Consider the following 57,671-nt stretch of genomic DNA (forward strand, 5'->3'; position numbering starts at 1 on the left):
CGACCAGCGGCGCGACCTGCATCGCCAGGCGCGCATCGGCCAGGAGGTGTCCGGCGTCGTTGCTGCCGCCCCCGCTGGTGCCGAGCCCGACGACGACGCCGGCTGCACGCAGTGCCGCGACCGGCGCGATCCCCCAGCCCATCGGCAGGTCGCAGCCGGGTGCGTGCGTGGCGGTGACCCCCGCGGATGCCAGCCGGGCGATCTCGGAGTCGGTGACGCCGCACAGGTGCGCCAGGGTGACGTCGGGTGCCAGCCAGCCCCACTCCTCCAGCAGCTCGAGGGGGCGGCGCCCGTAGCGCTCCGCGGCCACCGCGACGTCGACCTGCTCGTTGGCCTGGGTACGCCGCCGCAGCCCCCGTCGAGCGGCCACCTCGCCCAGCAGCCGGAACGTCTCCTCGGGGTCGGAGTGAACCCCGGCCGGGCCGACCGCGACCTGGATCATCCCGTCGGCGGACACCCCCCGAGGGGAGCGGCCCACCAGCGCCTCGGCGACCAGGTCGGCGCTGAGAGCCGCCGTCTCGGGATCGTCGCGGGCCGCGCCGCGGACGAACACCAGCCGCCCACCGAGGCCCCGGGCAGCGTCCGCCGCCGCGGCCGCGAGGTGCACGGAGTCCTCCGGAGAACAGCCGGCTGGCCAGGTGAGGTGGTGGTCGGCGACCGTGGTCACCCCGCACAGCAGTCCCTCCGCCACCCCCACCCGTGCCGCGACCGCGACGAGCTCGGGATCGACCACGGCCTGCTCGTACGCCGCCGCCATCGTCACCAGCCACGAGGCCATCGGCACGCCGCGGGTGCCCGGCAGGGTCCGGAACGCCGACTGGAGCAGGTGGTGGTGGGCGTTGACCAGGCCGGGAGTGACGACGCAGCCCGAGGCGTCCAGCACCTCGGCGCCTTCCGGAGCGGACCCCCCGGCGACCACACCGTCGGAGACGAGGACGTCGCCGGTGCGCTCGGTGCGGGCGTCCTCGACCACCGCGGTGGCGCCCCGCACCAGCAGGTGCGCCGGCCGCTGGGAACGGCTCACGCGCCCGTGCGCGGGACGCTGAACCGGGCCGCCTCCTCGATCACCTCGACGAGGGTCTCCACGGCGGCCTCGAAGCGCACCTTGCCCACTTCCGCGTTCGCGTCGGTCGCGTCGCCGATGTAGCCGTCGGGACCGAAGTCGTCGGAGAGCCAGCCGAACGAGACCGGCCGGCCGAACCCGATGTGGCGGTACTCCGCGAGCTCCTCGGGGACCCGCCTCCCCGCGTGCTCCATGTGCACCAGCTCGGGACGAAGGTGCAGCATCAGCGAGGTCTCGCCGTGACCGCCGTGGATGCCCATGCCGAGCTCGCCCTCACGCGACGCACCGCCCTGGTCCACCGGCAGCGAGAGGTGCGCGAAGAACGTCTGCAGCCCGAACTGCCGTCGCAGCTCCCGGTTGGCCACCTGCCCGAGCGCGGAGTTTCCCCCGTGTCCGTTGACGAAGAGCAGCCGGGTGATCCCCGAGGTCTGCAGTGACCGACCGATGTCGACCAGCACTCGCATCAGGGTGTCCCAGGACAGCCAGATCGTCCCCGGGGACCAGGAGTGCTCGTCGGACTTGGTGTAGGCCAGGCCCTCCAGCAGCACCACCGAGGCGTTCCCGGCCTGTGCCGCCGCGGCGACGGCCGCCTCCGCGGCCTCGGTGGCGATCACGTAGTCGGTGGAGACCGGCAGGTGCGGGCCGTGCTGCTCGACGGCCCCGAGCGGGAGCACCGCGACCGTGTCCGCAGGCAGTGCGGCGATCTCGGGGGCGGTGAGGTCGATGAACCGGGGCGCGTGCCCATCGCCCGTCAGAGCGGGGACCCGCATCAGCGCACCCCCACGTTCACCCGAGTCGGTACGACGTGGTCGGGCACCAGCTTGCCGGGGTTGAGCAACCCCTTCGGGTCGGTCCCCCGCGCCGTCTCCACGGCGAGCTCGACGTTGCGGTCGACGTACCACTGGTGCGGGGAGTGCACCGTCATCCCGAGAGCCTCCATGGCCTCCATGCCGGCCAGGACGCCCTGCTCGTCGTGGTAGTCGGCGACCACCATCGCCAGCGGGCCGTGCCCCATCAGCTCGAGGTGGAGGTAGACCTCGCCGGGATAGACGGCGCGGACGGCGTCCGGGTCGGACCAGTAGATCTGACCGCCGGTCTCCATGTGGAACCACGTCCGCTCGGGGTTGGCGCGCTGCAGGAACAGCACGGGGTGGTTGTAGGACATGCCCGAGAGCCGGTCGCACGCGGCGTAGTCGGCGGACACGTTGACCACGTCTCCCCCGGCCGCCAGCACCCGTCGCTCGATCTCGGCCACCGTCGATGCCTCCGCGATCACCCGCAGGCTGAACCGGTCGGGGTCGAGCTCCAGGCCGGCCGGCAGGCTCGGCACCAGCATCGGCTCGTCGCCCGAGGCCAGCCGGGGCAGCACCGGCAGGTCGAGCAGGCTGCGGTGCACGGTGACCATGTCGGCCCAGGAGTCGAAGGCGGCGTGGATCGCGCTCCACCCCCGGGCCGGGTCGGTGGCGATCTCGACCTCGACCAGGATCCCGGTGACGCCGTACGCGTGGATGTACGGCGTCGCCTCCTCCCCCCGGGCGTGGATGAGCTCGCCGCTGCCGTCCATCGGCGCGACCGTGACCGCGCGGACGAACCCGTCCGAGGTGGTCCCGTGCTCGATCGTCCCGGTGCCGGCGCTGCCGCCCGCGACGAAGCCGCCGACCGAGGAGGCCTTGGTGGACGGGAAGATCCAGATGTCCCGCCCGGCCGCGCGCGCCACCCGGTCGATTTTGGAGAGCAGCGCACCGGCACCCGCGCGGATGCTGCCGTCCTCCAGCAGGGTGATCTCGCTGAGCTTCCGCAGGTCCAGCACGATCCCGCCGTCGAACGGAGTCGCCTGGCCGTAGTTGCCGGTGCCGGCGCCGCGAGGGGTGACCGGCACATCCTCGGCATGCGCGAGGGCCAGCATCCCGGCCACCTCCTCCGGAGTCCGCGGGCGTACGACGACATCGGCGACGTACTTGCCGCGCGGGACCTTCTCCTCCAGCACCGGTGACATCCGCGACCAGTCCGAGGAGTTCTTGATCAACGTGTCGGGGTCGGTGGAGACCCGGTCGGCTCCCCACCGCTCCGCCACCTGGGCAGCGACGTCGAGGCTGCGTTCACGGATGGACACCGGCTGACTGGTCACGGGCTCACTTCCCCATGGAGATGGAGGTGTCGATGAACTCGTTGGTGTACAGCGACTTCGGGTCGATGTCGGCGCTCTTGATCGTTCCGGACTTCAGCAGGATCGGCCCGAAGGTGTCCACGATGCCCTGCATCCGCTCGGGGTCGAGCTGACCGAAGACTCCGGAGGCGGGGTCGTCGGTGACGATGTCCAGCGCCCCCATCTGCTCCACGGCGAAGTCGGCGACCTCGGCGGAGTAGGTCCAGCCGGTCTGGTACTTCTCGACGATGTCGACGATCACGCTGTTCGCGTGGTCGGGCTCCTCGAGGTAGTCGATCTGGGCCTGCTGCATGATCGGCACCAGCTTGGCCAGGCATTCGGCCTCACCCTTGACGTCTGCCTCGCGGACCGCGAGCGGCTCGGGGTAGATGCTGTAGCCGACCTCGGAGAGCAGCTGGTAGCCGATCTCCTTGCCCCACTGGGGAATCTCCTTCTCGTAGATGTACGGCTCGGCGGTGGCGAACCCCTGCTGGAGGATGGCGGGGTCGGAGACGAAGCGCTGCGGCGTACCTTCGTAGGACTGGTCGGACTGCTTCTCCTTGATGATCCCCTGCGAGGAGAGCAGGCCCGGGATCAGCTCACCGGCGGTGACCACGGGGTCCCCGTCCGCCGCCGCCTCCTTGATCGTCTTCGCGCCCTTCTGTGTCTTGGGGTCCCACATCAGGATCTGGGGGCTGTTGGTCATCTGCGAGGTGACCGCGACGGTCGGCTGCCCGGGGGCGGCGATCGCGGCGTCGCTGTTCACCGCTCCGATCAGGATGTCCTTGTCGAGGTACATCAGTGCCGGCACCGGCTGGAAGTTCACCGCCGGGCCGCCGGAGCGGATCTCGATGTCCACGCCGGTCTCCACGCCGCCGGCGACCAGCGGACCGCTCACCGTCTTCTTCTCGGTGTCCACGGTGTAGTCCTTGCCGACCAGGTGGTACATCGCACCGTGCTCGGCCTCGGGCTGCCAGTCCTGCTGCATCACGACCTTCGCGGGGCACACGTCGGCGAGGTCGAGCTTGCTCCCCTTGTCGGCGGACCCTTCGGCGGTGGCGCCGCCGTCGGTGGAGCCGGACTCCTCGCTGCCGCAGGCGGTCAGGCCGAGGGAGAGGACGGCCAGCGTGGCCAGGGCGGAACGGGACAGGCGGTTCATGGTGACTCCCAGTTGTTCGGCGGTGGGCAGGTGTGCGGCGGTGGTGCAGTGCAGGGGTACGGCGGGGGCGGCGTCACTGGCGCCCGGTGCCGTACCAACGGCCGATGACGGCCCGATCGAGGGCGGCGAAGACCGAGAACACGGCCACGCCGAACAGCGCGGTGAGGATGATCGCCATGAACAGCGGGTCCATGTTCAGCCGCAGCGTGTAGATGCGGAGCAGGCTCCCGATGCCGGGGCTGCCCTGCTGGAAGAAGAAGTCACCGACGATGGTGCCGATCACCGAGAGACCGGCGGCGTTGCGCAGCCCGGTGAAGATCGCCGGCACCGCTGCGGGGAACTGCAGCTTGAGCAGCCGCTGCATCCGCGTCGCCTTGTTGAGGGTGAACAGGTCATGCGCGTCCGGGGTCGCGCTCTGCAGCCCGAAGAGCGTGTTGGAGATCATCGGGAAGACCGCGATGATCACGCAGACCACGATCCGGGCGTTGAACCCGTAGCCCATCCAGATCCCGATCAGCGGCGTCAGCGCCAGGATCGGCACGGTCTGCAGGATGACGGCGTACGGGTAGAGGATCTTCTCCACGAAGGTCCACTGCGACATCAGCACGGCCCAGCCCATCCCGATGACGACCGCGAGCACCAGGCCCAGCAGTGCCACCGCGACGCTCTGCCCCAACGCGTCGAACATCGGGTTCATCACGTTCGGGTTGGTCACGGTGTTGCCGACCACGTCGTGCAGCGGTGGGAGCAGGAACCGGCGGTCGGGCTCGAGGATGACGTAGGTGACGAAGTACCAGATGGCGACCAGTCCGGCGAGGGCAGCGAGGACCGGCAGCACCTTGTTCCACAGCACCCCGGCCACGGCACGCAGCCGTGGGGTGGGGGTCTCGGGCGCGGCCGCTTCGACGCTGCTCAGCTTGGGGCCGCGGGTCTCTGCGCCGGGGGTCTGGGTCAGCTCGGTGTGCGAGTGGAGCTCGGCGCTGCTCATGAGTGCTCCCCCAGTGCGGCGGAGACGCGGCCGGTGAGGGCGGCGAACTCGGGGGCGTAGCGCAGCTCCGGTGGTCTCGGATAGGCCCAGGGCACTGGGACCTCCGCGACGATCCGTCCCGGGCGCCCACTCATCACGATCACGCGGGTGGAGAGGTAGACCGCCTCGGAGACCGAGTGGGTGATGAACAGCCCGGCGAACCGCTTGAGCTCGAAGATCCGCTGCAGCTCGGTCTGCATCCGCAGCCGGGTGATCTCGTCGAGCGCGCCGAACGGCTCGTCGAACAGGGCGAGGTCCGGCAGGGCGACCAGCGCGCGGGCGATCGAGACGCGCATCCGCATGCCGCCGGAGAGCTGGCGGGGATGCTGCTTCTCGAAGCCGGTGAGCCCGACCAGCTCCAGAGCCTCCAGCGCGGCTGCCCGGCGCTCGGCGCGCGGGGCGCCGCGGAGCTCGTTGACGAGCTCGACGTTCTTCAGCGCGCTGCGCCACTCCAGCAGCGTGGGGTCCTGGAAGACATAGCTGGTGGTGGTCGCGGCGACGTCGATCTCGCCGCCGGTGACGGTGTCGAGCCCGGAGGCGAGCCGCAGCAGGGTGGACTTGCCGCAGCCCGAGGGGCCCACCACGGAGACGAACTCCCCCGGGCCCACGTCGAGGTCGACGCCGGTCAGGGCGGTGGTGCCGGTCGGGAACCGCTTGGTGACGTTGCGCAGGGACAGCGTCGTGGTGGTGTCCGCTCCTTGCGAGGAGCCTGGGCGGTGCTGGGTGCTGGTCATGGTTCTCACCTCGAAGTGGCGGCGGGGGTCAGTGACCGGGTCCCGGTGGACCAGGCGGTGAGGTCGAGCGAGCGGCTGACGCGGGTGTCTGCCACGACCCGGCCGGCATGTACGACGACCCGCGCACCCTCGGCGCCGGCGAGCACATCGGCGATCGGGACGTCGGGGACGAGCATGAAGTCGGCGGCGTTGCCGGACTGGGCGCCGATCTGGGCGCCGATCTGGGGCAGGCCCAGCACCGATCGCGGTCCGGTGGTGACGGCGGCCAGGGCCTCGGTCACGGTGAGGTGACCGGCGGTTACCAGCAGCGAGGTGGTCTCGAAGGGGTCGGCGCGGCCGACCGGGTTGAACGGGTCGCGCAGGTTGTCGGCGCCGGCCGCGAGCGGGATGCCGGCGTCGAGGACGGCGCGCAGGTTGGGCAGGCCCCGGGGCACGACGCCGTCGACGCCCCAGCCCTGCAGGTAGAGGTTGGTGATCGGCAGCGTGACGATCCCGATCCCGGCCTCGGCGACCCGGGCCAGCACCGGGACCAGCCGGCCCGAGGCGAGCGAGCCGAGTCGCACGCAGTGGCTCGCGGTGACCAGCCCCTGCATCCCCCGAGCGAGCACCTGGTCGGCGAGGTCGAGCAGGTCGACGGTGTGCGGGTCGGTCTGCTCGTCGGTGTGCAGGTCGACCGGGAGGCCGTACTGCTCCGCGACGTCGAGTGCCCGTCGGGTCTGGTACGCCGGGTCGTCGGCCAGGTGCGGGCAGCCGCCGACCACGTCGATGCCGCGGGCCACGCCCTCGTGGATCACGTCAGTGGGAGTGTCGGGTCCGGCCAGCAGGCACACCTGGAGGTTGACCACGCCGGCCAGCTCCTCGCGCAGCTCGACGAGCGCGTCCACCCCACGAAGCGGGTCGCCCTCGAGGAGCGCGTCGACATGGGTCCTGATCGTGGTGATCCCGTTGGCGACGTACAGCTGGAGCGCGGAGCGCGCCCGGTCGAGCACGTCGGCGCGGTCGATGCCGGGCACCAGCGTACGCCACTGCGCGATCGCGCTGAGCAGGTCGTTGCCTGCGTCGGGATCGGTGCGCGACCAGGTCAGCGCCTTGTCCAGGTGGGCGTGCGGCTCACTGGCGGCGGGGACGTAGCGCCACCCCTCGGCCTCCAGGACGGCACCGCCCTCATCGGCGACGTCGTCCGCGACGTCGTCCTGCCTCGCGCCGGGCGCGCGCACGGCGCCGATCCGCGGACCGTCGAGCACCAGGTCGGCGAGGGTCCCGTCGAGCAGGCGCACGCCCCGCACCTCGGCCAGGCGCAGCCCGCCCAGCACCGCAGGATCTCCCGGTGCACCGACCGGCACTGTTCTGCCTGGAACGCTCGTCACACGCCACCCCTGGGTCTCGGGCTCCTCGCAAATGTTGATGTGAGGAACATTCGTGACCCTAGGCAGCGAATATTTCAGTCACGTATCCGTGCGGGTGCAGTCGCGTGACGTCGTTCGTTCCGCTCAGGCGGTGTCCCGATCGCCGCTGCGGACGACCGCCTCCTCCGGCACCCAGCGGAGCAGGTCGCCCGGCTGGCACTCGAGGACCTCGCACAGCGCCGCCAGCGTGCTGAACCGGACGGCCTTGGCGCGACCGTTCTTGAGCACGGCGAGGTTGGCCGGCGTGATCCCTACGGCCTCGGCGAGCGCACCCACGGACATCTTCCGCTGGGCCAGCACCACGTCCACGTCGACGACGATCGGCATCAGATCACCTCGTCGAGCTCGGAGCGCAGGTGCTTCGCCTCGGCGTCGCGGGCGACGGCCTGGGCCAGCAGGGTGCGCATCACCAGCACCACCAGCGCGATCCCGCCGACCACCACGGCAGCGCCACCGATCAGCAGTACGACGCCCGGCGCCACCGCCTCACCCGGCGCGAGCAGCACCCCGAGCCCGAACATCAGCAGCGACGCGACCGCGATCGCCCCGATGATGACGTCGACGTACCGGAACGAACCGTGAGAGAACACCGTCCCCCGCCGCACCATCGTCAGCAGCCGCCACACGCAGACCATCACTACCTGCGTGGTCACGATGCCCAGGAACACGATCGCGATCAGCGGCGCGCGCAGGTCCAGCACCTCCTGGTCGGCGCCGTCCAGGTCGTTGAAGGCCAGCGGCAGCATCACCACTTGCAGGAACACCGACCCCACCAGCGCACAGGCGAGGACGAAGCGGAGCGCGAGTGTCGCCCAGGTGGCCATCAGATCTCCTTCGATTGGATCTCGATAGGAATCTATCGAAAAACAATCGATCAGACCAGAGTCGCCTTGAGATTTCTCGGCTACCTACTGGCGGTCTCGCGGGTCCACTCGGCAGTCCTGACCATCCCCATGCCCACGGTGAAACGAACGCTGGTGATGCTCGTGGCGCGGGGAAGCTGCATCACCACGACGCCGCGACGTCGGACACCCGGCTGCAGGGACGAGATGTCGAGCAGCTTTCGTCCCCGCAGCTTCACCAGCCCGTCCGCCGGGCGATGGATCTCGCCTCGATCGTCGGTGGCCCTGACCTCGACGCCCATCGAGTCGGCGAACGGCTGGGTCCCGACGTTGCGCACCGTGAACGGGAGGCCGACGAACTTCGTCCCCCGGGCCGGCCGCACGCCACGCGTGGCGGAGCGGACCCGCACGGGCTCCGTGGCGACCAGCGACAGTGCCGGCCGCTCGGCCCGGCCGGCGAGTTCCACCGGAGCACCGAAGGCAACGGTGGTCGTGGGGGCCACCAGTCGGTCCAGGTTCCCTGACCCCAACTCGGCGATCCGCGCGGGCACCTCCAGGACGAAGACCGCGCAGCTGACGAGTGCCACCGCGGCCATCGCCACCAGCGCCCTGAACGGCGTGGTCCGCCCCCAGGCGTCTCGGCTGGAGTTCCCTGTCCTCACGCGGTCTTTATATAAGTAATTCTTCCTTTTGTTGGGATTAGCGATCAACCCCCCACCTGCGTGACGCCAGCCCGGATGCGTCGTTTTCCGACACATGGAAACCGCATCGATCGCCGCATGGACCCTGGTCAACGAGATCCCGATCCCCGAGGACGTCAAGCCCCTCCTCGTCCCGGGTGAGGAGGCGGTCGCAGCGTTCAAGACCTTCCGTGACAGCGCCGTGTTCACCACCAAGCGGCTGATCGTGCGGGATGCGCAAGGCATCACCGGGAAGAAGGTCGAGATCTACTCGCTCCCCTACAGCTCGATCAACATGTGGTCCTCGGAGAACGCAGGGAGGCTCGACTTCAACTCCGAGATGGAGCTCTGGACGCGAGCCGGTCACATCAAGATCAAGCTCGGCAAGGGCGCCGACGTACGCCGCCTGGACAGCCTGATCTCGTGGGCCGTCCTCAAGAGCCAGTAGCCACTTGGAAAGGTCTGCCCGCACCTTCGGGTCGAAGCCCTACGCGCCCTCACCCGCCCGGCCGCCACCGATCGCGGCCTCGATGGCCTGGTTGACGGTCTCGACGACTCGCAGCCGCGCGTAGCGCTTCGAGTCGCCCTCGATCAGGTGCCACGGCGCCTGGGTCGTGCTCGTCCGGTCGAGCATGTCCTCCACCGCCTCGGCGTAGGCCGCCCGCTTCTTGCGGTTGCGCAGGTCCTCCTCGGTGAGCTTCCACGACTTCAGCGGATCGCCCTTGCGGGCCTTGAACCGCCGCTCCTGCTCCTCCTCGGAGATGTGCATCCAGAACTTCACGAGGATCATCCCCTCCGCGACCAGCATCGACTCGAACTCGCGGATCTCGGCGTACGCCCGCTGCCACGCGTCGTCGTCGGCGTACCCCTCGACGCGCTCGACGAGCACCCGGCCGTACCAGGAGCGGTCGAAGACCGACATGCCTCCCCACCCGGGCAGCACCGGCCAGAACCGCCACAGCCAGTGGTGCCGCTTCTCGTCGTGGGTCGGGGCCGAGAACGCCCGCACCCGCACATGGCGCGGGTCGAGCCGCCTGACGAGCCGCTTGATCGCGCCACCCTTGCCGGACGCGTCCCAGCCCTCGAACACGATGCACACGGGCGGACCCAGCTCGCCGCTGCCGGTGAGTCCGGCCATCCGCAGCCGCAGAGAGAGCAGCTTGGTCTGCTCCTCGCGCAGCCGCTTCTTCGCCTCCTTCTTGGGCAGCGATGCCGAGAGGTCCAGCTCATCGAGTCGTCCCATCAGGGCTTCTCCTCCGCCGTAGGCACGCGTGCCGGAAGTCTAGGGAGATCGGCGTCGCTGCGGCTACGGCGTGACCACCGCAGCCGGGTCGCAGACGGTCGGCGGATGTGCGGGGCGAGCTCTGCGCCGAGTCCCTTCGGAGGGTTGGTTGCACAATGGACACGTGGGCCGGTGGTGGCAGGGCTTGGCGTCCCGCGAGGTTGCGCGCGTACGCCGCAACGGCCGCGCGGCGGTGCTGTGGTCCCTGCGGATCACGATCGCGGCCACGTCGGCGTACGTCGCCGCGTTGCTGCTCTTCCCGGGGACCGAGCCGCTGCTCGCGCCGCTGACCGCGATGCTGGTGGTGCAGGTGACACCGATGTCGCTGCTCGCCAGCGGGCTCGACCGCGTGATCGCCGTCGTGTCCGGCCTCGTGCTGGCAGTCGGGTTCGCTGCCGTCGTACCCCTCGAGTGGTGGAGCCTCGGCCTGCTGATCCTGATCTCCATCACCATCGGGCAATACCTGCGCCTGCGCGACAACCTCGTCGAGGTGGCGATCAGCGCCATGCTCGTCCTCGGCGTGGGCGCCGCCGGTGCGGAGGCAGCGGCGTGGCAGCGGCTCACCGAGACCCTCGTCGGCGCAGCCGTGGGCATCATCGCCACGCTGGTCTTCCCTCCGAAGGTCGCCACCTCCGATGCCGGTCAGGCCATCGACGGGCTCGCAGATGCGGTGACCGACCTCCTGCTGCGGGCAGCCGAGGAGCTCGACGCCATGGCGCCCGACGAGCGTGGGCTTCTGCCCCGCGCGGCTCGTGACTGGCTGGACCACGCCCGGCGCATCACGCACGAGATCCCGACCGTCGGCGCCGCGCTGCTGCGGGCGGAGGAGGGGCGGCGGCTCAACGTACGCGCGGTGCGCACGCCACGCGTCGAGCCCGGCCTGCGCCAGGGCCTGGAGGCGCTCGAGCACTCAGCGGTGGCGATCCGCGGCCTGATGCGCTCCCTGGTCGAGGCGGCCGATCGCGACTGGCTCGAGGAGGACTCCGCAGCGACGGTCCTCGGCGATCTCGCCGCGACCTTCCGTGAGGTGGCGGCGGGGACCGACGCCTTCGGCGAGCTCGTCCGTCACGAGGGCGACGTGGAGGTCGGCCTGAGCGCCACCGACATCGCGCGCCTTCAGGAGGCCCACGACGGCATGGTCCGCGCCCTGGCCCGCATCGACGCCGCGCTCGCGGCAGAGCAACCTCCCGACGTGGTCGAGCTCTACACCAACACCCGTGCGACGGTACGTCGGCTGCAGCACGAGCTGCACCTCGACGAGCGGGTACGCCGTCAGCTGCGCCTGGCTCCCCCACGACGTCGCCCGCTCCGCCCGGGCAGCGGCGCCCATCCACCCGCCGGCCCGGTGCCGCCGGTCGGGCCCGACGCCGACACGCAGGACCTGCCCGCGATCACCGACGAGCCACCGCAGTGATCGTCCGCCTCAGACCCGTGCAGTCGTCGCGGCGTACGTGAGGATCTCGGCCATCGCCGTCATGTCGTCCGGTCCGGTGAGCTCCACCTGGGCGAGCCAGACCACGACAGTGCCGGTGGACGGGATCACGTAGCCGGCGGTCCCGGTGCCGCCGATCCAGCCGTAGCGACCGAGCACGTTCCACGGGTCCTTGCGGCTCACGTCCACGCCGCCACCGAAGCCCCAGCCCTGGCCGTCAAGGAACGGGTTGTCCGGCTCGGCCTCGACGTGGCTGGTCATCATCAGCCGCACCGACTCGGGGCTCAGTACCGGCCCACCGCCCTCGAGCAGCATCCGCCCGAACGCGAGCCAGTCGTCCACCGAGGACACCAGCCCACCGGCACCGGACTCGAACGTCGGCGGTGACGCCCACTGACCCTCAGGCGGGTCGACCAGCGCGAACCCCTCCTCCGAGCGTTGGTAGAGCGAGGTCATCCGGTCCACGTCCTCGGTCCAGAACCTGGTGTCCGACATCCCGAGCGGCCCCAGGATCGTCTCCTGGAGGACCGCGCCCAGGCTCGTGCCCGACGCCCGCGCGAGCAGTACGCCGAGGACGTCGAGCCCGACGTTGTAGGTCCACCCCTCCCCCGGCTGGTGCGCCAACGGGATCTCGGCCAGCCGCACCATCCACTCGTCCGGTGCCGGCCACCCGTCCGGCCGCAGCGGTCCCTGGCCCAGGCGCTCGATGAGCTGCTGCGCCACCGGCGACCCGACGTCCGCAGTGAACCCGTGACCGCCGGTCAGGGTGAGCAGGTGCCGCACCGTGATCGCCCGGTCAGCGGGTACGACGTCGTCCAGCGCCCCGCCCGGCTCCCGCAGCACCACCGGCGCCGCAAGTTCGGGCAGCCACTCCCGGACAGGGGCGTCGAGGCCGAGCACCCCGCGCTCGACCAGCACCATCGTGGCCGCAGCGACGATCGGCTTGGTGATCGATGCGACCCGGAACAGCGAGTCGCGCGTCATCGCCGGACCACCCACGCTGCGCTCACCGACGCAGGCGACCTCCGCGTCGTCTCCGCGTGCGACCACGGCGACCGCCCCGGGCACCCGGCCCGCGGCGTACTGCTCGTCGCAGATGTCCTGCAGCTCGGTCATCGCCAGATGGTGGCACGCCCGTTCAGGAGACGGCTACGTCCCGAACGCGTGCGACTCAGGGACCGCCGCGCCAGTGGTCGATCCGGTGGTGGTTGGGGGCGAAGCCGTGGTCGATGCCCCACAGCACGGCCTGGGTGCGGCTGGACACCTCGATCTTGCGGTAGAGCGTGCGGATGTAGGACTTGACCGTGTTGGGGGTCAGGAAGGTCTGGGCGGCTACCTCGGCGTTGTCGAGACCCTGTGTGATCAGCGCGAGGATCTCGGCCTCGCGCTCGCTCAGGCCCTCGCTGCGGCCGGGCCAGTCGAGCCCGTTCACGCCGCCGGATCGACCGGGTGGATCACTGAACACCACCTCGCCCGCGTGCACGGCTTCGAGGGCGGCGATGAACTGACGGGCCGGCAGTGCCTTGGAGAGGTACCCGTGCACCCCTTGCCGGCGCGCGCTCTCGACGAGCTGCGGGTGGAAGTTCCACGTGTAGACGACCACGCGTCGCGCGTGCGGGTTCTCCAGCAGGACCGCGATGTTGTGGTGGTCGGACTCCGGTTGCGCGAAGCAGTCGTAGAGCGCGATGTCGACGACGTCCTCGACCGGCTTGTTGGTGTCCAGCTCGGCGACGATCACTCGGTCGCGGTAGCGGTCGATGATGTTGGCGACCCCCATGACGACCACGTCGTAGTCGTCCACGAGCGCGACCGTGATCGGTCGCGTACTCGTGTGGGTCTTAGCCGTACTCACGGCGCAACATTAACCTACCCAGGGGTGTATCGGACCCTCCTCAGGGGTCACAGGATGGAGGGACCAACCTCCACTGAAAGGAACCCACCATGCTGGGTCTCATCCTGACCATCCTGATCGTCGGGCTCATCGCCGGCGCCCTGGCCCGATTGCTCGTCCCGGGCAAGCAGGACCTGTCCATCGCGATGACCATCGTCCTGGGCATCGTCGGATCGTTCATCGGCGGCTTCCTGGGCTACCTGCTCTTCGGCAAGGACGCCTCCGACGGCCTCCTGCAGCCGGCCGGCATCATCGGCTCGGTCATCGGGGCAGTCATCGCGCTGCTCATCTGGACGCGTGTCGGCGCGCGCCGGTCGGTCCACAGCTGAGCCGGCCGATGACCGGCCCTTCGGTGCCCCGGTGTCGCGTCTGCGGCCAGGAGCTCGTCCTGCAGATGGACCCGGCGGCACCCCCGGACACCCAGTCCACCGTGCTGCTCGCCGACCCGCCCTTCCGCTACGTCTGCGCGTCCCCGGACTGCTCGGCCGGGGACGCGTGACCGCGAACGACCGGACGTAGTCAGGGACGCCAGGTCGTCGATCGGCGAGCCGACTCGAAGATGGACTCGAGCACGGGCTCGGCGAGAATCTCGCCGTGCCGGCCGAGCCAGTTGGCGACCCTCATCCTCGGTATGACGTGTACGCCGTTCGGCGCCTTCTTGACCACCACGTCAGATGCGTTGACCGTGACCACGATCCCCTCGACGTGCACCGGAAATCCGCACGCGGCAGTGAGTAGCTTCGCCGCACGGGCCGCCTCGTGTCGGCTGTTGCGGATGTAGGGCTGCTTGTGGCCGTCGACAAGGAAGGTGTCCCCGCCGACCCAGATCTTCGCCCCAGGGTGGTGCTTCGCGTTGACGGTGAAGACGCCGGCGGGACCGATGACCACATGGTCGATGTCGGCGCCCCGGGCGCCGACCGGGATCGCGTGCAGAATGCGCCAGCGCGGGTCCTTCTTCGCGAGCTTGGCCAGCCGGGCCGCCACCTTCTCCTCGCCGTCCGCTCCGATCCGCCAAGCGCGCTCGTCGGTGTGCACGCCGAGCGCACGCGCCAGCAGCGACCTCACCGGCGCAGCACCACGGGCAGCGATCGCCTGTTCCCGCGCTTCGGCTCCGGGCAGGTTCGTGGACAGGTCGAGCCAAGGGCGCGCGGGCGTAGCGTCGGCTGGAGTCACTGAGACGGGCTCCACGACGGGGGATGCCGCAGTAGCCGCCTTGGTCGCTGAAGGGGCAGCCCCGACCAGGTCGGCATTGCTGGCCTGCCATGCCGTCACGGCTTCGCGGAGTGCCGCTTCGTCCTCCGGGCTCTCGGGGCTCCCCTCGCCGGACTTCAGGTCCCACCAACCGACGCTCACCTCATGGCCCCGGGTGACGTACAGCCGGTCGTGCCCGAAACGGCGCCAGCGGGTCACGACCCCCTCTGGATTTCCCATGCCGTCGAGTATCAGGTTTGGGCCTGCCCGGAACGGGCGTTTTCTCGATTGGAGTCAGGAGACCGGAAGTGTCGTTTCGCCTATCCGCAGCTTTGCTGACGGTCGATGACCCAGGTAGTCGAGGCGGCTCACCCGCCCAGCGATCGGCGTGAAAGCCATGACCGGCTCAGTGGCAGAGGTCTGCAAGGCCCCCACCTCGACCTGCTTCTCCCGACTGCAGTCGGATGGTGGCCCGCAGGGCGGTCCCGCGGTGGTTGTCACCGACCTGCCCTTGCGAGGCAAGCCCAGATCGCCCGTCACGGTGCCGGGTTGGGAAGTCCAGGTCTTCTTTCCAGTGTTCTTGATACTCACCCGGACGGTTCGAGCGACTGCCATCCGCGAGGTACGGCGCGTGGTGCTGATCAGCGGCCGCGTGCCCGAGCACAGCGCACCAGCAACGCGAAGCGCGGGCGGGGCACGGCCGAGCCCCGCGAGCACCCGGTTAGTGGTTCACGAAGTTCGTGACGTCGGGGGTGCACAAGGAGAGTCGGTTGAGCCTGGTCATCTCCCGCGCGTAGACCGCACCGACCGGCGCGTTGCAAGACAGCATCCTGTGCCGCATATCATCTTCCGATGCGGAGAGAACCGGCACCATCTCCAAAAATGACGAGCGAGACTTGGGGGCAACTCCTCGGCCACGCCGTCAGCGAGGCCCTTGATCAGCAAGCGCTTGTTTTGACCTACGAATTTTGGTCCCGCAACCGCCAGAATAATCGCGCACTGCTCGACGCTTTGGACCTATCGGATCAACCATCCTCCGACGCCATGCGTTGGCTGGAGCGAATCAAAGACGTGAACCGGAGTGCTCACGATGGAATGCCGACGTCCGGCGCCCATGCGCGACGAGACTTGGTTGCGTCGGCGCAGGGGGGACCGTACTGCCGCACATGCGGAGACCGCTCAGACCCCCTTCACGTCGACCACATCACGCCCACCTCGTTGGGTGGCAGTCACGGTCTCAACAATCTTCAACTGCTTTGCGCTGCGTGCAACCTAGGCAAGGGCGCCACCACAAACGGGCGGATCGCTGCAGCCTTGAAACTGAGCACCAGTCAGACCATCTCTCCAGCACTACGCTTTCTTCGACTCTCAATGTCGAACCAGACCACAGATGGGCGACCATTGAGCATGTGTCCTTGCGGAAACTCAGCATCTGACTGTCGACTCTTTGTGCGCCCACGGGGAGTTCTAGCCGCCAACCTGACCAACCTCATTATCGAATGCGAGTCGTGCAAGTGAAGAAACCAAAGGTAACCCGGAAGTCACACGAATTCTACGGGTACGAACTGGTACAGAATCCAAGCAACTCGAAGTTGCATCTTTACGTCGCGGGGGTGGATGCACAGGTCCTGCGCGATTTAGTGTCTGTAGACAATGCCGTCGGGTGGGACCCCGCATCCGGCGTCTGGAGAGAAGGGGGCAGGAATCGAACAATCAACGACGCGCACTGGCAATCGATCCGGGATTTTCTAGCGTCTTCGAATCAAGAGAGAATACTTCCCTCTGCCATCGTAATATCAGTCGAGGAAGACGCGTTTGAGTTCGTACCACATACACAAATGCCGGCGATTGCCCGCGTCACACCAGGAACGGTTCGACTGACCGGCAAATACGAATGGGACGGCACTGAATTGAAGGCCGTTGCGGAAGTTGATCGAACGGCATGGGTACTGGACGGACAACATCGAATCAAGGCCTTCAGGGATTGGTCCGCACCCGATCCATACCCAGTCAACGTGATTATAATCAAGCGGTGGAAGGGCAACGACTACGAAGATGTGATGCGGCATCAGACTTATGAACTCAATATGGGAAGGCCGCTAAGTGAAGATTTTAAAGCAGCCATCAGGGAGCAGTACGACTCACAGGTGGGGCACCGAGCCTACAAGGCACAGATTGCCTTGAGTTGGATTCGAAATGACCTTGAGGGGAGGGGGGGCGTCTTTGCTCCGGACTCAATAGTCGGCGCCACCAATCTGCGGACTCCTTACGTAATCACCCTGAGTTTTCTCGAGTCACTGATCGCCCTTGCCTTTGAGCAAGACCCGTACTTGGCCAACAGGTTCACCCTCGAGAAGATGGACCCCAGTGAAGTCAAGGAGGTAGGGAAGTACCTCTTTGACTTTTACGAAGGCGTCCGTCTTTCACTGGGCCTAATCAACCCTAATGTGAAGGGGACCATCGGATCAGACCCACAAGTCAACGCAGCGACTGACTATTGGGACATTGCTGTCACAACCAACCACAAACAGAGAATACTTCACAACGTGGGCCTTAAAGCCATCACGCGTGGACTCTTGGCTCAGGTCATGGGGCCGAGCTCCCCCAGCAGTCCAGCAGAGGTTGCTAGCAACCTCGATCACATGCGGGGAATCCCCTGGCACGATTCTGGACTGCAGTCACTAAAGGACGACTGGGTTGGCCCTTTGGCCGAGGCACTCAAGACGATGTACGGGTCGAAAGGCACTAAGGGCGGCAAGAAGTACGTTTTGAACCTCATCAAGAGAGACAAGGCTGGCAACCAAATTGACAGCCGAACACTGGAGGCTCACGGCTGGATCAAATAGTCTGTGCGGCGACTCTCCCGATGTACGCGACACTGGCAACTGCGTCATGGCTGTGAATGCTCTCCAAGTTCCTTACCGAGACACGGTGCGTGATATTTAGTCCTCTCAGCATGCCGGACAGATCACGAGTCATGTCCTCAACGAAGACGGGGTGGTCGAAGGCAGCCATGGTGATTGCTCGCTCATCCGGGCGCTTCACCAGTGGATAGACAGCACACGAACCAACAGATCTGATTAGCTCAACGGCCCGACTGATAGTCAACGGATACGAGTCGTCGCCGTCGCCTTCCACCTTCAGAGTCACGTCACTTCGCTGGTTGTGAGCCCCGTAGTCACTGATGGCCTTGCTGCAAGGGCAGAGGCTGGTCACCTGACTCGTGACGGTCGTGCTCAGCCGGAAAGTTCCGTCGACCAGAGCGGCTTGAAACCGCACATCGCTGGCCTGCCAGGACTCTCGACGCGACTCTGGCGACGTCACCAAGGTGGCAATGGGCAAGGCGCAACGGATCTCGACCGAGTCGACGTCGAGCTTAGCGGCGGCGTGCTTCAGCACGAGAGGGAGTTCGCGAGGATCAAGCCTCACCAAATGGTCATGCACAATCTCAACCATGCGACTCATGTGCGTACCACGGCGATCAGCAGGCAGGCGGACAACAACGTCGAAGTTACCGATGCCCCCCTGTGTGATCTCACCATCGTCAAAAACCGTCGGATACCTCAACCCTGAGATTCCCACCTCGTCCAACTCGATGCCACGAGCGTCGAACTGATCCTGGATATCGGGCAGCATGGTGTTTTCACTCGCCCCGGTAGATGCAGCCGGATGTGCAGGTCTCGCGCACCTGGATGGCCGCCAAGTTCGGGAGGTCGTCGAGCAGGCGGTCCCAGATCCACTTCGCCAGCACCTCGCTGGTGGGGTTCTCGAGGCCGGGGAGCTCGTTCAGATAGTTATGGTCCAATTGCTCTTCGAGCGGCTTGAACGCCCTCTTAATGTCGCCGAAGTCCTGAACCCATCCAGTCTCGTCACCAACGGGCCCCGCGATGTGCACCTCCACCCGATAGGAGTGACCGTGCAGGCGCGCACATTTGTGCCCGTCGGGCACGTGGGGCAACCGGTGTGCGGACTCGAAGGTGAATTCGCGATAGATCTCTGCAGTGAAGGTCACGGGATTCCTAGGAACTTGTGGGTTTGGAGGCTCAGTTGCCAGTTGGGGTGGTCCATGCAGAACTTCACGGCTGCAGTCGTGTTCGCCACGACGTCCGGTCCGTCCATGGGCTGGACCCGGAAGTTCTCGAAGTGAAGGTGCTCGAACGAGGTTGGGTCGACACCGCCTTGCGGGTAGACGAACTTGAGTTCCTGTCCCCCACCGACGACCAAATCTGCACCGATCTTCGGGCTCACGCATAGCCAGTCGACCCCGGTTGGAGGAACCTGAGTGCCGTTGGTCTCGACGGCCACATAGAACCCGCGCGACTTCAGCGCTTGCACTGCTGCGTCGTCGAGCTGCAGCAAGGGTTCCCCACCAGTGCAGACAACCATCCGGTTCTCGAGCCAACCTGTCGGCCAGGCAGCCTCTACGGCATCTGCGAGCGCCTCGGCGGTGGCGAATCGTCCGCCGCCCTCGCCGTCGGTGCCTACGAAGTCAGTGTCGCAAAACTTGCAGATCGCTCGGGCCCGGTCCTTTTCCCGTCCCGTCCACAGGTTGCACAAACTGAATCGACAGAACACTGCTGGGCGCCCGGCATGAGCACCCTCTCCCTGGAGGGTGTAGAAGATCTCTTTGATCTTGTAGGTCACCGGGTTGCCTGGTAGGCCACGGGGTCTTCCATGCCGGCTTCTGCAAAGCCCTTCAGACGTAGCAAGCAGGAGTCACAGTGCCCACACGAGCGCCCCTCGGAATCTGGGTCGTAGCAGGACGAGGTAAGGGCGTAGTCGACACCGAGTGCGAGTCCCATCTCGACGATCTGGGCTTTGGTCTTGTCGATCAGCGGTGTGTGGATGCTCATCTGGCCACCCTCCACGCCGGCTCGCGTAGCAAGGTTTGCCATGGCCTCGTACGCCGCGATGTATTCCGGTCGGCAGTCGGGGTAGCCAGAGTAATCAAGGGCGTTGACTCCGATGAAGATGTCCGTGGCACCGATCACTTCGGCGTACGCAAGCGCGAATGACAGGAACACGGTGTTGCGTGCCGGCACGTAGGTGACCGGAATGTTCTCTTCCACCGTCTCGACGCTCTCGTGCTTCGGCACGTCAACATCGGCAGTAAGGGCCGACCCACCGAACACTCGAAGGTCGATGTCACACACAACGTGGCCGGCCACACCCTGAGCCTCAGCCACCCGCTTGGCCGCCTCGAGTTCGACCACGTGTCGTTGCCCATAGCGGAAGCTCAGCGCGAAGGGCTCGAACCCCTCGTTCTTCGCATGCGCCAGCACGGTTGTGGAGTCGAGACCACCACTGAGAAGAACTACTGCTTTGCGCACCTTGTCACCACCGAATCCGTCGTTGTCCACATGTCGCGTGTAGGCCTCTACGCTAGGCCGAAACTACAGGTTAGAGTAGCGACGACACACTGACAGTTACTGGGGAGGGCCGCGCAAGTGGGCCAAAAACTGACGATCGTCGTCACGTGCACTGACCGCAAGTCAGCACAACCTGAGCCAGGCCTGATGGTACGCAGCCTCCCCCCTGGGTCGATAGCTGAGCGAACTGACCTGTGGAAGACACGGATCGAGGGCGCGTCGCCTACAGCGCCACTTCGCCATCTCTACTGTGGCGAATCCTGGACGCAGGCGCTGAGGCTGGAGGCATCGGCACGCGGCGCAGGTTTCCGTCCGACACTGGTCGTTGCCTCGGCTGGCCTGGGGTTCGTGGAGGCCGACGTGCAGGCACCGTCGTACGCCGCGACCTTCAGCCCCGGCCAAGCCGACTCGGTGGGTGCGAGTCGAGTCGACGCCAGCGCCTGGTGGCAGTCCATGGCAACCAACTCTTCGCCAGCCAGGGCCCACCTAGACGCACCTACGCTGTTTGTGCTTTCCAAGAACTACGCCGATGCGATGGATCAAGACCTGAAGCAGTTGGCTGGTAGAGACGATGTTGTCGTCTTCGGGGGGTCCGACTCGGTACCGGCAGAACTTCGTGTGGCCGCAGACCGGGGGTTGCGAGCCGCATTGGGCGGCACCACCACCAGTCTGAATCTTCGCACCGCCATCGCTTGGCTAAGCCTGCTTCCCGAACCTACGATTTCGGGGAACCGGAACAACGCTGCCTGGAGCGCATGGGCTTCGACGGCATCCCAACCAGAGGTCTACGACCGCACCCCTTTGACCGACACACAGGTCCTCAACTTCGTGTTGCAGATGCGGCAAGCCGATCCCAACCTCTCGAAGACCAGGGCTCTCCGCATACTGCGAGACGCAGGTCACGCCTGTGAGCAACGCCGATTCGGCGAGATATTCCGATCCGCACTGGAGGCGGTATGACAGCCGAATGGTTAGAGCGCAAGGCTCTCAAGGTTCTCCAGAATGCCGACACACCCCTCTATCTCTTTACCTTGGCAGCCGAAGAGATCGACCAAATCGCTGACGTTGCCCGAATCGGGCGCAACGAGGCCGGCAAACTGATCGGTTACCAGCGACCCGAAAAGCGCAAACATGTAAAGCAGATCCAGGAGTACCTCGATAGCGCAGATGTGCTATTCCCCAACGGTCTCATCTTGGCTTTACCGACGGAAGTGCGCTTCAAATCCAGTCGCGGCCCCGGAGCCAGTGACGGCCTTGCCATCTCGGGCACTTTAGAGATCCCATTCGGGTCCGGCCCCGAAGACCCCCGCCCCGCATGGATCGTGGATGGCCAACAGCGGAGTCTCGCCTTGTCACGAACCAAGAATCGCCGCCTACCTGTTCCGATAGCCGCTTTTGTTACGGACGCATTGGAGTTACAGAGGGAGCAGTTTCTGCGCGTGAACACCGTGCAACCACTACCTGTCAACCTGGTCACGGAACTGCTGCCTGAGATCACTCGGGTCCCGTCCGGACGCATGTCAACTCGCAAACTGCCCTCCGCACTCGTGGACATGCTGAATCAAGATGCCCGATCACCCTTCAAGGGCCTGATCAAGCGCGCATCGGCCGACCCCGAGACGAAGCAGAAGGCGATAGTCACTGACACCGGCCTTGTCGAGGCCCTCAAGGAATCCCTCGAGTCGCCATCAGGAGTGCTTTTTCCTTATCGGAATATCGCGACCGGGACCACCGACACCGAGGGGATCCGACGAGTGCTCCTCACCTACTGGTCAGCGGTGAAGAACACGTTCCCAGATGCCTGGGGTGTGCCTCCGACGCAATCACGCCTGATGGGTGGAGTTGGCATTCGCGCGATGGGGCGATTAATGGAGCGCGTGATGGCGCACGTAGACGTCGATGACGCTCAAGCGGTTCAACTTGCTGAGCGGGAACTTGCTTTCATCGCGGCGGATTGCGCCTGGACGCAGGGAGTTTGGCCCGAGCTCGGATTGCCTTGGGACGAACTGCAGAACACTCCCCGTCACATCAGCGCACTCTCTAACCTGTTGGCGCGCAGTTATGTTGCGAATCGGGCTGGCAAGAGGTGAAGTTCTACTTCCCTGACAGCCAGGATCTGGTCAGTCCCACGTACGACTTTCTTCGTGACGAATATTCTGCGCTACGGGTACGGCAGCGCGACGACCGGTACGCGCACGAGATCCTCGAGGCCCCTCCCTATAGCGGCATGCTCGTGAGCAAGTCTATCGTTGACGGCTCGGTCAAGGGATCGGGCAAGTATACGGCCGCCCAACGGGCGCGGCTCTATCGATTGGGCGTGCGACGGTTTTTCCGACTACCGCATGAAGTAGAAACACTGGGCGACAACGGGGCCTTCAATTACGCCGACGAATTGATTCCTCCGGTCAGCGTCGAAGAGACCCTCGACTTTTACGAAGGATGCGGTTTCGACGCCGGGGTCAGTGTTGACCACATCATTTTCGGGTACAACCGAAATCTCTCGTTCGAGGACGTCGATCCAGCATGGGCGCAGCGACGACTCATCACACTCGAACTTGCCGAGAGTTTCATCGCACGAGTGAGAGATCAGCGACTACGAGTCCACCCGGTCGGAGCAGCCCAGGGCTGGAGTCCTGAGAGCTACGCCGACAGCGTGCGACAACTCCAGGACATGGGATATCGCCGGATCGCACTCGGCGGCATGGTGCCACTGAAGACGCGAGACATCCTTGAGTGCCTCGTCGCCATCGACCGCGTTCGTACACAGGACACAGAACTTCACCTGCTGGGCATTACTCGCTTCGACTCTATGGACACGTTCGCTGGCCATGGCGTGACGAGTTTCGACAGCACATCCGCTTTTCGCCAGGCGTTCATGGATGACCGCAAGAACTTCCACACCCCAACCGAAGCCTTCGTCGCTTTGCGCGTCCCACAGGTTGACGGAAACCCGACGCTGAAGCGGGCGATCCTGGCGGGACGCGTTTCGCAACGAGAGGCGCTTGAACACGAGCGAGCATGTCTCATGGAACTCCGTCACTTCGACGGCAGCACTGCCTCTCTCAAACGAACACTGCAAGCGCTGGGGGCTTATGAGGTCATCTGTCAGATCAAGAAGAGCTACCTCCCGGAGTACGAGCGCACTTTGTCGGCTGCTCCCTGGACGAAGTGCCCATGCACGCTTTGCCGCACGCTCGGCATCGAGATCGCGATCTTTCGCGGAACTGAACGGAACAAGCGACGCGGGTTCCACAACCTGTCAGTGCTGTCGAACAAGATGAAGCACCTCAAACCCCGCGTGACTGCGGAGACCAATGGGAGCAACCATGGCTGACCAATACGAGATCCGACTCCCCGCCATCAGGGTGCGCCAAGGAAGCCAATACATCTTCTGCTTCGGCGTCGACGGCAAGCGGATTCACGACTTCGCCACAGTCTCACGGGTGCATCGAGACGATGAGTCGCTGCAGGGCTACCAGCGGCCCGAGGTCCTCAGCCATATCCGAGCGATCCGGCGCTATCTTGAGTCCGACTCGCCCTTGCTCCCCAACGCCATCGTCCTGGCGTTCGATGCGCGCGTGCGCTTCGAGTCTACGAACTCAAGGGCGAACCTCGATTACTCCACACTCGGTGAACTCGTGATCCCGATCGACGAGTCGCAGCCCGATGACGAGAAGCCAGCATGGCTAGTCGACGGCCAACAGCGGAGCGCGGCAATCCGCGACGCTGACCTCGCCGAGTTCCCGGTGGCCGCTGTCGGATTCATCGCTCATGGAGAGGCCGAGCAACGCTCACAGTTCATCCTGGTCAACAACACCAAGCCTCTCCCCAAGGGACTCATCCACGAACTGCTTCCTGACACGGCCGGTCATCTGCCCCCCGCGTACGCCCGCAAGCAACTTCCGGCGCTGGTCATGACCCGCCTCAACGCCGGCGACCCATGCTCCGGTTTGCCATTCGCCGGAAAGATCGCGACCCCCACGACGCCGGATGGCTACATCAAGGACAACAGCGTCCTCAAGATGATCGAGAACAGCCTGTACGACGGCGCGCTCTACCAGTACCGCGACCCAATCGACGGCTCCGGTGATGTGGAAAAGATCCTGCTTCACCTCAACCAGTTCTGGGCGGTCGTGGCGTACACCTTCGCCGATGCCTGGGCACTCCCACCCATCAAGTCCCGGCTTACCCACGGCGTCGGGATCCAGTCCCTGGGATACGTCATGGATCATTTGACGGAGGGCGTCCCTGCCGCGGATCTCGGCGAACTCAATCTTGAGCGAGCCATCGCGACTCTTAAACCCAAGACGTCATGGACAACGGGCTCGTGGAGCTTCGGGCCTGACAACATCCGCCGTTGGAACGGCCTGCAAAACACTCCTTCTGACGTGCGCCTCTTGAGCAACCACCTGCTACGTGAACTGCGCTAGTTGTCTCTAGCGGATTCGCACCTCGGCGGAATCGACTGCGTGCCTGGAGTACGCCGACTGACGGGTGCTGCGCGCGTGGGAGCATGAGGATCCGGTCGCGGTAGCGGACTCGCTCGCAGCCGTCATACGCGCACAGCGACCGGGTTACCTCTCCAGGTGCGCTTCCAGTGCACGCAGGAATCCGGTCACCCCCCGCTGCTGCGGCAGCACCTGCTTGCCCTTGGGCCGAACGTGGTCGATCGCGTTGGTTGCCTGGTGGGCGGCGTGCCAGGTGTCGACGACGAGGTGGTCGGCTCGCGTGGCCAGACTGCTCAGCGCGTTGGTCGCGGTGGTGTCAGTGTTCCCGACGATCTCGCCCGGGCTGCATAATTCCTTCAGCCGTGAGGTGAAGCGCGGCACGGCGTGGGAGAGCAGGGAGTACAAGCCGACAACGCTGCCGTCCAGTCGTCTCCAGACCGACTCCTCTTCCTCATGGGCCGTCACCTCGACGGGAAGCCGGGGAAGCCCAAACTCCACAGCGAGCGCCTCGACCTCCACGCACTGCCGGAGACCGAGGTGCTCCAAGGAGCGCAGGTACTGGACTATGGGCATCCCGTATGCGGTGCGACTCCCGGCGTCCGGGGCGCTCGCGCCGGCGACGGCATCTAGCAGTTCCAGGGCCCAGTCGACGTGCTGCCGGGCCCGGACGAGATCCCAGAGCGCGGTGGTCCTGGTCAGCAGCTCAACATAGGCGCCCTTGGACGGCCCTGCGGCCAAGATGGCCTCAAGTAGACGCACGTAGGCATCCCGGACCTGGGCGCTGAGGTTTTCCTGGTCGGCCAGGACCTCCAAGACGGTCTCGAAGAACGGCGCGCAGGAAGGGTTCTCGACCACCTCGGCGGCCACCCGGCACAACACATCCAGACCGGCTCGCAGTTGATCGTCGTTAGTCGAGCCCACAGCGGCGAGAATCCCGTCGGCGACTCCGGAGACCTGGTTCGAGGGCAGAGCACCGAGCCGATCCCAGCTCTGATGCTGGTCGCGCAGCACCATCGATGCATCGGCCCAGCGGTCGTCGGAGCCGACGCGCTTGGCCCAGTCCGACCACCCGGCGCACGCTCCGGCCACCAAGGCATCGAGGTCCTCGAGGTCGCGACGCAGGCTCCTTGTGGGGTCGATCACGCCGCCGTCGATCCAGGTCTTAACCAACTCCAAGACGTCGCTAGCCTGGTCGTGTTGGTTGATCTCCAAGATCGCGTCGACCGCGACGGCGGCGAAGTCCGGTGCCGGGTCTTTCAGGAATAGGTCGATAGCAGCCTTGAATTTGCCTCGGCCGATAGCCACCAGCATCGGATCTTCTTGTGGCTCCGACTCAGGCTCCTGAAACGGTTCCGGCTCAGACTCCGGAACCGGCGCCGTCGCAACCGGCAACCCCCCAGTGCCCCGAGCGAGCGCGACGAGATTTGCGCGCTCTGCATCATCTGCCGACGCTTCGAGGATTGCGGCCTGGCGCTCGGCGTCGTGGTCCGCGGTCGCGGTAAGGAAGGCCAGCATCCTCGCCTGCGAAGAGTTCGGCACCTGGATCGTCCGGAGGATTCCGCCGTATCTCGTCAGCACCCCGGCGCTGGCGAACACCGATGAAATCGCGGCGGTGCCCAGATGGGGGACGATCTCGGTCCACCAGATCATGCGCAGGATCGACTCGCTGACCGCTTGGGGCCGGCGGGCCTGCATCAGTACGTTGATGTACGGCAGGTCAGCCATCTCCTGCCAGCGACCGAAGGCCGCAAACAGTTCGATGGTCAGGAACCGCAGGTTCTCCGCGCTTAGTTCCCCCGTCAGCACCAACTGATCGAGGAGTCGCTGAGCATTCACCGAGTCGTTGCCCAGCATTGCCAACCGCACGTCGCGGAGCAGATCGACGTGAGTCGCTTGAACCTCGTCGATAGCCGTCGGACGACCGGCCATGGTGGCAACCAGATCCTCGAGGCGGAGCAGCATCTCGACACGGTCGACGTCGGGACGGCGTTGCACGAACGCCGCCTTGACCATGCCAGTGGCCGCCCACACCGGATCCAGTGCCGATTCCACGAGGTCGTCGGGCATGCTCACCAGTCGCGCCACCGAGGGGCCGAGAAAGCCGTTCAACACCTCCCGGCCACGACGCTGTCCTTCACGGTCCTCAGAGAACAGGTAGAAACCAGAGGACGCGTTCGCCGGGCGCCACGGCAGCACCAGCCAGTTGCTGCGCCCAGCCACGAAAGACAACGTCTGGGTCTCGACAAGACCTTCAATTCGGTCGGCGTGCTCCCCGTAGATGGCGTAGTCGCCTATGAGTGCCCCGATGGCATCTACCACGCTCATAGCAGCACGCCCCCGAACCGGTCATAGGCGTCCATGCGCGCCTGCGCCACCATCTGCTGGTCGACGCAGAGGTCGATCAACTCTTCACGCACCTCGATGCCGTTGTACGTGATGTTCATGCTGCCGGAAAGCGCATAGTCGTCACCGGTGATCGCCTTGGTGTGCAGTTGCTCGGATGTGTCGACCTTGACGGTGATCCGTTCCTCGACCCGGAGGTCTGCGCCGAGGTGCTCGAGTCGTTGGACGAATCGAGTGTTGTGCGGGTCGCTGGTCGTGCCGATCACCACATGACTGCCTCGGTCGGCTAGTGAGACGAGCACTTCTGTCAGACGGACTCGACGCTTGCCGAACCGCGCCAAGGACTGGAACGAACCGGCGCAGTTGTCGATCAGCTCGACATCGGAGATCCACGGCGAGACCAACCAGATGCACGTGCTAGGCGCAGCGATCTCGGCTGCGAAGATGCCAGCGAGCAGGTCGGCCGCCTCGCTGGCACTGCTGCTCTGGGACTTGCGGATCACTCGGTTCACGACCAGGCCTCCCTCAACAGCACGCGCGCCTCGGCGTAAGCTCCGTGGTCGCGGACGGCAGTCACCTGCGGGTGGAACATCAGTGGGCCGACCTCGACGGGGGCCGTGGTCAGGTCGAGGATCGCAGCCCGCAGGGTGCGGCGCTCGAGGGCAGCCACCCGCATGATCACCTCGCGAGCTCGCACGAGTTCGTCATGCACCTGCTGGCGGGCCTGATCGGTCCAGGTCCCGATATCTATCACCTGGATTGGCGCGGCCCAGTTGTCTCGCACCACGTCGACCGTCGCCGACAGAATCGGCGCATACGGATTGTAAGAGGCCACCGATTGCGCGCTCTCCCCCCACGGCCAGAGGACGTTGCCGATGGCGCGAACCCGGTCCGCCGGACTCGGCTGATCGAGTTTGAGATACGGATCAACTTCGGCACGGTCGGCCAAGGTAAGGGCCAGCACCCTCGGATCTACGGCGAACCCCCCGTCCAGAACTGCCTTCTGCCGGGCAGTCATCCACACGGACACCTCATCGATCAGACCCGGGTGAGCGCCCGGACCGGCGAGTCGCGTCGACAGCGCAGTTCGGGCCGCATGACCCATCTCAATGCCGACCCCCTGCAACGCAGCGTCGAGATCCGAGGTCGCGGCTCGGACGGCAGCGTGCCCATTGCGCCACGCGCTCGCGAGGTTCTGGACGGCGATCGCGACCGTGTTGTCAGGCACCGCCAAGAACGAGCGCAACTCGACGTCCATCGATTCCATGTCCGACGGTCGCATTGCGTCCCTCAACGCCATGCCAACGTTGTCGGGATTCTGCGAGACGGATCTAGCCAGGGACTCGATCTGCCCAGTGCCGCCGGGCGACTGCTCGGAGATGACGAATCGGGTGTCGTCCTCGGGATGCAGGTCGACCGTCAACTCATCAGCATCCACGCCTGAGCCCCAACTGGTCAGCGAGACCAATAGCAGGTTCGCAGCGCTCAAGGTGTGCCGACGACGCACCCAGTGCATCCACTCGTTTGAGCGACCGACGGTGCGAGCCCCGAGGAGTGCTGCGAGTAGGACGTCGCGCACACTGGAGTTGGCGAGCCAATCGCGCAGACTGCTGTCGTTCTCGGTCTTCGTCAACCCCAGCAGGTCTGCGCACTTGCTCAACTCGACCCCGAACGCGACCTCGTCCGGATCCTGGTCTCGGGCACCGGGCCAGGTCGCGGCGACGGCCAGCACACTCTCACTCAGCGAGGATCGGTCGAACGAACTCATCTCGCCCGGCAGGTCTGTGGTCGTCAGCACCTGGTGCTGGAGCCAGGCCGATCGCTCGTCCGACTGTGGGGCGGAAGAGAAATCCGGGGTGGCAACCTGGCCGATCAGCGCGTCACAGTGGATTTCGATGCCCATCGCGGCCGGTGCCCAGTCCTCCCCATCTCGCACGCCGAACCGGATTCGCTCGGCCGAGGTCTTGCCGTTGATCCAGCGCACCCCGGCCCCACCGAGTGAGTAGCGCATCAGTCGCACTCCCCCGCCTTGGACGTGCAGGTGCGACGACAGGTGCGGGACCAGGGTTGTCACGGACGGCGACAGCGGCAGAGAGACGCCGTTGCCTAATGGGACGACGTTGAACTCCCAGTCGGCTCGCATTGATGATGCGTCCGAGGTCGTTTCCGGGACCGGCGTGAGTTCCACGGCCACCGGAGCAAACACCGGAGTCGTCTCGCCGTTCGCCGTGACGTCGTCGACCGGCGCCCCTGAGTAGGTAGCCACGTCAACCCAGCGGACGCCGTCATCATCGATCGCCTCCGGCAACGGGACCCAGTGCCGCTTGTTGGTTGCTCGAACGCCAAAGTGTCGGGACACGTTGCCGGGGAGAAACTCCCGGAGGGCCCGGAGCGCGGGCAACTGTTCGGAGCGCTTCTCATCCTTGCTCCACGGGACCAGGAAACTGACATCCGGAACCATCAACTCGTCGAAGAGGGTTCCCGGCACGAAGTCCCGCAGTGGGATCCGGTGTCTCAGCCCGCCGTCATCGGGCGCCGGTCGTTCGGCCGCCCATTGGTCAGCCAAACGACGGCGGAGGGTCGGGACGACACCGGCGAGGAGGGGCCGCGGCGCCTCCCAGAAGATCTGCTCAAGCACCCGGTCGGCATGAGATCCAGCGCCGAGAGCGAGGCTTTTGCGCAGGTGCCGACGCAGCGAGTCTCGCTCGGGACCTTCGCGCAGTAGTTGGGCGAGCAGACCGCTCAGCAGCTCCTGGTGCTCCTTCGTTTCGGCCTGCTTTTGGGGGGTCTTGCTGAGCAGGTCGGCTGGGCCGGTAGCGAGGCGCCACGAATTGACCCAGGGAATGTTCGCATGTTGCGCCAGCCAGTCCAGCAGGCTGTATACCGCTTGGATCCGCAGCACATACAGGTTCTCGATCGGCAGTGTGCGGGCCGGAACGATGGGGCTGAATAGCGCGTCATAGGCGTCCCAGGCGTCTCTGTCTCGCCCCCAATTGCTCAGCACCACGACCGTCCAGGGCCGGGTCGCGGCATTACGCCCGGCGCGGCCCTTGCGCTGCAGGAACTGCGCGATGTCGTGCGGCGCCTTGTGTTGAAGCACAGCGCCGACGCGGTCGTCATCGAAGCCGACCTCGAGACTGGCGGTAGCGATGACCACGTCCGCGTCGTTCGCTACTCCGCTGTCCTGGGAGCTCGTCCGGTCGACTCGCTTCTGCACGTCGCCGTCGATGTTGTGGCCCAGCGTCTGGGCCAGCCACCACAACTGGCCGTCCAGGTCGCGCTGGGCGGCGTCCTGGCGCTGACCCACCTTGAGTTGATCCTGGCACGGCGACCGAAGATGGGCCAAGGTGTGCGGGTTGTGCCTTGGGTTCGGTCGCTTGGGCCACGACCACCCCTCGGCGTCCAGGAAATCCCAATACAGCCGGTTCGTACTGTCCAACTTGTCGGTGAACGCGAACAGGCGACTGCCAACCATGCCCTCGGAGTCGACTGGCGGATTGAACGGGTTGTCATCGAGCACGTCGAGGCAACGAGACAGCGCCATCGCCGCCTGGATCGACACCGAGAGCGGCCCGGTGCTGCTGTGCGGATCGTGTCGAAGCGCGACCAGGTACTCGGCGCCAGACTCCTCGAGTTCCTCGTACGCCGGTTCAACGACGGTGACGTCACCGGGATTCAGATCGACCAGCCTGCCGAAGAAGTCGCCCGCGTCGGTCAGGGTCGCCGACAGACCTGCCCACACCAACGGCTTGCCCAGGGCCTTCTTCACCCGACGCAGCAGGATCGCGTTCTGCGCCCCCGTCGTCCCCTCGTAAGTGTGAATCTCGTCGAGCAGAACGGTCCTCAGACTCTGCGTCGAGATGCCAAAGGCCTTCAGGCTCGACGGCACCGAGAGTTGCCGGTTTAACGATTCGGTAGTGCTCAGCATGATGTCAGCCGGGTGCTGCCGCGCCGAGTCACGAGTAAGACGCAGGACCGACCCAGGGAGCGTGAACCCGCAGTTCACGTCCAGGCAGTCCAACCGCTCTTCCTTGTTGGCCACTGCTGTCTTCGGCCACACCAGTTCACCGTCGCAGACGGGGCAGCGTAGGTACGGACAGAGGTAGCCGGGGCCTTTGGGTTGCCATTGGTCGCCAATGAACCGGATCGACTGCGGCGTCAGGCTGAACCAGCTCGCCAGACTCAGCGGGGTCGAGCCGGGCCTCTTGGCTGCAAGGTCGAGCGACATCTCCACCAGGGTTTGCAGTTGATCTTTGAGCAACTCCTTGCGGGGATACAGCGCGAGCGCCGTCGTGCCCGCCTGAGGGGTGACGTGGTCCGACAGCCACGCCAGCAGTGGCAGATAGAACGCCAGCGTCTTTCCGCTACCGGTGCCAGCCGTCACCACGACTCCGGCGCGCGGATTTTCGGAGTTGAGCGCCGTCAAGATCGACTGAGCCGAACGCTCTTGGAAGGCTGAGATCTTTGGCGGGCTGAGCGTATGAGCGGTCGCCAACCCGTTGGCCCCGACTAGGTCGCCGAGCCTCAGGACGAAGTCTTTCCGCAGGATGTTGCGCTCGGGTCGACGCCGCGGCCGTTGCAGGAACCGAAAGTCCAGCACCAACGGCCGGCCGTTCAGGATGCGATCGCCCCGGAAGGCCTGTCGCAGAGTCGCCAGGAGTCGCATCGTCTCTGCGCTCCGGGTCCGGTACCCGCCGTCCGGAGTTTGAACCAGCAGACCGCGGCCCTCCAGGTCGGCGAAGAGGTCCTCGGCGTCGCCGTGCTCGGCCAGCACGGCGATCGCTTCGTCTCGCGACCATTGCGCCCCTACTGCGCCCCACGCCAGGAGTTCGGACTCCCGAAGTTCCAGGGCGGTCAAGGCCGCTTGAGGATCACTCATGCCGCATCAGGGTTCCCTGGCGTGATGCGGAAACTGTTCACGGCGTTGTTGGCTTCCAACCAGGCGCGCACCTCATCGGTGAGCATGGTTAGCGACGCGCCGCCGCGAGCGACCGCAGACAGGAAGGCCCGAACCGCCTCCGGTTGGAGCGCCGCTTCCAATGCCTTGAGCCGCTCCTCCGCCTCGTCGAGCAGGTCGAAGGCCGCCTGCGTCGGCAACTTGGCAGCCGCCGGCGCCAGTTGAAGCAACACCTGCTTCAGGGTGCTCGCCATCGAGGCGACGCTGTCGACTCCGGCGAGAGTCTCGGCGAGTTTGGCCAATTCGAACACGTTGCCGGTTCGGCCGGCTCCGTAGGCCTTCCAGTCTTCGAGCGCTTGCCCGCGTGCGGCCGGTACGAAGTTGCCCAAGGTACGGGTGAGCGCGCCTAGGGCCGACTGGGTCGGGTTCTTGGCAGCGTTCTTCAGGGCGTCGAACAGGTCAGGCGCTCCGGTGTATCCCTGGAACCATCCTCCCCCACCCAGGCTGGATGCGGAGGCCAAGGACTTCAGTAACTCCAAATGTGCGGCCAGATCGTTCTTGGCCAGCCCGAGGGTCTGGATCTCTCCTTGCAACTGGGCGGTGTCGGTTGCGGCCGTCACCACCTTGTCGGCCTCGGTCAGCCAGATCGGCATCGTCGTCATCCGCTCAGTCCTTCCTAGCCATGGCCTTGACCAAGCCATCGATCTCGGCGACTTGGCCCTGGACCTCCGCACGGAGTGCCTTCACGTCCCCGACGGCGTCACCGGACCGCTCGCACTCAACCTTGGTCTTACGTAGTGAGTCGATCACCACCCGCAGCGCGTCAGACAGCGACGAGACCGACCGGCCCAGGTTCTGGGCGCGGAGCACCGACGTGGCGTCGGGGTCAACGCTAAGAGGCGGCACTGCCGACGTGGCCATTTCCAAAACGCGGACGGCACGCTGGAATTCGCCCCACCCATTCAGGGGGCGGAATAACCCACGTGAGTTCGCGGCGGAGCCGATTTGCAGCGCCCGGTCCCCGACGATGGCTGGCGGCTGACCTGCGAGGTTCGCGGCGAGGTGAGCGGACGCGTCATTCAGAGCCTGCTGTTCTTCTGCCCGTACTTGGCGGATGGCCTCCAGCAACACCTTCGCGCGCAGGGCTAGATCTGGCTCTGCTTTCTGCCCTTGCAACCGTTCGAGCGATCCCTCGGGATCATCTAGCCACTCAGCCAGTCTTCGGTCGAGTTCGATGCAGTCGACCATCTGAGCTTCACCCCTCGCGCCCTGACGAACAGCGGCGAACTCCGCGACGTACTCCTCCGACTTGAGTTCCAGGGCTTGCCCGGCGGCCGCCTGCACCGGCGCCCAGGTATTGGTCACTTGCCCACGCGGCGCACTCGGCGAATTCAGGACAGCGACAGTCGATGACAACCCGGACCCGGGGTGTCCCGAGGCCAGCAACGCGACCGCCCGCAGTCCCACGGCGTCGGCGGCGATAGCCGGCCCGCCGGTTGCCTCAAGGAATCGCGAACGCACTTCGGTTGCCCAACGGTCTAGAGCGTCCTCAAGATCGAGCATCATGTCCACCGGGGCGAGGCCAGAAGGCCATGGCCACTTGCCGCGCTCGGGGTCGAAGTGCCCGTGATCACGGAACCAACGGGCGGCAGCCAAGAGTTGCACGCTCTCAGCTGTGGGTTTGATCTCAATGCGAACCGAGTCCTGACCCGCACCGGCACCACGCGCGCCTTCGAAGTAGAACGAGGTCTGGTTGAACATCCGCCCGAGCAGGGCCCTTCCCCGGCCACTGAAGACGTGCGTCAGGTGCTGGTCCAATTGCAACCGCGACTGGGTCAGCAGCAGCAGCGTTTGGCGGTAATAGTTGACCTCATTCTCGATCAGAGTATCCCCGTTCCGCCACTGGTACAGCGGTTCTAACGGGTCTGCGACCACGATGGTGGGCGTCGTCGGCGGTTGGGGTCCGGGCGTCGGCTCGACTTCCGGCGTCGGTTGCAAAGGCCCTTGTGCGCCCATCGGCAGCGAAAACGCCTCTACGATCCCGGGCTTCAGAGGTTTCTCGTCGCCCCAGATCAGTCTAGCCCGGTAAACCCTGTCCTTCTCCGCAAGCGGGACGTCTTGAACAACGACATCGCGGAGCCTCGTGGCATGGTCGTCAAACCGGTCTTGGACACGGCCGTGTGGGTACGTGCCGTCGGCAATCCGGGCGTCGGCCTCGGTCAGGTTCGTCGCCACGCACTCGTCGAGAACCAGGCGCGGCGTCCCGTCGTTGCCGAGGTGATCGATTGCGCGCCGCAGCGACGACGCGTTGTAGGGGTACAGCCCAACGGGGCCGAGCCCATCGATCTCCACCTTCCCAAACGAGGTGTGGCAGGTCTCGATGAACGGGCAGGGCAGGCCGTTTTCCAGGCTGGTGCAGGCGTTCTGCATCCACGGCGATGCGTCGCCGGAACCGACTGCCTCGCGCAATGCCCGGGTACGCCCGGCACCGATCCGCACCAGGTTGAGGTAGCGCCCGACGAACTTCTGCGGATCGGACATCGCCGAACCGCCCACCTGGAAGACGTGGGACATCCGCGTCGACACGGTCCTGTCCATGCGCGCGAAGGCACCGTCGGTCACCGCGAAAACCACGCGAAGCGGCGCGATGTCCGCCGACGGCGGGGTCACGAATTGGTCATAGAGTTCACCGTCGACAAGACCGAACTGGGTGAGATCCTCAAAGATCAGAACCAGTTCTCGGCCGTCCTGCTTGAGGATCTGCCGCGACTGGGTGAAAAGCCCATCCAGGGTCTCACCGCCGCCCTTCTCACTCAGGCCGATCGTCCCCGGAACGGCCTTGCGCAGGGCGTCCTCGAGCAGCGAGAGCGCGTCGGTGCTGTCGTGGGCCACCATCTCCCAAAGCTCAAGCAGATCGGGTCGACGCTTGAGAGCGCGGCGAACGCCCAACTCGCGAACAGGCAGATCGTCCTCGGAGAACGCTTCCTCGCTGTCATCGCGACGCGAGGTCTCGTCGTAGTAGGACGCTACTAGCCGGTCTAACCGGCCGCCCTTTCGCAGCAGGGCCTTGCTCACCAGCGGCTCTTCCAGCAGGTCGGCCAGCCCGTCCCGACGCCGGCCCTCTTCGTCAGCAAAGCCGAGCAGGTTGTTGCGGTCCTCACGGGCCTGCGCCTCGTCCGGTGTCTCGCCGTCCTCGGCCGGTAACGTCTGGATCGTCCAGTTGAGAGCGATCTTCATCTCGTTGACGACTTGGTCCTTCAGTTGGCCGGGGCTGGCCTTACCGATGGCGTCGTCGACCCGCTTCAGCAGTTCAGTCCCGTCGACCCCGGGCAGATCGGCGACGATCCTGTGTAGCAGCGACCGCAGCGTCTGGATCGCCCGCGGCACGTAGAGGACCCGATAGCGGTCATCGTCTCTGCTGACATGGGCGTTCACCCAGCGGACGACGTGGCTCTTGCCGCTGCCCGCCCCACCGGTGACCGCGATCAGGGTGTTGCGCTCGGTGTCCCCCAACGGGCCAAGCAGGGCGTTCAGCACCTGCTTCTCACCCGAGGCGTGCTGATCAACCTCAGTCCCTTTGGGATGCGCGAGTTCAACTGGTGTATGCGCGGCCAGGAAAATCGCGTCGGCATCGCCGGCGAGAGCACCGATGTCGGAGAACACCGTCTCGGACACCTTTTCTGCCGACCAGCAGCGGAACTTGGCCATTGTCTCCTGTGTCATGCCGCTGCCCCCGCCACGGTGATAATGCCGACTTGGCGGGTCTTGCCGCCTAGTCCGACGGCGACGATGCCGCGGCCGTCATCGGCTCCGGCCATCGTGATGGCGCCGGCTTTCTCTAGCTTGAGAAGACCCAAGGCCAAGGCCGGGGCAAGGTCCGCCCAACCGGCGCGCGGCTTCGGCAGCGTCCCCAGCACACTGGGCGCGCCCAGGATCGGAAGGCGGGTAATCAACTGGGCTAGCCAGTCTTCGGCGCGATCCGAGGCTGGCAGCACCGGGAACTGGTCCGCGATCGCCGTGGACGCATCCGCCACAACCACCTTGGCCCCGGGGGCGTCGACGTTCCGGGCCAGGCCCAACGCGATAGACCAGCGCAGGAATGACCGCCATTGCTCCGGCGTCTCGACTGCCTTCACCGCCTTGCCGTCGTCGTACTGCAGTTCCGCGATGGTTTTCTCTGCACCTTGACCGAACGCCGTACCCAACGGCGACAGCGCATCCTGCTGCAGGAACCAGGTAATCCCGAGCACCAGATCGGATGGCTTGTTGCCTTTGCCGATCGCGGCGACCGCGTCCCTATTGATCCGACTCAGCAAATCGCCGCGGAACCAAGCCCAACCGTCGACTGCTGCGGTCAACCCGGCGGCGATCGCCGGGTCGACGGACCATCCCACGCCCGCCTGCTCGGACAGCGCGCCGATCCCCTGCCCCACCTTGAGCGAGGTTGCCAACGCATCGGTGTTGCGATCACCGCCGCGGTCGCTGGCCTGCTGCTCTTGCAGGGGGCGCAAACTCGCCCGCAAATTCTCTGCCGACACGGCAATGCCGAGCGTTGTCAGATGGCGGCAAATCACGTAAAGCGCGCCGGCGCTCGCGGTCGCGTTGCCCTTCAAGAAGTCCACGGTCAAGCCTTTCTCAGCAGTTCGAGAGCGGTTACGGCGGGCAGGGCGGGAATGTCCCGCCCGACCTCCTTCCCGCCGATCCGGGCCCCTTGGGGCACCAGCAGGATGTCAACGACCTCATGGCCGCCTCGGTCGTAACGGGGCGCCATCCGTCGAGAAGCCCAACGCGGCGAGACCGGGTCCGCCGGACCGAACCGGGAGAAGGACGACACCGGAGTCAGATCCTTCGGCGCCATGGGGCGGTCGTCGCGGAACAGGGCGGCGCCGAGCGGCGGTCTGGGCAGCGCCCCAAACTCGCCCCCCACGTGCAGCACTCCCCGAGCGATCAGTGCTGCAGACACCGGGTCGCCGAGATCCTCGCCGGGACGTTCGACCAGCACAGCCATACCGTGCTGGCCGCGGACTCCGGCCACGAACGACCGCAAGCCCTCCGAGGCGCCCTCGGCAACTTCCCACGACTGACGTGGACGCGGCGGCGGGTCGGTGTTCGTCGGCACCGCCGTTGCCCGGCACCCCGGGCAGCGCCCGCAGGGGCCCAACGGCTCCATCCACTGCAACCGGTCGGACCAGTCGTTGCGCAACTTCTCATCGGGCGCGTAGGCCTGGATGATCCCCTGGCACGCCCGCAACCGACTGCGCGACACCTCGAGCATCGGGATCAGAGCAGCCCGGGAACGGGCCATCTCCTGGAGTCGCCAAGGTTCCCAGTGCTCAACCCAGAAACGCACAGCGTTCACTTCGGCGCCGATCTGGGTCACCGAGACCCAGTCGGTCGTGGTCTGGATGTTGTCGTCCAGCAGAGCATGGAGCTCTTCGATGTCCACGAGACGGCGTTCTAGTTGCCCCAACTCGACGAGACCCTGGACAAGTTGTGCGTTCCAGAGCCGGTTGTAGTCGCCCTTCCCAACGCCGGTGGAGCTCTCCAGGTCGATGTAGGAGCGCCCGTTCTCGCCGATAGAGCGGTTCTCCCAGAGGTGCTTCCAACGCTTGCGCGCGGTGCCGCCGGTCAGGACCGTCACGGCCAGGCTCTCGGCCTCATTCTTGTCTGCAGGCGCAGTAAGCAGGTACCCAGCGCAAGCCGCACCGTCACGGCCACCCCGGCCGGTCTCCTGGTACCAACGGTCCACAGTCTCTGGGAGGCAGGCGTGCACCACGGAACGGACGCCGGCGTAGTCGATGCCCAGCCCGAAGGCGGAGGTGGCGACTACCAGGTCGACTGCCTCGCCGTCCGCGCTCCCAGCACGGATCTGCGCGAGCACACGGGAACGTTCGGCGCCACTGGTGTCCCCGATAACGGTGGCGATCCGCCGGTAGCCCTCGGTCCGCAGCCGGTCGGACCACTCGATCGCGTTCTTGGGTGACGTCAGATAGAGGATCGCCGGGCGCGGGATGTGCGCGAGCGTCTCCAGCACCCGCTCGGCGCGCTGCCCCTCGGCGTCAGAGCGCGCGATCCAAATATCCGGCTCGCTGCGCACTGCGTTGGCGACGATCGGGGTGCAGGGACCGGGGTCGCCAAAGAGCGTGAGCAGGTCCTTCATCTCGGCCGACCCGAGGGTAGCGGAGAGCAACAGGGTCACGGCCCGGTCGCGGTCGTTCTCCTGGGCGCGGCGCAGCAGATCATTGCGGAAGTCCCCGAGGGTCCGGAACTCTGGACGGAACGACCGGCCCCATTGGGTCACAAGGTGCGCTTCGTCGATCACAAACCCGCGGAACCGGCCCATGGCTGCCGCATCCATCATCGTCTGGCGCAGGCTGCGGGTCATCGACTCCGGAGAGGTGACCACGATCGGTTGCTCGCCCTGCTGGATCCGGTTTCGCATCCCGTCCTTCGCTGCCTCCGTGGTGGTGGAGGTCCAGGCGAAAGCCAGTTTGGTGGGATCGATCTTCGGGTTCATGGCCGCGTACAGGTCCCGGAATCGTCGCTCGAAGTCCGCCGCCAGAGCCAGGGTCGGGACAATGATCACGGTGACGCCGGACTTCTTCCGTGCCGACAGCGACAGGGCGATTTCGGTCTTGCCGGATCCGGTCGGCAGCATGCAGACGATGGTGGCGCCTTCAGGAACCGAGATGGCAGCCCGACAGGCTGCTCGCTGACCGGCGGTTCGATACGTCTTGAAGGGGGTGATCTCGGTGAAAAACGGATCTGCCAGAAGCGGGTCCTCCTGGAACCGGCGGCCCAAGTCAGTGCCGGCCAGGGCGGCCGCGTCACACGGCCTGCCATCAGGGTCCAACCACGCCGGCGACCAGTCGGCAGCCGTCCAGCGGTTAGCGACGGTCTCAATGATGTCGACGCGGTTGGCGACCTGGCGGAGACGGGCGGATACGTCATCGGTGACGGCGATCTGAAACGCCCCGTTGCCGTGCAGCGAGCTTCGGCGGATGAACTGCCGGACCAGGACGCCGAGGTCCAGCGCGGAGGTGGCGGCATGGTTCAAGGCGCCCATCAGGCGACGGCTCAGGTCGTCCTCGAGATGGACCGGGTATGGCCCGCCGACAGCCAGCGCCTCGAGCGCGCGTGCGTCGTCCTCCATCAGAAATCTTCTTCTGGCCACAGCACACAGACGCCACACGACACCATCCGCACCGCGGGCTCGAAGATGCCTGCGACCAGTGCGTCGCCCGCAGCCTTCTCGAACTCGAACTCGATTTTCGCGGCTTCCCGCTCTCGCGGAGTCGGCAACCGCAGCGAGCGGGCGCGGAGAATCGAGTCGCGTTTAGCCGTCTCAGCGCGGGCCGCGGTCAGGGCGCTCTCAACGGCCGTGGTGAGTGTGCTCGACTTGCTGATCACCTGACGTGCCTGGTCTGCGCTCTGCCTGATCAACTCGGCCCAGGCCGGCAGAGCTTCGAGGACCGGCTTCCACGTCGAGCCGCGCAGGACCACCTCATCACGCTTGGCCTCCGAGGTGGCGCCGAGGTGCTTGGCGACGAGGTCCTCCGGTGCCTGGCCGTAGGGGTCTGTCCAGGTAGCAATCTTGGCGGGCGGGAACAGTGCGTCGCCGCGCCGCGCCAGACGCCGCCGGGCCGCGCCGTCCCATTTCAAGTGGCTCTCGTCGAACTCGACGATGAACTCGCTGTGCAGCCACAGGGTCGGCGTACTCAGCCCGGCCACGGGTCGGACCACGGCGTAAGCGCGGCCGCGTTCGTCCACCTCAAGGTAGTCGTCCAGCCAATCCACCAACGGATCGCCGATGCGGAAGGGCGCGACCCCGAAGCGGTCGGCGGCGACCCTGCGGGAGTAGGTCTTCGGCGACAACAGCAGGCGGTGCAGCACCGACACCTCGTCCTCGGGCAGACCGATCTGCTTGGCGCCACTGAAGCGCACCACTCCGTCGCGCGACTCCACTGGTTTCATCCCCAGCGAGCCAATTCCGCTCGTGAGGCGCCTCACCGCGCGACGCAGTGCCTCGTCGTCGCCGTCCTCGTATTCGGTCAACTCGGCGAAGGCCGCGTCTCCGAACACCGTGGCTGCGCTGACCGACTCCATCTCCTCGAGCAGGTCGATGTCCTCGCGCTCGGTGTCGAGGCGCTCTCGCAACTCCTCGACGTCGACCGCTAGGGCGCCGATGCCCTGGGCGATCAGTCCGTGGAGCACATCCTGAAGAACCTGGGAGAGCAGGCGTTGCACCGTGGAGACCGAGACGTCTAGGACGCCAGTGCCTTGGGCGAGCAGTCGGATCTGGGCGGTCACCCACTCGCTGGCCGGCTCGGAGAAAACGACGACCTCGGCGGGTTCGGGACGCACGGCATACCGGTCGAGCCTGCCGATCCGCTGGTCGAGGCGACTGGGGTCCAGGGGCAGGTCAAGGTTCACCAGGACCTCGGCCTCCTGAAGGTTGCGGCCCTCTTCCATGGAGTGATCGGCCACCAACACCGCACCGGAACCGCTGTGCAGAAAATCGGCAACTGCGTCGTCACGGAGGAGCGGCGTCATGTCCGCGAAGTGTTCAAACACGACGAACTCGCCGATCTCCTCCCGAGCGCGCTCGTGGAAGGTCCTCGCGAGTACCCGAAAGTTCGAGCACACGACGACCTTCGCACCACCGCTAACCCGGTCCTGGACCAGGCTAAGCGCGGCCTCGACGCGGGCATCCAGGCCCGCGAACTCCAGGCGTCCCGCGGTTGACTCGCAGATGCTGCGCGCACCGGCGGGTGGGGCCTTGGGGTCCGTCGGGGACAGACTGAGCCGTCCTCTAAGCCACCGGTGCAAGGCGAGCGGGCCGGCGAGAGCGTGCAGCACCGCTTGGGAGTAGATCAGGTCGTCGCGCCCGGGCTCGAGTTCGAACCGGAACAGCTCCAGGAACGTGTCGACATCGGCGCGGCCTGGGTCGTCGATCTGGATGTAGGTCGGGCGTCGCCCAGCGACGGCGTAGCCGTCGGTGAGCTCCCCGTCACGCCGGTGCCGGATCATTCGCCGGCTAAGGCGGTAGGTCTCCCGAACGTACTCGGCGAGGTCGAACCACTCCGGCCCGAGCGGGTTCTCCGACGCGGCGCATGCGGCGGCTAGGTCGGTGATGTTCTGGTCGCCCGCGTACATCGACTGCACCGAGTCGACGACCGCCGTTTTCTGCCGGACGCTGGCGCGCTTCGAGCTCAGCACCTGGAGATCACGGGCGCTTCGCTCGCGCTCGTGCAAGCGCTGACGGAACGACTCCTCGGTGGTGCCAGCGAACGCCACTGGGTCGACCAGCGCCAACAAGCGCCGGAACAGATCGAGATCACCGCGCATCGGCGTGGCCGAGAGTGCCAGCATCGCGGGAACTTGCAATAGGGCCTGGTGGGCCGCGGAGCCCTCGACGACGCGGCTGAGGAGATTGTGGGCCTCATCAACAACCACCATGGCGACGTGATCGAGGTTCCAGTTCGGGCCGACGTCCTCATGCGCCATCACGACCAGGCGGCGGTCCGCGAGCGCCGTCCCAAGAGCCAGCCGGTCCTCGAACTCACTGCGCCACTGGCCGACCAGGCTGCTTGGAACCAGGACTAGAACCTCGGCATCGGGGTCATCGATCATGACCTGGCGGATAACCAGGCCCGCCTCTATCGTCTTGCCGAGCCCGACCTCGTCCGCGAGCAGGTAGCGAAGCACTGGGTCCGCCAGCACACGGGCCACCGTTTCGACCTGGTGGTGGTAGAGCCGGATCGGGGCGGAGATGATGCCAGACAGGCCGCGGGACACCTGCCGCTGCCGAACCAGCACGGCAAGCAGGTCTGAGCGGGCGTCGTGGAACGTAGGCGCTTCACACAGGCCGTGCTGTAACGCCGCAGCCGGTTCCTCGAGCGGCTTCGACCACCGCAGGTAGAACTGGTCCTGGTACAGCAGCATCTGCCGCGGTACCCCCACGAGGGCGACGTGGTACCTCCCGATGGTGGCAGGGAGTTTGATCTCCCCAGCGTGCCAACCGTAGGGCGACCCCTTCACCCAGACCCTGGTCCCATTCGGGATCAGCTGATCGACTAGGTCGCCAGGGTCAACCAGGACCTCGTGCTCGGCGACCTTCGGGATGTCGACGAAGGAAAGGACGTACTGGTCGCCGCGCTTCGCCGCGCAGTAGCCGAAGCCGAGATCGGGGTGCGACCGAGAGCGCAGCCAGCGACCGACGAAGTGCAATGCGGGTTGATGTTCTGGGCGAATCAAGCCGCGCTCACCACGCCCGAGAAAGGATCCTGCGGCAGTGCCTCGCGAACATCTGCGCAGTCTTCAAGGCACGCGGTTAACGCGAAGATGGCGGTGCAGTTTTTCATGACTCGTCCGTTTCGTGAACTCTTTGCGTTGACCCTAGCCAGGAGGTCCGTCATATGCGCACGAATCCAGGAACGCCGGACGCAAACTTCTACTGCGGACATCGCGTACGCGACTAGAAGAGGTCGTCCGACCCCGGGTGAAACTCGCCGTTGGCTGCCCGGTCACGCAGCCAGTCGAGCAACCCGAGCGTCATGGCCTCCTCTGCGAGGCCTTCACCGCCGGCGAGTGGGTCTAGGCGGCTTGCGCGGCCTGCCTCCACCTCTCGACAGTGCGCGCGGACCGACTGCCACTCGGGCGCCGATTCGAACGCAAACTTCAACTCCTCGATCAGTGCGCGCTCCAGTCGTCTGACCTCGGAGACCGCCAATCCGTGCTCTGCAGCGATTTCCGTCCACGTCGTTTGCGCTGGATAGATCAGGCGTTGGTCGATCAGGCTCCGGGTTATTGGGGGTCGTGACCCAATAAACGCTCGCACGATGCGCTTCGCCGCTTCCAGATCGACCGTGGAGGTCGGGACGGGGAGTCGCGGCATCGCGGGGTTCGACTTCACAGAAGGACGTTGCCCGACATCCTCGTGTACAGATTGCTCGCAACTCGGACGGCAGAGCCAGGCGATGAACTTTCGTGCGACGTCGGCGTCAGACCGCCCGATTCCGATCGGGGCACCTGAAGAGTCACTAGGGCCGGTACCACCGCGGTGGGCCTCGCACGCCCAGTGCACCGGCAACCATTCCTCGCTCTCGGCAACGTGCCGGCGGATCCGGGCCTCAAGTTCCTGGGCGTGGCGCCGAACCGCACCCACACTGATCGTGAACTGATCCGCGATGCTTTCTATGGCGCGGGGCGCATCGCCAAGCCAGTAGTCCATCGCCACGGCGTGCTCCAGCTCCGGCAACCTGGTCAGGTAGTCCACGATGACCGCAGCAGAACTTCGCACCGGCATCTCGAAAATCGGCGTCTCGGCAAGCATCGCGAACGCATGCTCGACTTGCGGTGGCTTTGGGTCGCCGGCGGCGGCAATCAGGCTTCCCCAGGTCGCCCGGCCTCGGGTTGACGCCGTCCAGGCGGCCACCAGGTGAATCGCGTTCTGACGGCTCTCGTACGCCTCGGCACCCAGGTGAGCGAGGAAGTCTAGAATCTGCCCTCGGCGCACCGGGCCCACACCCCGCCAACTCACGATCGTGTCGGTGTTGATCCGCAAGAGGTCGCCGATGGTCGGGACTCGGGGGCCCTTACGGATCAGCCGCAAGGCTTCCCTGCGCCCGACGTTCGTCGTGAACTCGTCGAGCCACGGTGAGCGCAAGTCGACGTCGGCGAGGAACCAGAGGTACGGGAAGACGTCGCCGAGCAGGCCGCTCATCGGGTCCGAGGGCGGGGCGTCCTTCTTACGCGACTGCGGACCGGGGATTTCGAAGACGCGTTGACGCCCCATCCGCACGCCAGCGTTGTCTCCGTGACCGGTCCGATCCGGCGACCGGCACTCGTCGCGGCGAACCCTTGCGTCCACGCGCCGGAGATAGTCGAGCACCTTGGCGACGTTACTGCCGGGCCATCGAGCGACGTCCCCCACCGAGCGACTGAGCAACCGTGAGATCGGTTGATCACCAGCGTGTGCACGGATCAACGCAAGCGTGTGCCGATCCTCGGGTGCGCTAACCGACTCATCGAAGATCGGGAGCCGCATATCGCTTGCGCCCATGCCCGTGAGACTCGGGAACAGCTCAGTGAGAATCGCCGAGTGGTCAGGCGAAGCCTCGCTTTGCGATTTGGTCCGAGCCTCACTAGGGCTTCCCAGACCTTCAATCGACTTGCTTAACACCCGGAGGATCCGCGTGACCTCCACGGTGTTGCTCCGCGCGCCCACCCGGACCTGCGCCAGCGACAGCGCAGTGACGTCCCCGAGTCGAGAGACGCCGTCCATCTCAGCTAATCGGGCCCACAACTTCCGCTCCGGCGTCGACTTCAGCAACTCAAACAAGCGTGGCGAGTCGACCGGCAGATCTCGGTACAACTCAAGGCGCGGGAATAGGTCGCCCGCCGTGGATCCTCTGGTCACCTCGGTACTAAACCAAGTCCACTCGCGGGCCGGGCATCAAATCACCCAACTACCAATGACTGATTCGTCACGTGGGCAAGTCGTCCAGTCGAGCCAGTGGAGGCACTCGTCCATCTGGCCATTCTGCTCCCCACGGGCTGCGTTTGTGGACGGACTGGCGGGCGGTTAATGACCGCGCTTGAACCGGGCGCACAGAAAGCGCCAGACAGGAGGCCAGCGCTACGGCATCCTGTGGATCGTGTCGAAGACCACTATTGGCTTCATTCCGGTGGGCCGCCGGGGTATGCGCGTGACCTTGCAAACCGAGAAGGGCTGGCAACTGGCGGCGTGGGGAGACTTGGACCAAGGCATCCCGGAGTTCGCGGGCGCAAAGAACCTCCAGCGCAATCTCGTTGTAGCGGTCAATCTATGGGCCTACGCGTGCTCCGAGAAGGAGGGGCGGATCACGCGTGATCCGGAACTGCGGGAGGAGTTCAAGAAGAGGGCGCGGACGCATGCAGATCTAGTCAGAAACGTGGCCGACCTCGTCGACAAGGGTGGTCTAGAGATTCGGGTGGGATGGTGCTCTGCTTGCTTCGAGCACTCAGAGCATCGGAAGGCCGACGCTGGCCTCTCCGTGCCGGCCTATCTCTGTGAAGCTTGTGGTGCAGCCACCTTTCCGTGCGTCGCTCCGATGTGCAGGAACATGGCCACGCGAGGGTTTGGGGCAATCAGGCTCCCGCGTTACTGTGCTGAGCACCGGCACGACCTGCCTAGCTTTGAGCGGGGATCAGCGAGGATCGGCGACCTCGCCGACTATGAAGAAGTACTGAGGTTCGAGAAGCGGAACCTGGCGAAGACGACGAAGGTTGCTGGAACGGCCCTTGTCGCGGCCGGCGCGATGACGGGCGTCGGCCTGATGGCCGCGCCCCTCCTGGGAGGCTTCGTCGGAACCACAATTGGTGGCTATACCGGGGCTGCCGCGACCAGTTACGGGCTGGCTCTCTTAGGTGGGGGCTCTGTCGCAGCTGGCGGGTTCGGAATGGCGGGCGGAACCGCAGTCGTCGCCGCGGTGGGAGCAAGTCTCGGTGGGGTTGTCGGTGCTGGACTTACCAACGCCTACGTGTCCGAGGACAAGTCGTTCAGGATCGAGAAACTGAAGGACGGTCCCGGCGTTGCCGTCGTCATCTGCTCCGGGTTTCTCACGGAGGGCAAGCAGGGGTGGGGTGATTGGGAGCGCGTCATCGCAGAGCGATACCCCGATTCGTCCGTCTACCGGGTTCACTGGGGTGCCGAGGAGTTGAGAGATCTCACCGCTGTGATCACCGGAAACTTCGGCAAGGCCGCCGCGGCCATGGGCATGAAAAGGATGGCCCTGAAAGCCGGCAAGCAGGCGGCAAAGAAGGCCGGCCCTATCGGCGGGGCACTGATCCTCGTTGACCTCGTGAAGAATCCGTGGTGGAGGGCCCGGGAGCGCGCTAACAAGACCGGTGCCGTCGTCTCGGACCTCCTTGCGCGTACTGCGATGGATGAGGTGATCCTCGCTGGGCACAGCCTCGGAGCCCGAGCCATGATCTGTGCCGCGGAGGCCTTGGGCACGAAGAAAGCGCCGAAGGTCCGGGAAATCCACCTTCTAGGCGCGGCAGTGGGAGGCAACGGCGATTGGAGTCGACTGAGCGGAGCGACGCAGCAGTTTGCTTACAACTACCACTCCCGCGACGACAAAGTCCTCAAGTTCTTCTACTCGCTCGTTCAGGGAGGCGCGAAGGCCGCAGGTAGTGCCGGGATGACAACCAAATTCAAGAACATCAGGAACGTTGATGTAACGAGACAAGTCTCCGACCATTCCGCATACTGCAAGGCGATCTCGCTGAAGTAGCGCACGGTCCGGCCGTCGATACACGATCGTAGTGCCGTTCAAACTAACCCACCGCGTGGACCATCCGCGGCCCTCTTCCTTACCTTCCCCGGACAGGGGTGAGTGCAGACGACGCCACCTCATCCCCCCGCCGCCCGGCGGGGAGACCCAGCCCGCCTAAAGCAGCAGCCAAGACCCAGCGCGGGCGAAACTTCATCGGAGTCCTCGTGCCAGACCTCACCCTCCCTCGCGAACTGTCCGGCTACCGCCCACAGGATGTCGGCCTGGTCACCCATGCAGCCATCGCGATCATCGCTCCCGTACTGCGTGACCTGAACACCGTGACGCTGCCCGAGCATGTGCTCGACGTGTGCGGTGCCCTGGTCAACGGCGACAACATCAGGCGTCGTCGCGTCCTAATGCTCACCGCAGTCGGTCACGTCGCGAACTACCTGCGGCGATTCGCCCCCGCTCCCCCGTGAACTACTGAACGGTGAGCGCTTCGGCGGCGACTCGTCGCGACGCGACTCGAAGTCCCTTCGCGCGCCAGACACCGTTGAGGAGGAACTAGGTCCGCGTCAGAGGATGTACGCCACGATGGGCGACCTAAGTAGCCCCCTAGAACGGAGCGTCCTCCAACTAGAGATCACGAACGTGTGGATATCTTTACTTAGGCGGCGACCAAGGACTCCTCGTCGCGGAGGTTGCCAATGGGTCGGGCATCCAAGAAATCGCCGAGGCGACCGGCGACTCACCGGCAACGGGTTTTCGACGTATCGAGATCGAAACCCGAGCCGCCCTACACGGCACGCAAATGGTAGGGCGCATCGAGTACAGGTCCGGCGCAGGCGCGTCGCCAACCAATCCGATCCCTGCAGTCATTCGCTCAACTGAAGAATGCCTTCACAACTTCAACCGGCATCAAGGCCGACGGCCCAATTCGTCCTACCACTTGACGAGTCTGAACTTGCAGCGATCGTTACGGACGCGCTCAACAGACGGGCGAGAGACGCGGTGACCAGCCCGCCGGCAAGGTGAGCTGCCGCGGCCGGGGATCGGGCACATCTCGAGGCTTACCTGGAACACACCTGCGCCGACACCGTCGAATGGGTCCCAGCCCGCCCGATCCTCGACGGCGAGGAACCGCCCGCTGCCAAGCTGCGGGCCACCGGCGTCTGCGGGTCGCGCCGCGCTGTCGGAGGGCCAACCGCTCCCCCGGCGGTGCGATCTGCGGGCGACGTTCTCTGGCAGGCGCAGACCAGCGCTTTCTAGCTCGGCGGACGTGCCGCCGGCATGCCGAGACGTTCCACGGCTTCGGCGTGACTGCGGGGCCGCGGGGGCAACCGGTCAGGTGCGGGGCGGGTAGGGAGGCAAACCCGCCTGCTCTCGTTCGAGGTGCGCCTGGATGTGGACGGCGTTCCGCTGGGGGTCAAATTGGTCGAACCCTCGGTGCAGCCGATGGGAGATCTGCAGGACACGGATGTCGAGGCCGACCAAGACGACGGCTTCAACCTCTTGGCCGGTGCGGACACGGGTGCCGCGCAGCTTCACCCGGCCCGGGCCGGCGTCCTCGGGGGAGGCGCTCAACTGCACGGGCCCGTCGACACCGGGGAGCAGAACCACGTCTGTGCTCCGCAGCTCGGTGCTCGACAGGGCTGCGTCCTCGGGCGGTTCGGCGGACATGCCCAGGATGGTCGCGTTCGTCGGCGCCCACTCCGTCGGAGCCTGGGCGTGAACACCTTTCACCCGGGAGTGAGCCAGCTGCCCCCACTCGGTCTGATCGTTGCCGAGGACTGCGACACACCGGACGCAGGCGCCGTAGACGTAGCCGATGCCGTACGTCGTCGCCTGCGCAATCAGGTGGGGGAAGGTGCCCATGAGCGCGGCGGTGCCGAGGGAAAGGGAGTCAACCCTCTCCGGTCCGATGAGGCCGTCGATGTCGGTGTACGGCACCGACTGCTGCATGCAGCCGGCGCACAGCATGCGCCACTCCAGATCGCGGACTGAGAGCCCGGTGCGCATGTCCTGGGGCTTCGCGCGGTGGCGGCTGGTGCGCCGGTGCTGGTCCCGGATCGGCTCCGAAGGCAAGGTCACACCTCCGAGTATCTACGCCGCCCGGCACCTGTGCGATCCGAATGGCCTAAGTCGTGACGGCTGCGTCGAGGGGCTGGGCCGGCGCGGCGAACGCGGCGCCACTTGTTCGGCTCGAGGTCGGCGCGCTTGCAACCCGTGGCATTGCGGGGCATGGCGGCCGCCGACAAGGAGGTCGATGAGCTGGCTCCGGTGGGGAACGGGCAGCGGTGGCATCCGACCGGCGGCAGTTGTGCGCAGCGCCCCTTGAACAAGTCCGGCCCAGCCTCCCCCCGTGAAGGGAAGACCAGGCCGGAAGTGTGAACAGATCATCATCACTATCAATCTCTAGGACTCATAGTCATAGGGATTGGCAGTCATGCAATTCGCTGACAGAACGTGCAACTGACCGCTGACAAACGCGTGCAACTCGGGGTCAACTGCAGCCGCTGGTGCTCCCGCAGCCCTCACACACGAAGCAGCTGCCAGCAGGCCGCATCTTCGTCCCGCACGTCATGCACAGGGGCGAGTCAACAGCGACGCCGGTGATCTTCTCGAAGAGCTCAGCGGAGGTGTGGGCCTCCCCCGTGCCGACCTTGGCGGGGACCTCGCGGGCCTCGGCGCCGTGGGTGTCCTTGGTCTCGATGACCTCGGCGCGGTTGTCGACGTCGCCCGAGTGGTCTCGGCTGTCCGCTCGCTTCGCTCCCTGCTCGACCACCTGTGAGGCGCCCTTGGCCTCGGCGATGTCGATCTGGATGAGCTCCTCGGCTCCCCCGGTCTCCTCGACGGGCTCATACGAGCCGGTCTCGAGGTGGCGCTGGCGCTCCTCGGCGGAGTAGATGCCGAGCATCGAGCGGTCCTCGAAGGACAGGTAGTCCAGCGCCAGGCGGCGGAAGACGTAGTCCATCAGGGACTGGCTCATCCGGATGTCGGGGTCGTCGGTCATGCCCGAGGGCTCGAAGCGCAGGTTGGTGAACTTCGAGACGTAGGTCTCGAGCGGGACGCCGTACTGCAGGCCGATGGAGACCGCGATCGAGAAGGCGTCCATCACGCCGGCCAGGGTGGAGCCCTGCTTGCCGAGCTTGAGGAATACCTCGCCGAGCTCGCCGTCGGCGTGCGCACCGGAGGTCATGTAGCCCTCCGCGCCACCCACGGTGAAGCTCGTCGTCAGCGACTTGCGGCTCTTGGGGAGGCGCTTGCGGAACGGCTTGTGGATCTCCACGACCTTCTCGACGACCTCAGGCGTCTCGGCTGAGGTCGAGATGCCCTGGTCCTTCTTCGCGGAGTCGGACTTGCCGTCGGAGAGCGGCTGGCCGACCTTGCAGTTGTCGCGGTAGACGGCCGTCGCCTTGAGGCCGAGCTTCCAGGACTGCAGGTAGATGTCCTCGATCTCCTCGACCGTCGCGGTCTCCGGCAGGTTCACCGTCTTGGAGATCGCACCGGAGAGGAACGGCTGGCAGGCAGCCATCATCCGCACGTGACCCATCGGCTTCAGGGCGCGGGCGCCCATCGCGCAGTCGAAGACCTCGTAGTGCTCGGGCTTGAGGCCGGGCGCGTCGATGACGTGGCCGTTCTCGCCGATGAACTCGACGATCGCCTCGATGGTCTCCTGGGCGTAGCCCATCTTCTTCAGCGCCCGCGGGATCGTCTGGTTCACGATCTGCATGGAGCCGCCGCCGACGAGCTTCTTGAACTTGACCAGCGAGAAGTCCGGCTCGATGCCGGTGGTGTCGCAGTCCATCATGAAGCCGATGGTGCCGGTGGGCGCGAGCACGGAGGCCTGCGCGTTGCGGAAGCCGTTCTTCTCGCCGAGCTTCTGCACGTCGGCCCAGGCCTTCGTCGCCAGCTTGTGTACGCCGGCGTCGTGCACACCGAGGGTGCGCACCACGTCGTTGGCGGCCTGGTGCTTGCGCATCACCCGCTTGTGCGCCTCGGCGTTGCGGGCGTAGCCGGCGTACGGGCCGACGACCGCGGCGAGCTCGGCGGAGCGGCGGTAGGACTGGCCGGTGAGCAGCGAGGTGATCGTCGCGGCCATCGCTCGGCCACCGTCGGAGTCATAACCCAGGCCCATCGCCATCAGCAGCGCGCCGAGGTTGGCGTAGCCGATGCCGAGCTGGCGGTAGTTGCGGGTGGTCTCCGCGATCGGCTCGGTCGGGAAGTCCGCGAAGCAGATCGAGATGTCCATCGCGGTGATGATGAAGTCGACGGCCTTGGCGAACAGCTCGGCGTCGAACGTGTCGTCGTCCTTGAGGAACTTCAGCAGGTTCAGCGACGCCAGGTTGCACGAGGAGTTGTCCAGCGACATGTACTCCGAGCACGGGTTGGACGCGGTGATCCGGCCGGTCTCGGGGTTGGTGTGCCAGTCGTTGATCGTGTCGTCGTACTGCAGACCCGGGTCGGCGCAGGCCCAGGCGGCCTCGCTGATCTTGGTGAACAGCTCGCGGGCGTCGATGGTCTCGATGACCTCGCCGGTGCCGCGCGAGCGCAGCCCGAACTCGGTGCCGTCCTCGACCGCACGCATGAACTCGTCGCTGACGCGGACCGAGTTGTTGGCGTTCTGGTACTGCACGCTGACGATGTCGGCGCCGCCGAGGTCCATGTCGAACCCGGCGTCGCGCAGGGCGCGAATCTTGTTCTCTTCCTTCGCCTTGGTCTCGACGAACTCCACAATGTCGGGGTGGTCGACGTCGAGGACGACCATCTTGGCCGCACGACGCGTGGCGCCGCCCGACTTGATGGTGCCCGCGGAGGCGTCGGCGCCGCGCATGAAGGAGACCGGGCCGCTCGCCGTACCGCCGCTGGAGAGGAGCTCCTTGGAGGAACGGATCCGGGAGAGGTTCAGGCCGGCACCGGAGCCGCCCTTGAAGATGAAGCCCTCTTCCTTGTACCAGTTCAGGATCGAGTCCATCGAGTCGTCGACGGAGAGGATGAAGCACGCGGAGACCTGCTGCGGCGACGGGGTGCCGACGTTGAACCACACGGGAGAGTTGAACGAGAAGTACTGGTTGACCAGCAGCCAGGTGAGCTCGTGCTCGAAGAGCTCGGCGTCGGCGGGGGTGGCGAAGTAGCCGTTCTCCTCGCCGCTGCGGGTGTAGGTCTTCACGACCCGGTCGATGAGCTGCTTGAGGCTGGTCTCACGGGCCTCGGTGCCGACGGCGCCGCGGAAGTACTTGGTGGTGACGATCGTGGAGGCGTTCACGCTCCAGGTGCTGGGGAACTCCACGCCGCGCTGCTCGAAGACGACCGCGCCGGTCTTCCAGTTCTGCTGGTGGACGTCGCGGCGCTCCCAGGTCAGCTCGTCGTAGGGGTGCACACCCTCGGTGGAGAAGACCCGCTCGATCTTCAGCCCCTTCTTGTTGCGCCCGCGTGCTCCGGTCCCGGTCACCGTTTCCGTCATGTTCCCCTGCTCCCTGATTCGTTTCGCGTCGTCGTACTTCTCGAGTGGTGCTTGTCTTCGTCTTGCTGCGTGTTGCTTGCTGCTGGTTGCCCAGCGCGGTCGCTTCCCCACGACCACGCCGGGCGGTCTGTGGTCAGCCCGTGGGCTGAGGTTGTACGGCGTTCGGCCGGTCGAGCCGGAGCATCGCGATCTCGGTCTCGAAGTCCTCGGCGGACTCGAACGCGCGGTAGACGCTGGCGAAGCGCAGGTAGGCCACCTCGTCGAGCTCACGCAGCGGACCGAGGATGGCCAGGCCGATCTCGTTGGCCGGCACCTCCGCGAAGCCGACGCTGCGCAGGGTGTCCTCGACGGTCTGGCCGAGACGGGCCAGGTCGTCCTCGGAGACGGGCCGGCCCTTGCACGCCTTGCGTACGCCGGCGACGGCCTTCTCGCGGGTGAACGGCTCGGAGGTGCCGCTGCGCTTGATCACCGAGAGCTGCATCTGCTCGACCGTGGTGAACCGCTTCTCGCACGTGGGGCACGAGCGCCGACGACGGATGGAGGAGCCGTCGTCGGCGACCCGTGAGTCGAGCACCCGGGTGTCTGAGTTGCGACAGAAGGGACAGTGCATCCGGGGCTCCTCTCAGGGGGTTCTCGTGCCACTTGTCAGGGCTCCACACAGGTCCAACCTGTGTGTTCTCCTGTGGATTCCGCGGTGGATAACCCGGGTTTCTGTGGGAAACCCCATCTGTCCTGTGCGACTAGATGTGGATAACTACAACGGTGTAACTACTAGATGTAGTGGTAACCGTACGCCTGCGGCCCGAGGGGTGCAACACCATCGGGGAAACGAATCCGGGCCGATGCCGGGCTGTTCGCGTTGTCGCAGGTCAGAGCACGGAGGGCCGGATCGAAATAGTCATTTCGGGTGGTCTGTACCCACCCGTTCGTCCGTCCGTTTTGCGGCGTACGGCCGTGCTGTGGATCAGCACTCCCTGTGGATCGTCGTTCTGGGTGAAGATGAGGCCTATGGGCACACAGGAAGGGACGCTGACATCGGGGGACGAGGCACCTCGTCCACCGGGCCTGCGTGTGCTCGGGCTCGCCCTGGCGGTCACGGCCACGCTCGTCGCGTGGGGCGTGCTGGTGTACGCCGCGATCGACTTCGGCGGCGAGGCCCGTGCCGGCCAATCGGTCGCCTGGGTCCTCCTGGGCATCACCACGATCGGTGCCGCGACGTGCCTGTTCGCAGCCCTGCTGCTCGGCACCCGACTCCTCGCCGCGGCGCAGGGGCGCCCCGTCCCCGCGCGCCCCAAGGGTGGGCGTCGACGAGCCGGTCGCTAGCGCGCGTGGCACCGTGGCCGTGCTCCCTGTCACGCATCGGCCCTGCCGCCACGGGTCTGTCACCGTCGCGTCGTAGGCTCAGCCGGTGAGCAAAGTCGACGCCCTCAGGGCCATGCGTGAGGCCAGGTACGCCCGCGACAGCGCCAGCGGACCCACCCGCCGTGAGGCAGCTGCCGCTGCCGCAGGAGGGGCGCCCGTCGCCCCCCGCGCGAAGGTCTCCCCCACCAAGGCGACGCCGAGCAAGGCGAAGAGCAAGTCGGCTGCAGTCGACGCGGCAGCCGAACCCGAGGCCGAGCGCTGCGGGCACAAGTCGATGAACGGCCGCTCCTGCACCCGCGACGCCGGTCATTCGGAGAAGAACCACCGCTACAGCTGACCGATCGCGCCTTGTCCACAGGCACGGATTCGGTCTAGCCACCGCGTCCCGGCAGTAGTTGACTGCCGAGGACTGCAGGCGCGAGCAATCCTGGGCGGTGAGTGGCCAATGCGCACCCTGGCGCCCCGACTCGCTGCCACGGCGACGGTGCTCGCGCTCCTCGTGAGTGGGTGCGGAGGCGGCAACCCCGAGCCAGCCCCGGCGCCGAAGCCGACGAAGAGTACGTCGCCCTCGGCGAGCCCGAGCGCGCCGGTTTTGCCGGAGGCGGCGAAGGCGAAGGACGATCAGGCCGTTGAAGCGTTCGCGCGTCACTATGTGAATGTCATCAACTTCGCCACAGCGACGGGTGACCGCGCAGGTCTCGACAGTATGGCTAGCGATAAGTGCAACAGCTGCCGACGACTTTCCGCGCGCATCAAGGCGATCTATAGCGGTGGCGGGTCGATTAAAAGCTCTGGATGGCGCGTGACCGCAGTCGAAGTGGTGCCGGACCAACCGCTGACCCGTAAGTACGTGGACCTAGCCATCGTCCAGTCACCGCAGGTTCTAATTCCGAAGGCTGGCGCGAACGTTCAGCGCTTCCCCGGCGGCAAACAGTTGTTGACGATGCTGCTCGCTCGCAGTCCAGAGGGTTGGCTCGTCACGCAGATGACCTTGGCGGGCTAACGTGCAGCGACTCTGCGCAGCACTTCTCTTGGCGACTTTCCACGTCATCTCCCCGACGCAAGTACACGCTCGCGCTTGCGGGGCATCCGTGGTGGCTTCACAAGACGCGCTCAACGCGTCGTTTGACTGTGTCACCCCTGGCGACGCGCAGCCGCGTGGCGAATCGCCGGCACGAGGAGGGCCGTCTGCGAATCGCTCGACCTTTGAGTGGCGTAGCCCGTGCTCAAGATCCGGTGACAATGACGAGAATCTTTGCCCGGCGAACACATGCCCTCCTGGCGAGCAGATCTATCGGCTCTGGCAGTTGACGCCACCTCCTGCGAGGCCATTGGCACTGGTGTGCTCCGGCGACGGGCCACCTGCTGTGGAGGCCGCTGCTCCCCCGCAGGTGACCGAGGCGATGATCCTGGCGGCGTTCCGGCGGGTCCCGCTGCCGTCGCTTCGCTCGCAGAGCCAGCCGGCGGACAAGACGCTGATCAACTTCGACACGATCTTCTTCACGCGGGCCGAGCCGCTGACCCGCCAGGTCACCTTGCTCGGACAGTCCGTCCGTCTCGAGATCGCGCCCAGCCGGTTCGAGTGGGTGCACGGCGACGGGACGACGGCGGTGACCACGACCCCGGGAGCGCCGTACCCGGCCAAGGAGATCGTGCACCGCTATGCCGACGCGCACCGCACGGTCGCGCACCGGGTGGTGGTGACCTGGAGCGCGGAGTACTCCCTCAACGGCGGCTCACTGCGGCCGGTCAACGGCACCGTGACCACCTCCGGCCCGGCCACTGCCCTGCGGGTCGCGGAGGCGAGTCCGGCGCTGAGCGGGCGTGGGCACTGATCAGGTTCCTGAGAGGCCTGTCCGTGCACTAGGTTCCCCCGGTGCGAACGCCGAGAACCTCCACCAGACTCAAGCTCGCCTACGCCGGCCTGGCAGCTGCCGACACCTGGCTCTCGGGCCGCCCGGACAGGTGGGCGCACCGCGTCCGTCTGGTGACCAAGCCACTACTGATGCCCGTGCTCGCGGGATCGCTCGCCACCGATCCCCGCGCCCGCACATCCCCCCTGCGCACGACGACCCTCGTCGCCCAGGCGGCCGGCTGGGGCGGCGACGTCGCCCTCCTCCGACCCGGTACGCGAGCCTTCCTGGCCGGCGCCGGGTCCTTCGGTGTGGGACACGTGGCCTACCTGACCGGTTTCCTGCGTCACGGTGGAGCCAGGACGCTCACGGCGGGTCCAGGGGCCCGCGCTGTCGTCGGGACGTGGGCGGTCACCGGACCTGCGATCGCGGTGCTCGCGGGACGCCGGCAGCGCGAGCTGGGTGGCCCGGTGCTCGGGTACTCGACCCTGCTGTCCGCAATGGCGGCCGCGGCGACGATGCTCGATGGCGGCATCTCGCCGACGGCTCGCCGGATGACCGCTGCCGGTGCGGGGCTGTTCCTGCTCTCCGACACCCTGCTCGGGCTGAGGGAGTTTGTACTCACTGATCCGCCGGAGGCGTTGGAGACGGCTGTGATGGCGACGTACACGGCGGGGCAGTTCCTGCTCAGTGAGGGTGCTGCGCGGGCCTGAGCGTGCTGCTCGCCTGGAGTGGTCTCGACTGACCGCTCACTTCGTTCGCTGCTCGACCACCTTGTGGGTCGCATTGAGCGCGTGCCTCGCCCTGAGTGGTCTCGACTAGCCGCTCACTTCGTTCGCTGCTCGACCAGCTTGTGGGCGGCTGAGGCTTGCCTGTCACGTGAGTGGTCTCGACTGACCGCTCACTTCGTTCGCTGCTCGACCACCTTGTGGCGGCTGAGGCTTGCCTGTCGCGTGAGTGGTCTCGACTGGCCGCTCGCTTCGCTCGCTGCTCGACCACCTTGGTGGGGATGGGGGCGGGGTGGGTCGAGCGTGTCGGCCCACCCCGCGGGTCCCCCGTGCCGGCGACCCGGGTCGAAGAGGTCGTCGGCACGTCTGGTGCCAAGGTCAGCCGCGCGGGACCGCGAGCTTCTGGCCCTCGGCGATCTGACCACCGGGGAGCGAGTTGAGCTCCTTGATCCGGTGCACCATCGTGCGGATCTCGCCGGGCTGGGCGAGGTCCGCTGCGATGTCGTAGAGAGTGTCGCCGGGGGCGACCTCGATCACCCGGACCGGCTCGGGGGTGCCTCCGGAGAGGCCCGCGGCGGCCCAGCCGCCGAAGGCGGTCATCAGGGCGAGCGCGAGGCCGAGGAAGGTGAGCACCGCGACGACGCGGCCGCGGCGGGTCAGCCGCACCCGTCGGGGGGTGGCCGGACCAGGCTGCGCAACCGGGGCGACCCGGCGCGAGGAGCGGACGCGGCGTGCCGCCGGGGCCGAACGGGCCGGAACTGCCTCGAGGGCGCGCTGCCCGTAGTCGAGATCGAAGACCCGGTCGAAGTCGACCTCGACGCGGCGGTCGCGCTGCGTCGGGACCGCGGCGCGGACCAGGGCGTCGAAACGCGCGTCGACCTCGTTGGCGGAGGTGGCGTCCTGCGGGCGGTGAATGCTGAGAGTGCTCATCGGTCAACCTTTCGGGGAAGTGCCCGGCCCAGGTGGCCGAGCGGTCGGTTGGCGACCCCTGCTGTGTGTTGATCGATTTCTATCGGCAGCCACTGACAAGTTCGTTTTCCGTGGACCTGCCGGGCTGATCGAGCGTATGTTCGATCGAACACGTGTACGACGTTAGGGCACGTGTTCGAACGAAGCAAGCACCCAGTCGAACAAATGTTCGGCTGGTTCGCCCGACAAGTGGCGCGACACGCCCTTCGAACATGTGTTTGAAGTGACGCATGTTGCTGGACTAGGTTCTCCCCATGGCGACTCGCGATCAGGACCCCCAGAAGCCCACCCGGCTCCCCCGGGCGAAGAAGACCGCCCAGAAGACCACGCCGAAGACCACCGCGGCCACGCTCGAGGCGGGAGCCGGCGCCAAGGTCACCGAGCTTCCGGACGCGGCTCCGGACAGCACCGGCCTGACCCCCCGGCAGCAGCGCATCCTCAACGTGCTCCGCGAGTCGATCGAGAAGCGCGGCTACCCGCCGAGCATCCGCGAGATCGGCGAGCTCGTCGGGCTCACCAGCTCCTCCAGCGTGGCCCACCAGCTGCGCGTCCTGGAGGGCAAGGGCTTCATCAAACGCGACCCCAACCGCCCGCGCGCCCTCGAGGTGTTCATCCCCGAGCTGATGGCCGCGCGGCGTGCGATCGCCTCGGCGGACGAGGCGGGCTACGACCAGACGGGCCTGGGCGACGCCGTACCCACGCCCACGATGGTGCCGCTGGTCGGCCGGATCGCCGCCGGTGGACCGATCCTCGCCGAGGAGAAGGTCGAGGAGATCTTCCCGCTACCCAAGAGCCTCGTCGGCGACGGCACCCTGTTCCTGCTCGAGGTCTCCGGCGACTCGATGATCGACGCCGCCATCTGTCACGGCGACTACGTGGTGATCCGCCAGCAGCCCGACGCCGAGAACGGTGAGATCGTGGCCGCCATTCTCGACGGCGAGGCCACGGTGAAGACCTTCCAGCGCCGCGACGGCAAGGTCTGGCTGCTCCCGCACAACGATGCCTACGACCCGATCGACGGCACCTACGCCACCATCCTGGGGAAGGTGACCACCGTCCTGCGCCGGATGTGAGACAACTGGGTGGAATAGCATTATTTCGGACATACTGCACGAATGTCCGTA

General features: G+C 66.2%; 50 protein-coding genes (2 of these 50 only partly in view). 19 read left to right on the top strand and 31 right to left on the bottom strand.

Annotation, left to right across the window (positions count from 1 at the left end; translation table 11 throughout):
* The 10 genes from AC4BGB_RS06855 to AC4BGB_RS06900 form a co-directional block, all read right to left on the bottom strand.
* Positions 1-1,024, bottom strand: partial view of an amidohydrolase family protein gene (locus tag AC4BGB_RS06855; RefSeq protein WP_490545943.1) — the 5' portion only. It extends 335 nt beyond the left edge of the window; only the first 1,024 of its 1,359 coding nucleotides appear in the window; it begins with the start codon at positions 1,022-1,024; its stop codon lies off the left edge, out of view.
* Entirely contained in the window at positions 1,021-1,833 is an 813-nt protein-coding gene (locus AC4BGB_RS06860; protein WP_490545945.1) for a creatininase family protein, read from the bottom strand. The genes AC4BGB_RS06855 and AC4BGB_RS06860 overlap by 4 nt, the downstream gene beginning before the upstream one ends.
* On the bottom strand, positions 1,833-3,191 hold the full coding sequence (locus AC4BGB_RS06865) for an FAD-binding oxidoreductase (protein ID WP_490545946.1): 1,359 nt from the start codon (positions 3,189-3,191) through the stop codon (positions 1,833-1,835). Before AC4BGB_RS06865 ends, AC4BGB_RS06860 begins: the two co-directional genes overlap by 1 nt.
* A 4-nt stretch (positions 3,192-3,195) precedes the next feature.
* Positions 3,196-4,368 carry a substrate-binding domain-containing protein gene (locus AC4BGB_RS06870; protein WP_490545948.1) on the bottom strand — a complete coding sequence of 391 codons (1,173 nt, stop codon included), beginning with the start codon at positions 4,366-4,368 and terminating at the stop codon, positions 3,196-3,198.
* A 73-nt stretch (positions 4,369-4,441) separates the two neighbouring features.
* On the bottom strand, positions 4,442-5,356 hold the full coding sequence (locus AC4BGB_RS06875; RefSeq protein ID WP_490545950.1) for an ABC transporter permease: 915 nt from the start codon (positions 5,354-5,356) through the stop codon (positions 4,442-4,444).
* Positions 5,353-6,129 (bottom strand): ABC transporter ATP-binding protein, encoded by a 777-nt coding sequence (locus AC4BGB_RS06880; RefSeq protein ID WP_490545952.1) that lies wholly within the window; start codon positions 6,127-6,129, stop codon positions 5,353-5,355. The genes AC4BGB_RS06875 and AC4BGB_RS06880 overlap by 4 nt, the downstream gene beginning before the upstream one ends.
* A gap of 5 nt (positions 6,130-6,134) precedes the next feature.
* On the bottom strand, positions 6,135-7,472 hold the full coding sequence (locus AC4BGB_RS06885; protein ID WP_490545953.1) for an amidohydrolase family protein: 1,338 nt from the start codon (positions 7,470-7,472) through the stop codon (positions 6,135-6,137).
* 147 nt (positions 7,473-7,619) lie between these two features.
* Positions 7,620-7,862, bottom strand: a complete 243-nt coding sequence (locus AC4BGB_RS06890) for a helix-turn-helix domain-containing protein (RefSeq protein ID WP_490545955.1) — start codon at positions 7,860-7,862, stop codon at positions 7,620-7,622.
* On the bottom strand, positions 7,862-8,359 hold the full coding sequence (locus AC4BGB_RS06895) for a DUF2975 domain-containing protein (protein WP_490545956.1): 498 nt from the start codon (positions 8,357-8,359) through the stop codon (positions 7,862-7,864). Before AC4BGB_RS06895 ends, AC4BGB_RS06890 begins: the two co-directional genes overlap by 1 nt.
* 80 nt (positions 8,360-8,439) lie before the next feature.
* On the bottom strand, positions 8,440-9,039 hold the full coding sequence (locus tag AC4BGB_RS06900; RefSeq protein WP_490545958.1) for a hypothetical protein: 600 nt from the start codon (positions 9,037-9,039) through the stop codon (positions 8,440-8,442).
* Positions 9,040-9,133: 94 nt separating this feature from the next.
* Here AC4BGB_RS06900 and AC4BGB_RS06905 point away from each other — a divergent pair, with 94 nt between their 5' ends.
* Positions 9,134-9,505 carry a PH domain-containing protein gene (locus AC4BGB_RS06905; protein ID WP_490545960.1) on the top strand — a complete coding sequence of 124 codons (372 nt, stop codon included), beginning with the start codon at positions 9,134-9,136 and terminating at the stop codon, positions 9,503-9,505.
* Positions 9,506-9,544: 39 nt separating this feature from the next.
* Here AC4BGB_RS06905 and AC4BGB_RS06910 read toward each other — a convergent pair whose 3' ends face one another.
* Positions 9,545-10,300 carry a polyphosphate kinase 2 family protein gene (locus tag AC4BGB_RS06910; protein ID WP_490545961.1) on the bottom strand — a complete coding sequence of 252 codons (756 nt, stop codon included), beginning with the start codon at positions 10,298-10,300 and terminating at the stop codon, positions 9,545-9,547.
* Positions 10,301-10,463: 163 nt separating this feature from the next.
* On the opposite strand from AC4BGB_RS06910, the gene AC4BGB_RS06915 reads away from it, so the two are divergent.
* Positions 10,464-11,753: an FUSC family protein gene (locus AC4BGB_RS06915; RefSeq protein ID WP_490545963.1), complete on the top strand. Its 1,290-nt coding sequence runs from the start codon at positions 10,464-10,466 to the stop codon at positions 11,751-11,753.
* A 9-nt stretch (positions 11,754-11,762) separates the two neighbouring features.
* On the opposite strand, the gene AC4BGB_RS06920 is transcribed toward AC4BGB_RS06915, so the two are convergent.
* Entirely contained in the window at positions 11,763-12,887 is a 1,125-nt protein-coding gene (locus tag AC4BGB_RS06920) for a serine hydrolase domain-containing protein (protein ID WP_490545965.1), read from the bottom strand.
* Between the two features lie 55 nt (positions 12,888-12,942).
* The gene (locus AC4BGB_RS06925) at positions 12,943-13,623 is read right to left on the bottom strand and encodes a response regulator transcription factor (RefSeq protein WP_490545967.1); all 681 of its coding nucleotides are present in this window, start codon (positions 13,621-13,623) and stop codon (positions 12,943-12,945) included.
* A gap of 89 nt (positions 13,624-13,712) precedes the next feature.
* On the opposite strand from AC4BGB_RS06925, the gene AC4BGB_RS06930 reads away from it, so the two are divergent.
* A complete protein-coding gene (locus AC4BGB_RS06930; protein WP_490545969.1) occupies positions 13,713-13,991 on the top strand; it encodes a GlsB/YeaQ/YmgE family stress response membrane protein in 279 nt (92 codons plus the stop codon).
* Positions 13,992-13,999: 8 nt separating this feature from the next.
* Positions 14,000-14,161, top strand: a complete 162-nt coding sequence (locus tag AC4BGB_RS06935; protein ID WP_490545971.1) for a hypothetical protein — start codon at positions 14,000-14,002, stop codon at positions 14,159-14,161.
* Between the two features lie 20 nt (positions 14,162-14,181).
* On the opposite strand, the gene AC4BGB_RS06940 is transcribed toward AC4BGB_RS06935, so the two are convergent.
* A complete protein-coding gene (locus AC4BGB_RS06940) occupies positions 14,182-15,093 on the bottom strand; it encodes a nuclease-related domain-containing protein (RefSeq protein WP_490545973.1) in 912 nt (303 codons plus the stop codon).
* An 855-nt stretch (positions 15,094-15,948) separates the two neighbouring features.
* Between AC4BGB_RS06940 and AC4BGB_RS06945 the strand changes: the two genes are divergently transcribed.
* Positions 15,949-16,371 (top strand): HNH endonuclease, encoded by a 423-nt coding sequence (locus tag AC4BGB_RS06945; RefSeq protein WP_490546794.1) that lies wholly within the window; start codon positions 15,949-15,951, stop codon positions 16,369-16,371.
* Positions 16,362-17,699 (top strand): DNA sulfur modification protein DndB, encoded by a 1,338-nt coding sequence (locus AC4BGB_RS06950; RefSeq protein WP_490545975.1) that lies wholly within the window; start codon positions 16,362-16,364, stop codon positions 17,697-17,699. The genes AC4BGB_RS06945 and AC4BGB_RS06950 overlap by 10 nt, the downstream gene beginning before the upstream one ends.
* On the opposite strand, the gene AC4BGB_RS06955 is transcribed toward AC4BGB_RS06950, so the two are convergent.
* Genes AC4BGB_RS06955 through queC form a run of 4 tightly spaced genes read right to left on the bottom strand, consistent with a single transcriptional unit; the run spans position 17,692 to position 20,213 of the window.
* Positions 17,692-18,489: a GTP cyclohydrolase I FolE2 gene (locus AC4BGB_RS06955; RefSeq protein WP_490545977.1), complete on the bottom strand. Its 798-nt coding sequence runs from the start codon at positions 18,487-18,489 to the stop codon at positions 17,692-17,694. The genes AC4BGB_RS06950 and AC4BGB_RS06955 overlap by 8 nt on opposite strands.
* 7 nt (positions 18,490-18,496) lie before the next feature.
* Positions 18,497-18,865, bottom strand: coding sequence for a 6-carboxytetrahydropterin synthase QueD (gene queD / locus AC4BGB_RS06960; protein WP_490545978.1), 369 nt, complete (start codon positions 18,863-18,865; stop codon positions 18,497-18,499).
* Positions 18,862-19,497: a 7-carboxy-7-deazaguanine synthase gene (gene queE / locus AC4BGB_RS06965; protein WP_490545980.1), complete on the bottom strand. Its 636-nt coding sequence runs from the start codon at positions 19,495-19,497 to the stop codon at positions 18,862-18,864. The genes queD and queE overlap by 4 nt, the downstream gene beginning before the upstream one ends.
* Positions 19,494-20,213 carry a 7-cyano-7-deazaguanine synthase QueC gene (gene queC, locus AC4BGB_RS06970; protein ID WP_490545982.1) on the bottom strand — a complete coding sequence of 240 codons (720 nt, stop codon included), beginning with the start codon at positions 20,211-20,213 and terminating at the stop codon, positions 19,494-19,496. Before queC ends, queE begins: the two co-directional genes overlap by 4 nt.
* Before the next feature lie 357 nt (positions 20,214-20,570).
* On the opposite strand from queC, the gene AC4BGB_RS06975 reads away from it, so the two are divergent.
* Genes AC4BGB_RS06975 through dbpB (AC4BGB_RS06990) form a run of 4 tightly spaced genes read left to right on the top strand, consistent with a single transcriptional unit; the run spans position 20,571 to position 24,652 of the window.
* A complete protein-coding gene (locus AC4BGB_RS06975; RefSeq protein WP_490545983.1) occupies positions 20,571-21,182 on the top strand; it encodes a hypothetical protein in 612 nt (203 codons plus the stop codon).
* Positions 21,179-22,312, top strand: a complete 1,134-nt coding sequence (gene dbpB / locus AC4BGB_RS06980) for a DGQHR domain-containing protein DpdB (RefSeq protein ID WP_490545985.1) — start codon at positions 21,179-21,181, stop codon at positions 22,310-22,312. Before AC4BGB_RS06975 ends, dbpB (AC4BGB_RS06980) begins: the two co-directional genes overlap by 4 nt.
* Complete coding sequence (gene dpdA, locus AC4BGB_RS06985) at positions 22,309-23,556, top strand: tRNA-guanine transglycosylase DpdA (protein WP_490545987.1); 1,248 nt, start codon at positions 22,309-22,311, stop codon at positions 23,554-23,556. Before dbpB (AC4BGB_RS06980) ends, dpdA begins: the two co-directional genes overlap by 4 nt.
* Complete coding sequence (dbpB, locus tag AC4BGB_RS06990) at positions 23,549-24,652, top strand: DGQHR domain-containing protein DpdB (RefSeq protein ID WP_490545988.1); 1,104 nt, start codon at positions 23,549-23,551, stop codon at positions 24,650-24,652. The genes dpdA and dbpB (AC4BGB_RS06990) overlap by 8 nt, the downstream gene beginning before the upstream one ends.
* Before the next feature lie 144 nt (positions 24,653-24,796).
* Here dbpB (AC4BGB_RS06990) and dpdD read toward each other — a convergent pair whose 3' ends face one another.
* The 9 genes from dpdD to AC4BGB_RS07035 form a co-directional block, all read right to left on the bottom strand.
* The gene (gene dpdD, locus AC4BGB_RS06995) at positions 24,797-26,995 is read right to left on the bottom strand and encodes a protein DpdD (RefSeq protein WP_490545990.1); all 2,199 of its coding nucleotides are present in this window, start codon (positions 26,993-26,995) and stop codon (positions 24,797-24,799) included.
* Positions 26,992-27,525, bottom strand: coding sequence for a phospholipase D-like domain-containing protein DpdK (gene dpdK / locus AC4BGB_RS07000; RefSeq protein WP_490545991.1), 534 nt, complete (start codon positions 27,523-27,525; stop codon positions 26,992-26,994). The genes dpdD and dpdK overlap by 4 nt, the downstream gene beginning before the upstream one ends.
* Positions 27,522-31,892, bottom strand: a complete 4,371-nt coding sequence (gene dpdJ / locus AC4BGB_RS07005) for a protein DpdJ (RefSeq protein ID WP_490545993.1) — start codon at positions 31,890-31,892, stop codon at positions 27,522-27,524. The genes dpdK and dpdJ overlap by 4 nt, the downstream gene beginning before the upstream one ends.
* Positions 31,889-32,572, bottom strand: a complete 684-nt coding sequence (locus AC4BGB_RS07010) for a hypothetical protein (protein ID WP_490545995.1) — start codon at positions 32,570-32,572, stop codon at positions 31,889-31,891. The genes dpdJ and AC4BGB_RS07010 overlap by 4 nt, the downstream gene beginning before the upstream one ends.
* A 4-nt stretch (positions 32,573-32,576) precedes the next feature.
* Entirely contained in the window at positions 32,577-35,618 is a 3,042-nt protein-coding gene (locus tag AC4BGB_RS07015) for a hypothetical protein (RefSeq protein ID WP_490545997.1), read from the bottom strand.
* 11 nt (positions 35,619-35,629) lie between these two features.
* Complete coding sequence (locus tag AC4BGB_RS07020; RefSeq protein ID WP_490545999.1) at positions 35,630-36,532, bottom strand: hypothetical protein; 903 nt, start codon at positions 36,530-36,532, stop codon at positions 35,630-35,632.
* Between the two features lie 2 nt (positions 36,533-36,534).
* Entirely contained in the window at positions 36,535-39,063 is a 2,529-nt protein-coding gene (gene dpdF, locus AC4BGB_RS07025; protein ID WP_490546001.1) for a protein DpdF, read from the bottom strand.
* A complete protein-coding gene (gene dpdE / locus AC4BGB_RS07030) occupies positions 39,063-42,140 on the bottom strand; it encodes a protein DpdE (protein ID WP_490546003.1) in 3,078 nt (1,025 codons plus the stop codon). Before dpdE ends, dpdF begins: the two co-directional genes overlap by 1 nt.
* A gap of 247 nt (positions 42,141-42,387) precedes the next feature.
* Positions 42,388-44,196: a hypothetical protein gene (locus AC4BGB_RS07035; protein WP_490546005.1), complete on the bottom strand. Its 1,809-nt coding sequence runs from the start codon at positions 44,194-44,196 to the stop codon at positions 42,388-42,390.
* A gap of 373 nt (positions 44,197-44,569) precedes the next feature.
* Here AC4BGB_RS07035 and AC4BGB_RS07040 point away from each other — a divergent pair, with 373 nt between their 5' ends.
* Together AC4BGB_RS07040 and AC4BGB_RS07045 are read left to right on the top strand one after the other, a co-directional pair.
* Positions 44,570-46,189, top strand: coding sequence for a DUF726 domain-containing protein (locus AC4BGB_RS07040; protein ID WP_490546007.1), 1,620 nt, complete (start codon positions 44,570-44,572; stop codon positions 46,187-46,189).
* A 206-nt stretch (positions 46,190-46,395) separates the two neighbouring features.
* On the top strand, positions 46,396-46,650 hold the full coding sequence (locus AC4BGB_RS07045) for a hypothetical protein (RefSeq protein WP_490546008.1): 255 nt from the start codon (positions 46,396-46,398) through the stop codon (positions 46,648-46,650).
* A gap of 865 nt (positions 46,651-47,515) precedes the next feature.
* On the opposite strand, the gene AC4BGB_RS07050 is transcribed toward AC4BGB_RS07045, so the two are convergent.
* From AC4BGB_RS07050 to nrdR, 3 genes are all read right to left on the bottom strand, one after another.
* Positions 47,516-48,262 carry a hypothetical protein gene (locus AC4BGB_RS07050; protein ID WP_490546010.1) on the bottom strand — a complete coding sequence of 249 codons (747 nt, stop codon included), beginning with the start codon at positions 48,260-48,262 and terminating at the stop codon, positions 47,516-47,518.
* 412 nt (positions 48,263-48,674) lie between these two features.
* Positions 48,675-51,635 carry a vitamin B12-dependent ribonucleotide reductase gene (locus tag AC4BGB_RS07055; protein WP_490546012.1) on the bottom strand — a complete coding sequence of 987 codons (2,961 nt, stop codon included), beginning with the start codon at positions 51,633-51,635 and terminating at the stop codon, positions 48,675-48,677.
* Between the two features lie 133 nt (positions 51,636-51,768).
* Complete coding sequence (gene nrdR, locus AC4BGB_RS07060; protein ID WP_490546013.1) at positions 51,769-52,245, bottom strand: transcriptional regulator NrdR; 477 nt, start codon at positions 52,243-52,245, stop codon at positions 51,769-51,771.
* 398 nt (positions 52,246-52,643) lie between these two features.
* Here nrdR and AC4BGB_RS07065 point away from each other — a divergent pair, with 398 nt between their 5' ends.
* From AC4BGB_RS07065 to AC4BGB_RS07085, 5 genes are all read left to right on the top strand, one after another.
* Complete coding sequence (locus tag AC4BGB_RS07065; protein WP_490546015.1) at positions 52,644-52,958, top strand: hypothetical protein; 315 nt, start codon at positions 52,644-52,646, stop codon at positions 52,956-52,958.
* Positions 52,959-53,043: 85 nt separating this feature from the next.
* On the top strand, positions 53,044-53,334 hold the full coding sequence (locus tag AC4BGB_RS07070; protein ID WP_490546017.1) for a hypothetical protein: 291 nt from the start codon (positions 53,044-53,046) through the stop codon (positions 53,332-53,334).
* Positions 53,335-53,442: 108 nt separating this feature from the next.
* The gene (locus AC4BGB_RS07075) at positions 53,443-54,000 is read left to right on the top strand and encodes a DUF6318 family protein (RefSeq protein ID WP_490546018.1); all 558 of its coding nucleotides are present in this window, start codon (positions 53,443-53,445) and stop codon (positions 53,998-54,000) included.
* A gap of 304 nt (positions 54,001-54,304) precedes the next feature.
* A complete protein-coding gene (locus AC4BGB_RS07080; RefSeq protein ID WP_490546020.1) occupies positions 54,305-54,832 on the top strand; it encodes a hypothetical protein in 528 nt (175 codons plus the stop codon).
* A gap of 41 nt (positions 54,833-54,873) precedes the next feature.
* Positions 54,874-55,563 (top strand): lysoplasmalogenase, encoded by a 690-nt coding sequence (locus AC4BGB_RS07085; protein WP_490546022.1) that lies wholly within the window; start codon positions 54,874-54,876, stop codon positions 55,561-55,563.
* Positions 55,564-55,956: 393 nt separating this feature from the next.
* Here AC4BGB_RS07085 and AC4BGB_RS07090 read toward each other — a convergent pair whose 3' ends face one another.
* Positions 55,957-56,508 (bottom strand): LysM peptidoglycan-binding domain-containing protein, encoded by a 552-nt coding sequence (locus AC4BGB_RS07090; RefSeq protein ID WP_490546024.1) that lies wholly within the window; start codon positions 56,506-56,508, stop codon positions 55,957-55,959.
* Positions 56,509-56,801: 293 nt separating this feature from the next.
* Between AC4BGB_RS07090 and lexA the strand changes: the two genes are divergently transcribed.
* On the top strand, positions 56,802-57,620 hold the full coding sequence (lexA, locus tag AC4BGB_RS07095; protein WP_490546026.1) for a transcriptional repressor LexA: 819 nt from the start codon (positions 56,802-56,804) through the stop codon (positions 57,618-57,620).
* Positions 57,621-57,662: 42 nt separating this feature from the next.
* A protein-coding gene (locus AC4BGB_RS07100; RefSeq protein WP_490546028.1) for a hypothetical protein crosses the window boundary here: on the top strand, positions 57,663-57,671 show its 5' end (the start). It continues 2,142 nt past the right edge of the window; the window shows 9 of its 2,151 coding nt (coding positions 1-9); the start codon lies at positions 57,663-57,665; the stop codon falls past the right edge of the window.

This window comes from Nocardioides sp. Z30_9 (genome assembly GCF_058215735.1).

What these genes read in the sequence shown, in the direction of transcription:
- AC4BGB_RS06945 (WP_490546794.1), top strand. Translation starts at nt 15,949, where the DNA reads ATGCCGACGTCCGGCGCCCATGCGCGACGAGACTTGGTTGCGTCGGCG.
- AC4BGB_RS06930 (WP_490545969.1), top strand. Translation starts at nt 13,713, where the DNA reads ATGCTGGGTCTCATCCTGACCATCCTGATCGTCGGGCTCATCGCCGGC.
- AC4BGB_RS06870 (WP_490545948.1), bottom strand. Translation starts at nt 4,368, where the DNA reads ATGAACCGCCTGTCCCGTTCCGCCCTGGCCACGCTGGCCGTCCTCTCC.
- AC4BGB_RS07055 (WP_490546012.1), bottom strand. Translation starts at nt 51,635, where the DNA reads ATGACGGAAACGGTGACCGGGACCGGAGCACGCGGGCGCAACAAGAAG.
- AC4BGB_RS07010 (WP_490545995.1), bottom strand. Translation starts at nt 32,572, where the DNA reads ATGACGACGATGCCGATCTGGCTGACCGAGGCCGACAAGGTGGTGACG.
- dpdF (WP_490546001.1), bottom strand. Translation starts at nt 39,063, where the DNA reads ATGGAGGACGACGCACGCGCGCTCGAGGCGCTGGCTGTCGGCGGGCCA.
- AC4BGB_RS06920 (WP_490545965.1), bottom strand. Translation starts at nt 12,887, where the DNA reads ATGACCGAGCTGCAGGACATCTGCGACGAGCAGTACGCCGCGGGCCGG.
- AC4BGB_RS06940 (WP_490545973.1), bottom strand. Translation starts at nt 15,093, where the DNA reads ATGGGAAATCCAGAGGGGGTCGTGACCCGCTGGCGCCGTTTCGGGCAC.
- dbpB (WP_490545985.1), top strand. Translation starts at nt 21,179, where the DNA reads ATGACAGCCGAATGGTTAGAGCGCAAGGCTCTCAAGGTTCTCCAGAAT.
- AC4BGB_RS06910 (WP_490545961.1), bottom strand. Translation starts at nt 10,300, where the DNA reads ATGGGACGACTCGATGAGCTGGACCTCTCGGCATCGCTGCCCAAGAAG.
- AC4BGB_RS06935 (WP_490545971.1), top strand. Translation starts at nt 14,000, where the DNA reads ATGACCGGCCCTTCGGTGCCCCGGTGTCGCGTCTGCGGCCAGGAGCTC.
- AC4BGB_RS06955 (WP_490545977.1), bottom strand. Translation starts at nt 18,489, where the DNA reads ATGCTGCCCGATATCCAGGATCAGTTCGACGCTCGTGGCATCGAGTTG.
- dbpB (WP_490545988.1), top strand. Translation starts at nt 23,549, where the DNA reads ATGGCTGACCAATACGAGATCCGACTCCCCGCCATCAGGGTGCGCCAA.
- AC4BGB_RS06875 (WP_490545950.1), bottom strand. Translation starts at nt 5,356, where the DNA reads ATGAGCAGCGCCGAGCTCCACTCGCACACCGAGCTGACCCAGACCCCC.
- AC4BGB_RS07075 (WP_490546018.1), top strand. Translation starts at nt 53,443, where the DNA reads ATGCGCACCCTGGCGCCCCGACTCGCTGCCACGGCGACGGTGCTCGCG.
- AC4BGB_RS07035 (WP_490546005.1), bottom strand. Translation starts at nt 44,196, where the DNA reads ATGGACGGCGTCTCTCGACTCGGGGACGTCACTGCGCTGTCGCTGGCG.
- AC4BGB_RS06895 (WP_490545956.1), bottom strand. Translation starts at nt 8,359, where the DNA reads ATGGCCACCTGGGCGACACTCGCGCTCCGCTTCGTCCTCGCCTGTGCG.
- lexA (WP_490546026.1), top strand. Translation starts at nt 56,802, where the DNA reads ATGGCGACTCGCGATCAGGACCCCCAGAAGCCCACCCGGCTCCCCCGG.
- AC4BGB_RS06890 (WP_490545955.1), bottom strand. Translation starts at nt 7,862, where the DNA reads ATGCCGATCGTCGTCGACGTGGACGTGGTGCTGGCCCAGCGGAAGATG.
- AC4BGB_RS07015 (WP_490545997.1), bottom strand. Translation starts at nt 35,618, where the DNA reads ATGGCCAAGTTCCGCTGCTGGTCGGCAGAAAAGGTGTCCGAGACGGTG.
- AC4BGB_RS06860 (WP_490545945.1), bottom strand. Translation starts at nt 1,833, where the DNA reads ATGCGGGTCCCCGCTCTGACGGGCGATGGGCACGCGCCCCGGTTCATC.
- dpdJ (WP_490545993.1), bottom strand. Translation starts at nt 31,892, where the DNA reads ATGAGTGATCCTCAAGCGGCCTTGACCGCCCTGGAACTTCGGGAGTCC.
- AC4BGB_RS07090 (WP_490546024.1), bottom strand. Translation starts at nt 56,508, where the DNA reads ATGAGCACTCTCAGCATTCACCGCCCGCAGGACGCCACCTCCGCCAAC.
- dpdD (WP_490545990.1), bottom strand. Translation starts at nt 26,995, where the DNA reads ATGAGCGTGGTAGATGCCATCGGGGCACTCATAGGCGACTACGCCATC.
- nrdR (WP_490546013.1), bottom strand. Translation starts at nt 52,245, where the DNA reads ATGCACTGTCCCTTCTGTCGCAACTCAGACACCCGGGTGCTCGACTCA.
- AC4BGB_RS06905 (WP_490545960.1), top strand. Translation starts at nt 9,134, where the DNA reads ATGGAAACCGCATCGATCGCCGCATGGACCCTGGTCAACGAGATCCCG.
- AC4BGB_RS07065 (WP_490546015.1), top strand. Translation starts at nt 52,644, where the DNA reads ATGGGCACACAGGAAGGGACGCTGACATCGGGGGACGAGGCACCTCGT.
- AC4BGB_RS06880 (WP_490545952.1), bottom strand. Translation starts at nt 6,129, where the DNA reads ATGACCAGCACCCAGCACCGCCCAGGCTCCTCGCAAGGAGCGGACACC.